Source organism: Janthinobacterium sp. BJB304 (genome assembly GCF_002735765.1).
GTDB lineage: Bacteria > Pseudomonadota > Gammaproteobacteria > Burkholderiales > Burkholderiaceae_D > Janthinobacterium.
The window spans coordinates 282066-328805 of the sequence record NZ_PDZN01000004.1; the positions used below are offsets into that span (position 1 = coordinate 282066).

41 protein-coding genes and 1 pseudogene are annotated in these 46740 nt (G+C 62.1%); 28 read left to right on the plus strand and 14 right to left on the minus strand.

Going from position 1 to position 46740, the window contains the following annotated elements:
* Positions 1–83: 83 nt before the first annotated feature.
* Together CSQ95_RS06970 and CSQ95_RS06975 are read right to left on the minus strand one after the other, a co-directional pair.
* Positions 84–434 carry a hypothetical protein gene (locus CSQ95_RS06970; protein ID WP_070221473.1) on the minus strand — a complete coding sequence of 117 codons (351 nt, stop codon included), beginning with the start codon at positions 432–434 and terminating at the stop codon, positions 84–86.
* Between the two features lie 70 nt (positions 435–504).
* A complete protein-coding gene (locus CSQ95_RS06975; RefSeq protein WP_099408954.1) occupies positions 505–2388 on the minus strand; it encodes a M61 family metallopeptidase in 1884 nt (627 codons plus the stop codon).
* A 211-nt stretch (positions 2389–2599) separates the two neighbouring features.
* Here CSQ95_RS06975 and CSQ95_RS06980 point away from each other — a divergent pair, with 211 nt between their 5' ends.
* The 5 genes from CSQ95_RS06980 (at position 2600) to coaD (ending at position 8144) form a co-directional block, all read left to right on the plus strand.
* On the plus strand, positions 2600–3070 hold the full coding sequence (locus CSQ95_RS06980; RefSeq protein ID WP_099408955.1) for an Hsp20 family protein: 471 nt from the start codon (positions 2600–2602) through the stop codon (positions 3068–3070).
* A gap of 247 nt (positions 3071–3317) precedes the next feature.
* Positions 3318–4835 carry a Do family serine endopeptidase gene (locus CSQ95_RS06985; RefSeq protein ID WP_099408956.1) on the plus strand — a complete coding sequence of 506 codons (1518 nt, stop codon included), beginning with the start codon at positions 3318–3320 and terminating at the stop codon, positions 4833–4835.
* A gap of 73 nt (positions 4836–4908) precedes the next feature.
* Entirely contained in the window at positions 4909–5568 is a 660-nt protein-coding gene (locus CSQ95_RS06990; RefSeq protein ID WP_034750756.1) for a response regulator transcription factor, read from the plus strand.
* 2 nt (positions 5569–5570) lie between these two features.
* Positions 5571–6902 carry an ATP-binding protein gene (locus tag CSQ95_RS06995; RefSeq protein WP_099408957.1) on the plus strand — a complete coding sequence of 444 codons (1332 nt, stop codon included), beginning with the start codon at positions 5571–5573 and terminating at the stop codon, positions 6900–6902.
* Between the two features lie 96 nt (positions 6903–6998).
* The gene (coaD, locus tag CSQ95_RS07000) at positions 6999–8144 is read left to right on the plus strand and encodes a pantetheine-phosphate adenylyltransferase (protein WP_099408958.1); all 1146 of its coding nucleotides are present in this window, start codon (positions 6999–7001) and stop codon (positions 8142–8144) included.
* 6 nt (positions 8145–8150) lie between these two features.
* Here the strand turns inward: coaD and CSQ95_RS07005 are convergent, their stop codons facing one another.
* Together CSQ95_RS07005 and CSQ95_RS07010 are read right to left on the minus strand one after the other, a co-directional pair.
* Complete coding sequence (locus tag CSQ95_RS07005; protein WP_099408959.1) at positions 8151–8747, minus strand: 2-hydroxychromene-2-carboxylate isomerase; 597 nt, start codon at positions 8745–8747, stop codon at positions 8151–8153.
* Between the two features lie 15 nt (positions 8748–8762).
* A complete protein-coding gene (locus CSQ95_RS07010; RefSeq protein WP_099408960.1) occupies positions 8763–10961 on the minus strand; it encodes an OsmC domain/YcaO domain-containing protein in 2199 nt (732 codons plus the stop codon).
* 114 nt (positions 10962–11075) lie between these two features.
* On the opposite strand from CSQ95_RS07010, the gene CSQ95_RS07015 reads away from it, so the two are divergent.
* Both CSQ95_RS07015 and CSQ95_RS07025 read left to right on the plus strand, forming a co-directional pair.
* Entirely contained in the window at positions 11076–11648 is a 573-nt protein-coding gene (locus tag CSQ95_RS07015) for a histidine phosphatase family protein (RefSeq protein WP_218963586.1), read from the plus strand.
* 297 nt (positions 11649–11945) lie between these two features.
* On the plus strand, positions 11946–12335 hold the full coding sequence (locus tag CSQ95_RS07025) for a GNAT family N-acetyltransferase (RefSeq protein WP_218963587.1): 390 nt from the start codon (positions 11946–11948) through the stop codon (positions 12333–12335).
* 24 nt (positions 12336–12359) lie between these two features.
* On the opposite strand, the gene CSQ95_RS07030 is transcribed toward CSQ95_RS07025, so the two are convergent.
* The 3 genes from CSQ95_RS07030 to CSQ95_RS07040 all read right to left on the minus strand — a co-directional run bounded on the left by CSQ95_RS07030 (position 12360) and on the right by CSQ95_RS07040 (position 16843).
* Positions 12360–13328 carry an IS1595 family transposase gene (locus CSQ95_RS07030; RefSeq protein ID WP_099408963.1) on the minus strand — a complete coding sequence of 323 codons (969 nt, stop codon included), beginning with the start codon at positions 13326–13328 and terminating at the stop codon, positions 12360–12362.
* 149 nt (positions 13329–13477) lie between these two features.
* The gene (locus CSQ95_RS07035; protein ID WP_099408964.1) at positions 13478–15880 is read right to left on the minus strand and encodes a TonB-dependent siderophore receptor; all 2403 of its coding nucleotides are present in this window, start codon (positions 15878–15880) and stop codon (positions 13478–13480) included.
* 177 nt (positions 15881–16057) lie between these two features.
* Positions 16058–16843: a PhzF family phenazine biosynthesis protein gene (locus CSQ95_RS07040; RefSeq protein WP_099408965.1), complete on the minus strand. Its 786-nt coding sequence runs from the start codon at positions 16841–16843 to the stop codon at positions 16058–16060.
* Between the two features lie 142 nt (positions 16844–16985).
* On the opposite strand from CSQ95_RS07040, the gene CSQ95_RS07045 reads away from it, so the two are divergent.
* The 4 genes from CSQ95_RS07045 (at position 16986) to CSQ95_RS07060 (ending at position 21532) form a co-directional block, all read left to right on the plus strand.
* A complete protein-coding gene (locus tag CSQ95_RS07045) occupies positions 16986–17351 on the plus strand; it encodes a DUF6516 family protein (RefSeq protein WP_099408966.1) in 366 nt (121 codons plus the stop codon).
* Complete coding sequence (locus tag CSQ95_RS07050; protein WP_070291776.1) at positions 17348–17698, plus strand: transcriptional regulator; 351 nt, start codon at positions 17348–17350, stop codon at positions 17696–17698. The genes CSQ95_RS07045 and CSQ95_RS07050 overlap by 4 nt, the downstream gene beginning before the upstream one ends.
* Positions 17699–17863: 165 nt before the next feature.
* A complete protein-coding gene (locus tag CSQ95_RS07055) occupies positions 17864–21019 on the plus strand; it encodes an error-prone DNA polymerase (protein WP_099408967.1) in 3156 nt (1051 codons plus the stop codon).
* A 39-nt stretch (positions 21020–21058) separates the two neighbouring features.
* On the plus strand, positions 21059–21532 hold the full coding sequence (locus tag CSQ95_RS07060) for a GNAT family N-acetyltransferase (protein ID WP_257217971.1): 474 nt from the start codon (positions 21059–21061) through the stop codon (positions 21530–21532).
* An 85-nt stretch (positions 21533–21617) separates the two neighbouring features.
* On the opposite strand, the gene CSQ95_RS07065 is transcribed toward CSQ95_RS07060, so the two are convergent.
* Positions 21618–23027: an FAD-binding oxidoreductase gene (locus CSQ95_RS07065; protein WP_257217972.1), complete on the minus strand. Its 1410-nt coding sequence runs from the start codon at positions 23025–23027 to the stop codon at positions 21618–21620.
* A gap of 188 nt (positions 23028–23215) precedes the next feature.
* Here CSQ95_RS07065 and CSQ95_RS07070 point away from each other — a divergent pair, with 188 nt between their 5' ends.
* The 5 genes from CSQ95_RS07070 (at position 23216) to CSQ95_RS07090 (ending at position 28526) form a co-directional block, all read left to right on the plus strand.
* On the plus strand, positions 23216–24124 hold the full coding sequence (locus tag CSQ95_RS07070) for a ChaN family lipoprotein (RefSeq protein WP_070310987.1): 909 nt from the start codon (positions 23216–23218) through the stop codon (positions 24122–24124).
* 141 nt (positions 24125–24265) lie between these two features.
* Positions 24266–25021, plus strand: coding sequence for a tonB-system energizer ExbB (exbB, locus tag CSQ95_RS07075; RefSeq protein ID WP_099408968.1), 756 nt, complete (start codon positions 24266–24268; stop codon positions 25019–25021).
* Between the two features lie 3 nt (positions 25022–25024).
* Positions 25025–25450 (plus strand): TonB system transport protein ExbD, encoded by a 426-nt coding sequence (exbD, locus tag CSQ95_RS07080; RefSeq protein ID WP_099408969.1) that lies wholly within the window; start codon positions 25025–25027, stop codon positions 25448–25450.
* Positions 25447–26220 carry an energy transducer TonB gene (locus tag CSQ95_RS07085; RefSeq protein WP_143449914.1) on the plus strand — a complete coding sequence of 258 codons (774 nt, stop codon included), beginning with the start codon at positions 25447–25449 and terminating at the stop codon, positions 26218–26220. Before exbD ends, CSQ95_RS07085 begins: the two co-directional genes overlap by 4 nt.
* Positions 26221–26270: 50 nt before the next feature.
* Complete coding sequence (locus tag CSQ95_RS07090; protein WP_099408971.1) at positions 26271–28526, plus strand: TonB-dependent receptor domain-containing protein; 2256 nt, start codon at positions 26271–26273, stop codon at positions 28524–28526.
* Between the two features lie 31 nt (positions 28527–28557).
* On the opposite strand, the gene CSQ95_RS07095 is transcribed toward CSQ95_RS07090, so the two are convergent.
* Entirely contained in the window at positions 28558–28965 is a 408-nt protein-coding gene (locus tag CSQ95_RS07095) for a PRC-barrel domain-containing protein (RefSeq protein WP_070291784.1), read from the minus strand.
* Between the two features lie 246 nt (positions 28966–29211).
* On the opposite strand from CSQ95_RS07095, the gene CSQ95_RS07100 reads away from it, so the two are divergent.
* The 3 genes from CSQ95_RS07100 (at position 29212) to ftsB (ending at position 32673) form a co-directional block, all read left to right on the plus strand.
* Complete coding sequence (locus tag CSQ95_RS07100; protein WP_099408972.1) at positions 29212–30864, plus strand: CTP synthase; 1653 nt, start codon at positions 29212–29214, stop codon at positions 30862–30864.
* A gap of 140 nt (positions 30865–31004) precedes the next feature.
* Positions 31005–32288, plus strand: a complete 1284-nt coding sequence (eno, locus tag CSQ95_RS07105; protein ID WP_070221437.1) for a phosphopyruvate hydratase — start codon at positions 31005–31007, stop codon at positions 32286–32288.
* 61 nt (positions 32289–32349) lie between these two features.
* Positions 32350–32673, plus strand: a complete 324-nt coding sequence (gene ftsB, locus CSQ95_RS07110; protein WP_035821182.1) for a cell division protein FtsB — start codon at positions 32350–32352, stop codon at positions 32671–32673.
* Between the two features lie 239 nt (positions 32674–32912).
* Here ftsB and CSQ95_RS07115 read toward each other — a convergent pair whose 3' ends face one another.
* The 5 genes from CSQ95_RS07115 to CSQ95_RS07135 all read right to left on the minus strand — a co-directional run bounded on the left by CSQ95_RS07115 (position 32913) and on the right by CSQ95_RS07135 (position 38552).
* Positions 32913–33194, minus strand: a complete 282-nt coding sequence (locus CSQ95_RS07115) for a hypothetical protein (protein WP_058049567.1) — start codon at positions 33192–33194, stop codon at positions 32913–32915.
* Positions 33195–33346: 152 nt separating this feature from the next.
* Entirely contained in the window at positions 33347–34477 is a 1131-nt protein-coding gene (locus tag CSQ95_RS07120) for a glycerophosphodiester phosphodiesterase (RefSeq protein WP_099408973.1), read from the minus strand.
* Complete coding sequence (locus CSQ95_RS07125; RefSeq protein ID WP_257217973.1) at positions 34477–36891, minus strand: TonB-dependent receptor; 2415 nt, start codon at positions 36889–36891, stop codon at positions 34477–34479. The genes CSQ95_RS07120 and CSQ95_RS07125 overlap by 1 nt, the downstream gene beginning before the upstream one ends.
* Positions 36892–37042: 151 nt before the next feature.
* Positions 37043–38023, minus strand: a complete 981-nt coding sequence (hslO, locus tag CSQ95_RS07130; RefSeq protein WP_099408975.1) for an Hsp33 family molecular chaperone HslO — start codon at positions 38021–38023, stop codon at positions 37043–37045.
* A 4-nt stretch (positions 38024–38027) separates the two neighbouring features.
* Positions 38028–38552: a gamma carbonic anhydrase family protein gene (locus tag CSQ95_RS07135; RefSeq protein WP_070291789.1), complete on the minus strand. Its 525-nt coding sequence runs from the start codon at positions 38550–38552 to the stop codon at positions 38028–38030.
* Positions 38553–38771: 219 nt separating this feature from the next.
* On the opposite strand from CSQ95_RS07135, the gene CSQ95_RS07140 reads away from it, so the two are divergent.
* From CSQ95_RS07140 to CSQ95_RS30005, 9 genes and pseudogenes are all read left to right on the plus strand, one after another.
* Positions 38772–39647, plus strand: a complete 876-nt coding sequence (locus tag CSQ95_RS07140; RefSeq protein ID WP_099409002.1) for an alpha/beta fold hydrolase — start codon at positions 38772–38774, stop codon at positions 39645–39647.
* A 90-nt stretch (positions 39648–39737) separates the two neighbouring features.
* Positions 39738–40571 (plus strand): 3',5'-nucleoside bisphosphate phosphatase, encoded by an 834-nt coding sequence (locus CSQ95_RS07145; protein ID WP_099408976.1) that lies wholly within the window; start codon positions 39738–39740, stop codon positions 40569–40571.
* A 220-nt stretch (positions 40572–40791) separates the two neighbouring features.
* On the plus strand, positions 40792–41676 hold the full coding sequence (htpX, locus tag CSQ95_RS07150) for a protease HtpX (RefSeq protein ID WP_099408977.1): 885 nt from the start codon (positions 40792–40794) through the stop codon (positions 41674–41676).
* Positions 41677–41714: 38 nt separating this feature from the next.
* On the plus strand, positions 41715–42338 hold the full coding sequence (locus tag CSQ95_RS07155) for an L-threonylcarbamoyladenylate synthase (protein ID WP_086136192.1): 624 nt from the start codon (positions 41715–41717) through the stop codon (positions 42336–42338).
* A 94-nt stretch (positions 42339–42432) separates the two neighbouring features.
* The gene (locus tag CSQ95_RS07160) at positions 42433–43113 is read left to right on the plus strand and encodes a site-2 protease family protein (protein ID WP_180278975.1); all 681 of its coding nucleotides are present in this window, start codon (positions 42433–42435) and stop codon (positions 43111–43113) included.
* 36 nt (positions 43114–43149) lie between these two features.
* On the plus strand, positions 43150–43722 hold the full coding sequence (locus tag CSQ95_RS07165) for a bifunctional 2-polyprenyl-6-hydroxyphenol methylase/3-demethylubiquinol 3-O-methyltransferase UbiG (protein ID WP_070221469.1): 573 nt from the start codon (positions 43150–43152) through the stop codon (positions 43720–43722).
* An 84-nt stretch (positions 43723–43806) separates the two neighbouring features.
* A complete protein-coding gene (dapA, locus tag CSQ95_RS07170; protein WP_086136194.1) occupies positions 43807–44685 on the plus strand; it encodes a 4-hydroxy-tetrahydrodipicolinate synthase in 879 nt (292 codons plus the stop codon).
* 81 nt (positions 44686–44766) lie between these two features.
* Positions 44767–45960: an outer membrane protein assembly factor BamC gene (gene bamC / locus CSQ95_RS07175; protein ID WP_099408978.1), complete on the plus strand. Its 1194-nt coding sequence runs from the start codon at positions 44767–44769 to the stop codon at positions 45958–45960.
* 137 nt (positions 45961–46097) lie between these two features.
* Positions 46098–46740, plus strand: a pseudogene (locus tag CSQ95_RS30005) (IS3 family transposase); the annotation flags it as partial.

Consider the following 46740-nt stretch of genomic DNA (forward strand, 5'->3'; position numbering starts at 1 on the left):
TGTGTTGATTTGTGTTTTGGCTAAAAAAATGCCGCCTCTGCAAATACAGACGCGGCGTTTTGGCTGGAAAGAAATGCGAAGGCTCAGTCTTCGTCAAATTCGGCCGAAAGATCTTTCCAGCCCTTGCTGACGGCAAAGGCGGAAAACTCCTCGGGCGCTTCCAGGACGATCAGTTTCTTGTCTTGCAAGCCCAGGTCGCCGTGGCCGAAGTCGGGGCCCACGTAGCCGAGGCTGCGCAGGCGGGTCAGGATGTGGCCGACCAGGGTCTTGTCCTTGTAGGCGCCCGCTTCGAGCGGGGCGGCGAAATCGACGTAGACGTCGATGATGCCGTAGCCTTCGTCGAAGATGCGGATGGCCTTGATGTCATGGGCACGGCCGGAGCCGTCGGTGGCCTTGAAGGGGCCGCTGAGCTGGATGTCGGTGTCATTGTTCATGCCGCCAGCATACACCAAAAGCCGGCCCCGCATAGGGGGTGCGGCGCAAAATCGCCGGGCAATCTCCGCCTCAGCGCGCCTGCAGGATGGCCGACAGGCGGTCGCGCGTGCCGGCGATGCGTTCCAGTTGCGGGTAGCGCAAGCCGCCGTGGTAGTCGAGCGCTACCGTCTGGAATTGCTTGCCCTTTTTGACCAGCAAGTTGATCGGTTGCGGGCTCGTCTTGGCCGCCTGGATGGCCGCCTTCAGTAGCTTGGGCGTGTAAGCCGTGCCATTCACGGCGAGCAAGGTCGTGTTGCCGGACAAACCTGCCTGGAAGGCGGGGCCGTCCCACAGCAGCTTGCGCAGCTTGCCATCCTTGTCGATCGTCAAACCCAGCGAATAGCTCAGGTCCGTGCTCTTGCTGCGCTCTTCATTCGCTTTCAGGAAGGGCGTCGGCGTGTCGCGGTAGACGAGTTTCCAGCCGGCGCGGGCCAGGCCATCGAGCGGTGCGCCGGGGCCGTGGCTCTCCAGGCGCGTGCGCAAAAAGGCGGCCCAGTCGTGCGGCTGCACGGCGTTCAGGGCCGCCACCACGTCCTCGAAGGTGTAGGGCAGGGGCGTGGTGCTGCCATCCTGCATGCCAAAGAAACTGCGGGCGAAGTCGTCCAGCGAGCGGCGCTCGTGGGACAGTGCGCGGATGGTGGTGTCGACGTCGAGCCAGATCAGCGCGCCTTCCATATAGTAATCCTCGTCGCGCTGCCAGCTGCTCCAGGCTATGGGGCGCCGGCCATTGATGATGGGATCGTTCGTCGTATCCTGCATGGTGCGCCAGCTGCGCCCGGGCATCACGTCGTAATGGGCTGCCGTCGCGGCGAACAGGTCGCGCATATTGGCCGGCGCCACCAGGCCGGAACGGGCCGCCAGCACATTGCCCCAGTACTGCGTCTGGCCTTCGTAGACCCACAGCAGGCTGTTTTGCAGCGGCGTGTTGAAGTCCGGCGTGTCCTGACCGGCGGGACGGCGGAACTTGCCGTTCCACGAGTGCACCAGCTCGTGCGGCAGCAGCACGCGGCCCGCCTCGTTCTTGTCCCACTCGCTGAAATAGCCGGGCTTGACGCCGTTTTCGCTCGACTGCAGGTGTTCGCGGCCGATGCCGCCGAACTCGTCGCTCAAGGCCAGCAGGAAATCATAATGGCGGTAGTGGCGCGCACCGAACAATTTGTAGGCTTGCTGCAGCATGGTCCGGTGTTGTTCGACTTGCTGCGGCGACGCTTCCAGGCTGTCGGCGCTGTCGGCCATCACGTTCAGCAGCACGGGCACCCTGGCGCCAGGGTCGAGGTCGATGCGCTCGAAATGGCGTCCGGCAAAGACGGGCGAATCGACCAGGGTGTCGAGGTCCAGCGGCTCGAAATCGACTTGCTGGCTGGCCGGCGTGGCCGCCCGCGCGCGCACTTCCAGGGCGCTGGCAAATTCCCAGCCGGCCGGCAGGGTCAAGCTCGGTTGCACGAGAATGTCGCGCGCGGCGCGCCCGGCCGGATACAGGGTCATCGCATGCCATTGCACGCCCAGCATGGCGCTTGTCATGGTGATGCGGCCCTGGCTCGTGTCGACGGGCGAGAGGAGCTGGTATTGCGCTTCCACGGCCGTGGCGCCGGCCGGCACGTCGAGGTGAAAAGCGAACATATTGACGGGGTCGCGCCGCCACTCCAGGGGCGCGCCGTTGGCGGACAGGCGCAGGCCGGCCAGCTGGTTCAGCGGGCCGCTGGGGCCGTGGTTGCCCGGCACCCATTGCGGATACAGCAAAGTCAGCTTGCCGGGCGCGGCGGGAATGCTTGCGCGGATGCTGAACAGTTGCTGCGCCACGTTGCTGGCATCCACCTGCAGCACGATGGGGGCAGTAGTGGGCGAGGCGGCCTGGGCGCCAGTGAAAACGAGAAGCGAGAAGGACAGGGACAGGACGGCACGGGAATAGGGCATGGAGCGGGGCATGGGACGGGGCGGCGGCGGGAATGGCAAACGGGCAGTCTAGCATTCTGTAAAAATTTCTTACAAATTTGAGGCCGTCTGGGGCGTTTTACGCCAATTTCAAGGCCTTGAAAGGGACTGGAGAGGCCGTATATCGGTAACAGGTGGATGCTCATGGTGAGGTCCGCCCCTCTTATCGCTTCATTTGAAAAGGATATTTATCATGCGTACTTTTGACCTTGCTCCCCTGTACCGTTCCGCCATCGGCTTTGACCGCCTGGCACAGCTGCTCAACGAACAACGCGCCGATGCGCAACCGAGCTATCCGCCCTACAACATCGAACTGGTGTCGGAAGATAAATACCGCATCGTGATGGCATTGGCGGGCTTCTCGCGCGAAGAGATCGACATCATCACCGAACGCGACTCGCTGCACGTCACGGGCCGCAAGCAGAAAGATGGCGTCGAGCGCACGTTCTTGCACCGCGGCATCGCTGCCCGCGATTTCGAACAGCGTTTCCAGCTGGCCAACCACGTGAAGGTCACGGGCGCCACGTTTGAAAACGGCATGCTGACCATCGACCTGGTGCGCGAAGTGCCGGAAGCGCTGAAACCGCGCAAGATCGAGATCGGCAGCGGCAGCGACACCATCGCCGCCAACGTGAATGCGCTGGAACAGCGCCAGGCAGCCTGATCTGATCGCGGCGCCCCTCGGGCGCCCGGGCTAGCCTCTCCCATGCAGTAAAATACTGGCCGGTTAATCCGGCCAGTGTCACGTCCGGAGCCCGTTCGGGCTTCCATTGATTGTCACGCGGCACGCAAGATTAAACCCTGCTTAAAGGCGCAAATGCCTGTTTCCAAATAGAAAAATGTTAAGCACCGCCTAAGACTCGTGGCCCACTATTGCATACATCAAAATCTCATTGAATGAGGAGCAATTCATGGAACAGCAAACGAATACCGCATCCCTGAAAATCAAACGCACCGTAGCCGCGCTGGCCGCGATCGGTGTGCTGGGCGCCGGCGGCGGCATGGTGGTGCATCAGAACAATGCCGGCGCGAATGCCGCCGCTGCCGGCGCACCCGCCGCCCCCGTGGCTGCCGCCGTGGCGCCCGCCGCCAGCGCGCCGCTGGTGGCCTTGCCCGACTTTAGCCAGATCGCCGCGCGCAACAGCCCGGCCGTCGTCAATATCAGCGTCACGGGCAGCACCAAGGTGGCTTACGACCCATCGGCCCAGGCCGGCAATGACGATTTCGGCAACGACCCCTTCTTCGAATTCTTCCGCCGCTTCCAGGGGCCGCAAGGCGGACAGCGGGGCGGACGCGACGTGCCCACGCACGGCCTCGGTTCCGGCTTCATCGTCAGCCCCGACGGCGTCATCATGACCAACGCCCACGTGGTGCGCGATGCGCGCGAAGTGACCGTCAAGTTGAACGACCGCCGCGAATTCCGCGCCAAGGTGCTGGGCACGGATCCGAAGACCGATATTGCCGTGCTGAAGATCGACGCCAATAACCTGCCCGTCGTGCCGCTCGGCCATTCGAGCGACCTGAAAGTGGGTGAATGGGTGCTGGCCATCGGTTCGCCCTACGGCTTCGACAGCACGGTGACGGCCGGCGTCGTCAGCGCCAAGGGCCGTTCCCTGCCCGACGACAGCAATGTGCCGTTCATTCAGACGGACGTGGCGGTCAACCCCGGCAACTCGGGCGGCCCGCTGTTCAACACGCGCGGCGAAGTGGTCGGCATCAATTCGCAGATCTACAGCCAGACGGGCGGCTTCCAGGGCTTGTCGTTCGCTATCCCGATCGACCTGGCCGGCCGCATCAAGGACCAGATCGTCGCCACGGGCAAGGCCAGTCACGCCAAGCTGGGCGTGACGGTGCAGGAAGTCAACCAGGGCTTTGCCGACTCGTTCAAGCTGGCCACGCCGGAAGGCGCGTTGGTGGCCAACGTCGAACGGGGCAGCCCGGCCGACAAGGCGGGCCTGAAATCGGGCGACGTCGTGCGCAAAGTGAATGGCCAGCGCATCATCGGCTCGGCCGACTTGCCGGCGCTGGTGGGAACTTCCTTGCCAGGCGACAAGATCACCATGGATGTCTGGCGTGACGGCAAGATCGTCAGCCTGACGGCAACCCTGGGCAATGCGGCCGACAAGGTGGCCGAAGTGGCGAAGAGTGACAGCGCCGCCGGCAAGGTAAAGCTGGGCCTGGCCCTGCGTCCGTTACAATCGGATGAAAAACGCGAGGCGGGCATCAGCGCCGGCCTGCTGGTGGAAGACGCGGGCGGTGCCGCCGCGAATGCCGGAGTGCAGCCGGGCGACGTGCTATTGTCGGTCAATGGCCGTCCCGTCAACACGGTCGAGCAGGTGCGCGACGTGGTGGAGAAATCCGCCAAGTCGGTGGCCTTGCTGATACAGCGCGGCCCCGATAAGATATTCATTCCCGTGCGGCTGGGGTAAATACCGGGGTCAGACCCGCCGGGTCTGACCCCAGCCTTCCGCTATGGGGCAAATAAATAAAAAAGGAGCGGCCATGCGGCTATTGCTGGTAGAAGACGACACGATGATCGGCGAGGTGGTGCTCGACTTGCTGCGCGCCGAGCATTACGCGGTGGACTGGGTCAAGGATGGCGACATGGCCGATACGGCCCTGCAGACGCAGACCTATGACCTGGTGCTGCTGGACCTGGGCTTGCCGCGCAAGGATGGCCTCGACGTGCTGCGCTCGATGCGCTTGCGCAAGCTCGACACGCCGGTGCTGGTCGCCACGGCGCGCGACGCCATCGAGCAGCGCATCGCCGGCCTCGACGCGGGCGCCGACGATTACGTCCTGAAGCCGTATGACCTCGACGAACTGCTGGCGCGCATCCGCGCCCTGCTGCGGCGCGCCTCGGGACGGCCGGAACCGGTCTTCGAGCACCAAGGCGTCTCCATCAATCCGCTGACGCGCGAAGTGATCGCCGAAGGCCATCCCGTGAACCTGTCGGCGCGCGAATGGGCCGTGCTGGAAGCGTTGATCGCGCGCCCCGGCATCGTGCTGTCGCGCGCGCAGCTGGAAGAAAAGCTGTACAGCTGGAAAGATGAAGTCAACAGCAATGCCGTGGAAGTGTATATCCACGGCTTGCGCAAGAAGCTGGGCAGCGACTTGATCCAGAACGTGCGCGGCCTCGGCTACATGGTGCCCAAGGCATGAGGATGAAGGTCACGGTGACGCACTCGCTGCGCGGCCGCCTGCTGTGGTTTTTGCTGGCGGCCATCATCATGGCGGCCCTGGCGCAGGCGTCGATCGCCTACCGCAGCGCCCTGTACGACGCCGACCAGATTTTTGATTACCACATGCAGCAGATGGCCCTGTCGCTGCGCTCCGGCGCGCCGCTGGCCAACCACGCGCAAGCCTTGCCGGCCGACCCTGTCAACAACGACATGGTGGTGCAGGTGTGGACGCCGGACGGCGTGCAGGTGTTCCGCTCGATCACGCGCGCGGAACTGCCGCAGCGCGCCGTGCTGGGCTTTTCGAACGTGAAAGCCAACGGCACGACTTACCGCATCTTTTCCGTGCAAACCAGTTCCCAGACCGTGCAGATCGCCCAGGACATGGCCGTGCGCAAGCGCATGGCCGGCAGCCTGGCGCTGCGCACGGTGGGGCCGATTGCCCTGATGGCGCCTATCCTGATGCTCGTCGTCTGGTGGGTCGTCAGCGGTTCGCTGGCGCCCGTCTCGCGCGTGCGCAAGCAGGTGGCGGCGCGCCAGGCGGACGATCTGTCGCCCGTTTCCGAAGCGGGCTTGCCCGACGAAGTACGGCCCCTGGTGCATGAACTCAATCTTTTGTTCGGCCGCGTCAAAACGGCGTTCGACGCGCAGCAGCATTTCGTCGCCGACGCCGCGCATGAATTGCGCACGCCGCTGGCGGCATTGAAACTGCAGGTATTGAGCCTGGAACGGGCCGAATCGGAAGAAAAGCGCAGCCTGGCCATTTCCCGCGTGAGCGCCGGCATCGAGCGGGCCACGCGCCTGGTCGAGCAATTGCTGGTGCTGGCGCGCCAGGAAGCGAGCGCCGCCAGCGGCGACCAGCTGCAGGCGGTGGACTTGAACGACGTCGTCAAGCGCGCGCTGGGCGACATGGCCGGCATCGCGCAGGCACGCAAGATCGACCTGGGCCTGCACCACATGGATGCGGCCAAGGTGGCCGGACAGGCCGATGCGCTCAACATCATGTTGCGCAATCTGGTCGACAACGCCATCAAGTACACGCCGCAGGGCGGCACCGTCGACATCGACCTGCGCGCCAGCCCCGTCGGCGTGACGTTATCGGTGGAAGACAGCGGCCCCGGCATCCCGTCCGAGGAGCGCGAGCGCGTCTTCAGCCGCTTCTACCGCGTGCCTGGCACGGACGCCAACGGCAGCGGCCTGGGGCTGGCCATCATCAAGGCCATCGCCGAGCGCCATGGCGCGCGCCTGGTGCTCGACAAATCCGAGCGCCTGGGCGGCCTGTGCGTGCGCGTAGAATTCCCGCAAGCCGTGAAATGAGCGTTTTGATCATGATCTTTGGCATGTTGCATTGACGCGCGCGCCGTGGCCCTATATTGTCTGCGAAACAAGCAGAACCAGACCACGGAGCGCAGCATGCAGAGAATCGGATTTTCAGGAACCCTCGACCCCATCACCAACGGCCACATGTGGGTGATCGGCGAAGCGCGTTCGCTCGCCGACGAGGTGATCGTGTTCCTGTCGCAAAACCCCGCCAAGAAGCCGCAGTTCCCGGCCGAAGACCGCAAGCGCATCATCGAGCAGAGCGCGCGCGAGTGCGGCTGGGACAATGTGCAGGTGGTTATCGTCAAGGGCGACTACACGGCGCGCGCGGCGAAAAAACACGGCTGCGACTACCTGATCCGCGGCATCCGCACGACGGCCGATTTCGACTATGAAAACCTGATCCAGCAAACGAATGTGGACGTGCTGCAGGGCGCCAAGACGATCTTCGTCATGCCGCCGCGCGACCTCGGCTCCGTCAGCTCCAGCTTCGTCAAGGCGCTGGAAGGCCCCGTGGGCTGGAACTGGACCATGAAGAAATTCGTCCCCGGCCCGGCCTACCAGGCGTGGATACTCGACTGCCTGCGCAAGGAGTGGGAAGCGCTGTGGAATTACACGACTGCCTCGCAAGCGGACATCGCGCTGGCGGATCACTGGTTCGCCCACCTGACGGGGCCGCAGGCGTATGGCGGCGCGGACCGCCACTATCACAATCTCGACCACCTGGTGCACGGCCTGTCCGAAATCCGCGTGTGGGCAGACAATACCTATGCGCCCAAGCGCGACAGCGCGCTGGTCAAGAAAGCGTTCTGGTTCCACGACGCCGTCTACAGCCACGATGACGATGCCCTGTATTCCAGCGAAGAGGCGAGCGCCCAGCTGTGGCTGGCCAGCGGCCTCGATGCGGGCGACAACCTTGATGTGGCGCAATTGATACGCGTCACCGATCATTTCCAGGGACCGGGCATCAGCCACGCGCTGAAGGATGCCATGCTCAGCGCCGACCTGGCCATCCTGGGGCAGGATGACGAGGTGTACCAGGCCTACACGCAAGCCATCGGCCGCGAATACGCGCACGTGGACCCCGCGCGCTTCAACGAGCAGCGGAGCCTGGCGCTGCAGCATTTGTGCGGCAAGGCGCAGGCGGGCCAGCTGTTCGGCGATGCATACTTTGCCGACCAGTACAACGAACGGGCCATTGAAAACATGCAGAAGGAAATCGCGGCGCTGGCCGGCTGATGCTCGTCAGGGGCGGGCGGCGGCATGCGCCAGCGCATCGTCGAGCCGGTCGTTGCCCCAGAAGAGTTCGCCGCCGCTGAGGAAGCTGGGGGCGCCGAACAGGTTCAGCGCTTGTGCCTGCTCGGTCTGGCGGCGCAGGCGCAGCTTGTTGTCCTGTGTCAAAGCCAGCGCCAGGATGGCGTGTGCATCGAGGCCCAGTTCCTGCAAAGCCTCGCTGACGGCCGCGATATTGTCGATATCGCGGTCCGCGGCAAAATTCATCGTCATCATGCTGCGCGCAAAGGGCGCAATCCAGCCCTGGTCCGCGCCGATCAGCGCCACGCGCATGGGCAGCAGGGCCGTGCGGGGGAATGCGCTCGGTTGCCGCCATGGAAAGCCGTACTTTGCGCACTGGCGCGCCATGTCGCGCCACGTGTAGTCGCCCTTGATTTTTTGCAGGACGAAGGGCGACGTCTCCCAGCCCAGCGCCTTGAAGACGACGCCCAGCAGGAAGGGTTTCCAGATCACATGGACCTGCTTTTCGCGCGCCAGCGCTTCGATGCGCATGGCGCTCAGGTAGCTGTAGTTGCTGCCGAAATCAAACCAGAATTCCAGTGCGGCCATGGTATCGCTCCTGGGTCAGGCGGCAGCCGCCCTGGCGCGCGCCGCGTGCAGTTTCTTGAAGCTGTCGATCAGGCGCTGATGCCTGTCGAGGCCTTCCAGCTGCATGCTGGTCGGGGTCAGGCCGAAGAAACGCACGCTGCCATCTACCGAGCCCAGCACCGCGTCCATGCGTTCCTTGCCAAACATGCGGCGGAAATTGACGACGTAGTCGTCCAGCTCCAGCTCGTCATCGAGTTCCACTTCCAGCACCACGTTCAAGGCTTGATAGAACAGCTTGCGCTCGAGCGTGTTGTCGTTGTACTGCAGGAAGGTTTCCACCAATTCCTTCGCTTCCTCGAATTGCTGCAAGGCGAGATGAATCAGCAGCTTCAATTCCAGGGTCGTCAGCTGGCCCCACACCGTGTTTTCGTCAAACTCGATGCCGATCAGGGTGGCGATGTCGCCGTACTCGTCGAGCTCGCTGTTTTCCAGCCGGTCGAGCAAGTCTTCCAGGCTGGCATCGTCCAGCTTATGCAGGTTCAGGATGTCGGCGCGGAACAGCAGCGCCTTGTTGGTGTTGTCCCAGATCAAATCTTCGACCGGATACACCTCGGAATAACCGGGCACGAGGATGCGGCAGGCGGTGGCGCCCAGCTGGTCATACACGGCCGTGTACACTTCCTTGCCCATGTCGGCGAGGATGCCGAACAGGGTCGCCGCTTCCTCGGCATTCGAGTTCTCGCCGTGGCCGGAAAAATCCCATTCGACAAAATCGTAATCGGCCTTGGCGCTGAAAAAGCGCCACGAGACGATGCCGCTCGAATCGATGAAGTGTTCGACGAAGTTGTTCGGCTCGGTGACGGCTTCGCTGGCAAACGTCGGCTGCGGCAAGTCGTTCAAGCCTTCGAAACTGCGGCCCTGCAGCAATTCCGTCAGGCTGCGCTCGAGCGCCACTTCCAGGCTAGGGTGCGCGCCGAACGAGGCAAACACGCCGCCCGTGCGCGGGTTCATCAGGGTGACGCACATCACCGGGTACACGCCGCCCAGCGACGCATCTTTCACCAGCACGGGGAAACCCTGTTCTTCCAGCCCCTGTATGCCCGCCAGGATGCCCGGGTATTTCGCCAGCACTTCCTGCGGCACGTCGGGCAGGGCGATCTCGCCTTCGATGATTTCGCGCTTGACGGCCCGTTCGAAAATTTCAGACAGACATTGCACCTGGGCTTCGACCAAAGTATTGCCGGCGCTCATGCCATTGCTGACATACAGGTTTTCGATCAGGTTCGACGGGAAATACACGGTCTCGCCGTCGGACTGGCGCACGTATGGCAGCGAGCAGATGCCGCGCTCGGCATTGCCGGAATTGGTGTCGACCAGGTGCGAGCCGCGCAGCTCGCCATCGGCATCGTAGATGTCGAGGCAGTATGCATCGAGAATCTCCTTCGGCAGCGCATCCTTGCGGCCCGGCTTGAACCAGCGCTCGTTCTGGTAATGGACAAAATCCGCGTTGGCGATGTCCTCGCCCCAGAACGAACCGGCGTAGAAATGGTTGTTGCTGAGGCGCTCGATATACTCGCCCAGGGCCGACGCCAGCGCGCTTTCCTTGGTCGCGCCCTTGCCGTTGGTGAAACACATGGGCGAATGTGCATCGCGGATATGCAGCGACCAGACATTCGGAATGATGTTGCGCCACGAGGCGATTTCAATCTTGATGCCCAGGCCCGCCAGCAGGCCCGACATATTGGCGATGGTCTGTTCCAGCGGCAAATCCTTGCCGACGATATAGGTATTCGCGCCCGGCGCCGGATTCAGGGCCAGCAAGGCCTGGGCATCGGCGTCCAGGTTTTCGACTTCTTCAATGACGAACTCGGGGCCCGTCTGCACCACTTTTTTCACCGTGCAACGGTCGATCGAGCGCAGGATGCCCTGGCGGTCCTTGGCCGAGATATCGGCCGGCAGCTCGACCTGGATCTTGAAAATCTGCTGATAACGGTTTTCCGGATCGACGATATTGTTTTGCGACAGACGGATATTTTCCGTGGAAATATTGCGCGTATCGCAATACAACTTCACGAAGTACGCGGCGCACAGTGCCGACGATGCCAAAAAGTAATCGAACGGGCCAGGCGCCGAGCCATCGCCCTTGTAGCGGATGGGCTGGTCGGCGATGACCGTAAAATCGTCGAACTTGGCTTCGAGACGCAGCTTGTCGAGAAAGTTGACTTTAATTTCCATGAGGTAATCCAATACTGTGCTTATGAGTTAGGCGCTATTATCCGTGCTTTCCGCCGCAGGGCAAAGATTGTTCACCGTGGCCGTGCTGGCCGTGGCAATGAGGCGGACAGATAAATGTGCGAGGCGACCGGATTGAATATGCGAATAACACTGATGCGTCACGGCGAGCCCCGGCTCGCCAAGGGGCGCTGGATAGCGCCGATACATATGGGACAGTGGATTGAACGCTACAATCAATCGCTGATCAAAGAGAACGATATTCCTGCACAGTGTGCAGTGGCGGCGCTCTCCGCGTCGACCATCGTGGCAAGCACGGCATCGAGGGCAGGTTCGTCGGCCAGGGCACTGGGTGATTTACCTTTCATGCAAGAGGCGATTTTCTGTGAAGCCGCGCTGCCCTTTGCGCTCTGGAAAGCACCTCGTTTGCCGCCTGAAACCTGGGCAGTGATTTTTCGCCTGCTCTGGCTGTTCGGTTATGCGCGCGGGTCGGACTCGCTCACGATCACCGGGCTGCGCGCCAGGGCTGCCGCCGAGCGCCTTGTTGCGCTTGCGGCCCAGGGGCCTGTGCTGCTGGTCGGGCATGGCATCATGAATCGCCTGATCGGCAAGGAGTTGCAAGCATTGGGTTGGCTTGCCCGCAACAGGCAAGGCAGCCGGTACTGGAGCATGGGAGTCTATGAACTGTGAAAACTTGCGACGAATGTGGCAGCCGATACCGTGATGATGCCGGCAGCATGGCCAGCTTGTGTCCGGAATGCGCCTCGGTCATTTATGGCTTGCCAGGGTGTGAGCACGTGTTTGAGGCAGGCCGGTGCCGGAAATGCCTGTGGGACGGGCGGAAAAGTGCATTCGTGCGCAAGCTGGAGAAACCGGGGCGTTGATCGATACAATAGATGGGGATGTTGTCGAAACGCTTAGTCCTTCCCATGGCGAAGGTCAGCGTCCACAATAAGAATACAAGAGGTCATGCCTATGCAAATTTCCATGAATGATGTGATCACTGAGCAAGAAGTGATTGCCATCTACAAGGCCAATAACTGGTCGTCCGCAGAAAAACCGCAAGAACTGATGGCCGCGCTGCGCAATTCCCACAGCCTGGTGACGGCCCGCACAGATGGCAAACTGATTGGCATCGGCAATGCCATTTCCGATGGATATCTGGTTGTCTACTTCCCGCATATGCTCGTCGATCCGATGGCGCAAGGCCAGGGTGTCGGCAGGAGGATGATGGCGGCGATGCTGGAAAAATACTCGGGGTTTCACCAACAAATGCTGACAGCGGACGGCAAGGCCATCGCGTTCTACGAATCCGTGGGCTTCGTGCGCGCCGGGAAAACAGAACCCATGTGGATCTATGCAGGCGATGAGCATTGAATGGTGATGCCGACATAAAAAAAGCTATGTCACCGTCAAATGTGGGAACTCTCCCAGTGTTGCCTTCAATAATGTTTCTGAGGAGCGGATGCGCCCGGCGTCCAGTATCCAGCGCCAGCCCAGGTAATTCGGCAGGTAGCGCGTCGCCACGCCGTGAAAGGGGCGTAACCATGCCCGCAGGCGGCTGTGATACGCGTTGACGTTCTGCACGTGGGCGGCGCCCTGCACGCGGATGCCGGCACGCACATTGACGGCCTGGTGGCTGATGCCCGCTTCACGCGCGAAGGCGCGATAGGCAGCGTGGCCGTCGGTGACCAGCAAGATGTCCTTATCGATCACCGGCGGCAGGCAAGCATGCAGCTGCGCCTTGCTCAGCGCCCCTTTTCCCGCGACGAAATCGCGGGTTTGTCCCGTGCGGTCGCGCGCCACCAGGATGCAGACTTGTTCACTGGAAATGCCGCGCTTGTGGGCATGACCGCCACGGCGGCGCGCCGGACGCGTCAGATGCCGCGCGCCCTTTTCTGACTCCAGCACATACAGCTCGTCCGCTTCGGCGATGCCATGCAGGCAATGGGGCCGGTCCGTCTTGGCCAGGCTTAAAAACCGGTGGCGCCAGCGAAAAGCGGTGTTGCGGTGCACTCCCAGCTGGCTTGCCGCCTTGCGCACGGAAGCCGATGCGAGCAGGCAGTCGGCGTAGTCGAGCCACAAGGTCTTGTGGCGCAAGCGGGCCAGCGGCGTGCCGGTGAGCGCATTGAAGGTGCGCCCGCACGGCACGCAACGGTAGCGCTGCAGTCCATGCGCATGACCGTGCCGGTGCGCATGGCTGCTGTTGCAGGCGGGACAGTGTAACCGCTGCCGGGCCACGCTTTCGACCAGTGCCACGGCGGCGTTCTGCGATCCTGCCCCGCGCAGCAGAGCAGTGCTCGCCAAACGCTGGCGACGGTTCAGTGCGGCGAACTGGGCGATGAAGGTTTTCCATTCGGCTGGCTGCATGGATGGCTCCCGTTTGTCTGATATGTACAGTCAGACAGCCGGGGCTGGGGACGATTCCTTGAGTTCCCCTATTTGTCGGGGACAGAGCCTAAAAAAACAGCGGCTGCCCATGCCGGCGCAGCCGCTGTTTCTTCAGGTGGACACGGCGATCAGAACTTCACCCACAGCCGGCCGAAATACGAGGCGCCGTTCAGGCCGAATTGCACGCTGTCGTATTTGAAGCCGTTGTCCGTCTCGTCCGCGTTTTGCGTCGTGGGCTTGACGTTGAAGATGTTGTTGCCGCCAAAGGTCAGCTTGGTATTTTTATTGATGCTGTAGGTGAAGCTCAGGTCGGCCGAGGTCTTGGCCGCGTAGCGGGCGTTCGGTACGCCCTCGGCCGTGCCGCTGAAGGTGCCCAGGGTTTGCGGGCCAAAATAAATGATGCGCAGGTCCGACTCCAGCTTGCCCGTGATGTAGTCGAAGCCCAGGGTGGCTTTCGAACGGGGGCCGCCCTGTTCGATGAACAGGCGTTCGCGTTCGGACAGCAAGACATCCTCGAAGCCCGTCAGCGAGGCGGGCGTCTTGACTTTCGTCACTTCCGTTTTGCTCAAATTCAAGGCCAGGAAGGTGTTCAGGCGGTTGCCGGCGAATTCTCCCTTGTGCGAGGCCGTCAGGTCCAGGCCACGCGTGCGCGTGTCGATGGAGTTGACGAAGAATTGCGCTTCGCCCACGCCCAGCAGGGCCAGGCGCGCGGCCAGGTCCGGGTAGTTGTCGGCATTGAAGCGGCCCGACAGCACGATGCGGTCCTTGATCTTGATATTGTACAAGTCGGCCGTCACGGAAATGGCTTGCGTCGGCGTCCAGGTGGTGCCGAACGTAAAACTGGTGGATTTTTCCTCTTTCAGCTTGGGAATACCGGCCGCATTGGCGACGGTGCCACCGTTCGGCGCCAGCACCACGTCGGTAGGCACGCCGCCGATGAAGTCGGTGAAGGTGGACGAGAAATACACTTGTTGCAACGATGGCGCGCGGAAGCCCGTGCTGGCCGAGCCACGCAGCAGCACGTTGGGCGCCACTTTATAGCTGGCGGCCAGCTTGCCCGTCACGGTGGAGCCGAAATCGCTGAATTTTTCGTAGCGCAGGGCGGCCTGGGTTTTCAGGCGTTCCGTCCAGTCCAGTTCCACGTCGCCATACGCGGCGATGCTGTGGCGCTTGGCCTTGGTGGCGTCGCCGGGCTGGAAGCCGGGAAAGCCCTGGCTGCCCGCATTGCCGCCCACGCCCACGCCGTCGGCATCGATGTAGGAGTTCGGCTCGCCGGCCATGATCTTGTATTCTTCGCTGCGGTATTCGGCGCCGAAGGCCACGTTCATGCCGCTCAGTACCGTGTCGTAGTAGCGGCTGAAATCGGCGTTGCTGGTCAGCTGCTGGAACGAGAAGCCACCCGCGTCAAAGTTGCTGGCGCTGACGCCCTTGCCGCCATTCATCAGGTCGAGGTTGGCGATCGAGGCGTTCAGGGTATGGCTGATGTCGTAGCGCATCTTGTTGTAGCCATAGGTTTGCGAAAGGTCCGCATGCCATTCGCCGATCTGGCTGCGGTGGCCGATGGTGGCGTACTGGTCGTCGATCTTGCCGTTAATGAACGGTACGAAACCGTCCGGGTACATGGCGGCCGAATTGCGCGATGGAATGTCGTCGCTGCCGATGCCGCCCCGGCCGAACGCGGCGCTGGACGCGTCGCGCGTCTGCGCGCCGGCCGTGAAGTACAGCTTGCCCGTGCCGCTGGTGGCGTAGTCGCCATTGACGTACAGGGTCTTGTTCTTGGACTTGGTGTCGCCGATGATGCGCATGCTGTCCGCGTCGGCCCGGTTCGAGCGGCCCCGGTCCAGGTATTCGCCCGTGATGGCAAGCGTGCCCTTGTCGCCCAGCGCGATGCCGCAGTAGGCGGAGGTCATGTAATTCTTGCCGTCGCCTTCCGAGTACTGGCTGTAGCCGGCCACCGCTTCGCAGCCCAGGCTTTTCTTCAGTTCGATGTCGATCACGCCGGCAATGGCGTCCGAGCCGTACTGGGCGGCCGCGCCGTCGCGCAGCACTTGCACGTTCTTGATCGCCAGCAAAGGAATCGCATTCATGTCCGTGCCCGTGTTGCCGCGGTTGCGCGCACCGAACAGGTTGACCAGGGCCGTCGTGTGGCGCCGCTTGCCATTCACCAGCACCAGGGTCTGGTCGGAGCCGAGGCCGCGCAGGGCGGCCGAATCGATCAGGTCGGCCCCGTCGGCGCCCGTCTGGCGAGTGGAGTTGAACGAGGGCGAAATGTATTGCAGCGATTGCGCCAGATCAAACTGGCCGCCTTGCTCGGCCACCCGGGAAATGGGGATGATATCGACGGGCACCATGGTATCGGTGGCGGAGCTGGCGACCCGGCGCGAGCCGACCACACTGACCGTTTGCACGGGACCGTCCGTGGCGGCCGCTTCCGTGCTCTGGGCCATGGCGGCGGGACTGACGGCGGCCAGGGCGGCGCTGCCGTACAGGCTGATGAGGATGGCTTTACGCAAGGTGGTGAGGGTCGGCACGCAGTATCTCCAAGTGGCTGATGAGCAAGATTCGTGACTTGATTCTAGTGCCATCATTTCAGCATTCACCAGCGATACTTTGTTTTGTTATTACAAATTTGCTGTAACTGTTGTTTCCTGGTTGATTCTCTTTTGGCCGCTGCCGGGCTTGCCTTGTACTGGTGCGTGATGCCCCGTTCAGGTGCTGCGTTGCACCATGCCGCCCACCCAGATTGCCTGCGTGCTGTATTGCACCTCGATCAGACACGGCTGCTGCGTCACGTAGCCCTGATGCAGGCGCAGCGACTGTTGTCGGTGCGCTGACAGCGCGCCCGCCGCCACGCCCGTGGCGCTGTCTTCCAGCGCCGGATCGCGGTGGTTGAAGTTGCGCCCTTCATATTCATGCTCGCCCGTGCGGCAATACGCATAGCAGCCGCTGACCTGATGCAGGGCGCTCCAGTCGGCGATCAGTTCCAGGTTCGGCCGCAGTGCGCGGAGGGTGGTGCGGTCGGCCACTTCCAGCAGCAGCTTCGGGCTGCCGACGGACGCGATCACGGGCGGCGACAGCAAGTGCATGTGCTGGCCCATCAGTTCCGACGGCACATATTTTTCCAGCATGACGACCGGTGCCGGCTGCGGCGCCAGGCCGATGAAGAATCCTTCCGCGCGGCGCGCCAGTTGCAAGGCTTGCCCGCGCATGGCCGTGCTCACCGTCAAGGTTGCCGGGGCGCCGGGCGCCGTCAGCAGCACATGCGCGGCGGCCAGGGTAGCGTGCAGGCACAGGGGGCTGCGCGTGTGCGGATAAAAATAGTCGAGCACGATGGCACCGTCCGCCTGCCGGTCGAGGAAGACGCAGGCGCTGACCTGGCGTTCGCGCGCGAAGGTCTGGCGCGCCGTTTCGCTGCTGCCGTCGTTTTCCACGACCAGCGCCGCATTGCCGCCACCGGGTGCGGCGCCGAAACATTTTAATAAGTGAATGATCATGGCGGTCGATGGGCAAGATAAAACATCAGCATAAACGAAAATAAGTGCAAAGCTCCGCGATGTCTTGGCTGGATGGAGTCAAAGGCTGCGCCTATTGACGCTTTCGTGGAAGTGACATATCAGCAGATGATATACTTCCCGCATGAGGACCGATCCTGCCATTGACACATTGCTGGACCTGGATGGTTCCATCCTCGACCAGGATGGCGGTTATTGGATCAAGATAGAAGCCAGGCGGACGGAAGTGTCGGATGAGATTCCTCACGGCATACGCTACTCGCTGACGCTGCACGAACCGTATGGCAAACGCATCCTCGGTTACGACAATGCGCACATGGTAAAGCCGCCAAAGAAATTCAAATATGCGGGACGTATCGTGGCATTCGACCATAAACACCGGCATCCGTCAGATCAGGGAGTGCCATACGAATTCAAGGATGCGCAGCATCTCATCAATGATTTCTTTGCTGACGTGGACCGCATTTTGCTGGAGATAAAAAAGCAATGAAACCGATTTTTATTGGCATCATGCCGCAAGAGAAAATCCGCGAACGCGTGCTCGCCATCGCTCGCGGCATATATAAACCGAAGGCGGATGAGCCCAAGGTCTGGTTCACTTCGATCAAATCGCTGGCGGAAGTCCTGAGCGACGAAAACCGGGCGTTGTTGCACGTGATTCTGGAAACGCAACCGGAATCCATCTCGGCCTTGGCTGAAACAACGGGTCGTAAACCGAGCAACCTGTCGCGCACATTGAAAACAATGTCCAATTACGGCATCGTGGAATTGAAACGGGAGCGCAATCAAGTTCGCCCCGTAGCCACAGCGACGGAGTTTCGCATAGTTGCTAACTGATTTGCCGGACTATCAATGTGGCCTGTCATGCGACAGGCCAAAGCCTAGCGCGGGCCGGCAGACGCTCCGTGCGCCCATCAAAATGAACACTATCCGGCTGAAACCGGCTACTTGACTCAGGATGAGTATATTATACTGTGTTTATATACAGTATTGAGGTAGATCATGTGGGGCGCCGTCTTACCCGAGTATGCTGAGTTGTACTGCCTGAGCAATTTCAGCTTCCTGCATGGCGCCTCGCATGCGGAAGAGCTGGTGGCGCGCGCAGTGCAGCTTGGTTACAAGGCGCTGGCCATCACGGACGAGTGTTCGCTGGCCGGCGTCGTGCGCGCCCATGCGGTGGCCAAACGGGCCGGTTTTCCCCTGATTATCGGCGCGCATTTTCATTTGACGCAGGCCGACGGCAGTCCGGGGCCGTCCCTGCTGGCCCTGGTGCGCGATATCGATGGTTACGGCAATCTGTCGGAACTGATCACCATGGCGCGCACGCGGGCGGCCAAGGGGCGCTATCTGCTGACGTCCGATGATTTCACCGCGCCTGCGGCGGAGTTTGCCCATTTGCGGGGCTTGCCCGGCTGTCTGATGATCTTGCTGCCCGGCTATGCGGTCGAGGCGGAAACCGTGCGCGCGCAGGGAGAGTGGATGGTATCCACCTTTGGCCGCGAGCGCAGCTGGATCGGCCTGAACCTGCTGCAGCGGGCGCAGGATGACGCCCATCGCAGCGCCGTGCAGGAGGCGGCGCAGGCGCTGGGCTTGCCCGTGGCGGCCGTCGGCCATGTGTGCATGCACGTGCGGTCGCGCAAGCCCCTGCTCGACACGCTGTGCGCAATTCGCTTGGGCAAACCCGTGGGCGAGTGCGGCTATGCGCTGGCGCAAAATGCGGAACAGCATCTGCGCGCGCGCTTGCGCCTGGCCAATGTGTATCCGCCGCAAGCGTTGGCGGAAACCGTGCGCATCGCCAAACTGTGCACATTTTCCCTCGACAGCTTGCGCTATGACTATCCCGACGAGTTGGTGCCGCACGGCCACACGCCGGCGACGTATCTGCGCGAGGAAACGTATGCGGGCGCGCGCCTGCGCTTTCCGCTCGGTATCCCGGCGAACGTGCAGGAACAGATCGAGCAGGAGCTGGAGCTGATCCGGGATCTTTCCTACGAAGCGTATTTTTTGACCGTCTACGACATCGTGCGCTTTGCGCGCTCGCAAAACATCCTGTGCCAGGGCCGGGGTTCGGCCGCTAATTCGGCCGTCTGCTATTGCCTGCACATCACGGAAGTGGACCCGGCGCGCGGCAATTGCCTGGTCGGGCGCTTCATGTCGCGCGAGCGCAACGAGCCGCCCGACATCGACGTCGATTTCGAGCACCAGCGGCGCGAAGAGGTGATTCAATATATCTACGGAAAATATGGGCGCGAACGGGCCGCGCTGGCCGCCGTGGTGATCAGCTACCGGCCGAAGAGTGCCTTGCGCGACAGCGGGCGGGCGCTGGGAATCGATCTGGTCATCGTGGAAAAAGTGGCCAAGGCGCATCGCTGGTTCGACGGCAAGCGCGATCTGCTGGAGCGCCTGGCCGAATGCGGGCTGGACCCGGAAGCGGAATTGTCGCAGCAGTGGGCGGGCCTGGCGCAGCAGCTGCTGGGCTTTCCCCGCCATCTGTCGCAGCATCCGGGCGGCTTTGTCATCGCTCAGGAAAAGCTGTCGCGCCTGGTGCCGATTGAAAACGCGACCATGGCCGAACGCAGCGTCATCGAGTGGGACAAGAACGACCTGGAAGAACTGGGCTTGATGAAGGTCGACGTGCTGGCGCTGGGCATGCTGTCGGCCCTGCGCCGCGCCCTGGAACTGGTCAGTGGGCGGCGCGGCGAGGAATTTCGCCTGCAGGATATTCCCGCCGAAGACCCCGCCACCTACGACATGATGTGCCAGGCGGACACCATCGGCGTATTCCAGATCGAGTCGCGCGCGCAGATGAGCATGCTGCCCCGGCTGCGGCCCCGAGAATTCTACGACCTCGTCATCGAGGTGGCGCTGGTGCGCCCCGGGCCCATCCAGGGCGGCATGGTGCATCCGTATCTGCAGCGGCGCCAGCAGAAAGAGCCGGTCGAGTATCCGAAGGGCCTGGACAAGGCGCTGGGGCGCACCCTGGGCATCCCGATTTTCCAGGAGCAAGTGATGCAGGTGGCCATCATCGCGGCCGATTTCACGCCCGGCGAGGCCGATGAGCTGCGGCGCGCCATGGCGGCCTGGAAACGCAAGGGCGGCATGAACAATTACAAGGAACGCATCGTCGAAACGATGGTCAAAAATGCGTATAAACGGGAGTTCGCGGAGGCCATCTTCAGTCAGATCGAGGGCTTTGGCGAATACGGCTTTCCCGAGTCGCACGCGGCCAGTTTCGCGCTGCTGACCTACGCCAGTTCCTGGCTGAAATGCCACGAACCGGCTGCCTTTCTGTGCGCCTTGCTCAACAGCCAGCCCATGGGTTTTTACAGTCCCTCGCAACTGGTGCAGGATGCGCGCCGCCATGGCGTGCAGGTGCTGCCCGTCGACGTGGCCGTCAGCGGCTGGGAGGCGGCGCTGGAAGCGCCGGCAGGGCAGGGCGGGCAGCGTGATGCACCGGCCGTGCGCCTGGGCTTGAACAGCCTGTTCGGCATGCGCGCGGAGGCCGCCCGGCGCATCGAGGATGCGCGTGCCATCGCCGCCTTCGTCGATGTGGCCGACCTGGCCCGGCGTGGCGGCCTGGACCGCCATGACTTGCAGGTGCTCGCTGCCGGCAACGCGCTGCATGCGCTGGCCGGGCACCGGCGCGAAGCCCTGTGGCAGGCGGCCGGCGCCGTGCCCGACAGGGACTTGCTGCGCGATACCACGCAAGAGGAAGATTTGCCCGTGCTGGCCGCGCCGACGGAAGGCGAGAGCATCGTCAGCGACTACCGTGCACAAGGCCTTACTCTGGGCCGCCATCCGCTGGCGCTGCTGCGCAAACAATTGCTGGAACAGCGCTTCATGCCGGCGTCCACACTGATGACGTACACGAGCGGGCAAGTGGCGCGCGCCTGCGGCATCGTCACCGTGCGCCAGCGTCCGGGCACGGCCAAGGGGGTGATCTTCATGACCCTGGAAGACGAGACGGGCACCGTCAACGTCATCGTCTGGCCCGACCTGGTGGAAAGCCAGCGGCGCGAAGTGCTGAGCGCGCCGCTGCTGGGCGTGTATGGCGTGTGGCAAAGGGAGGGCATCGTGCGCAACCTGGTGGCCAAGCACCTGGTCGATATGTCGCATTTGCTGGGGCGCTTGCGGACCAGCAGCCGCGATTTTTGTTGAGAGTTGCCGGCGGGGAGGAGGGCATGGCATTATTTGAATATGACAACATTACCCGAACCGACACTGCGTCCCGCCCTGGTCGCCGACGCGCCCGCTATCGTCGCCCTAATCGACGACTTGATGCCCTTTTTGACCCTGCACCCGGACGGCGCGGGGGCGGAAAAGTTCATCGAGAACTGCCGCCAGCCCGCCATCGAAGGCTATCTGTCGCTGCCCAATTACGCCTACCAGCTCGCGCATATCGACGGCGTACTGGCCGGCGTGGTGGCCATGCGCGACAACACGCATCTGTTCCACATGTTCGTGCCGCGCGCCCTGCACCGGCGCGGCATGGCGCGCTGTTTGTGGCAGGCAGCCCGCGACGCGTCGCTGGCCAGGGGCGGCGTGACGGCGTTTACCGTCAATTCCTCGGCCTACGCCTTGCCCCTGTATCAAAGCCTGGGCTTTGTCGCCACAGGGCCGAAGGTGGAAACGGGCGGCATCGCTTTCGTGCCGATGCGCATGGATTTATAAAAATAACCCAACGGCAAGGACTGGGGTCGTACCCGGCGGGGGCATTTTTCCCAGTGGGAAAAATGCCGATCCCGAAGGGAGCGACCTACCATCTGACAATCTTCCCCGGATTCATGATGTTCTTCGGGTCGAGCGCGTGCTTGAGGGCGCGCATGGTGTCGATGGCGCCCTCGCCATGTTCTTCCACCAGGAAAGCCATCTTGTGCATGCCCACGCCATGCTCGCCCGTGCACGTGCCGTCCATGCCGATGGCGCGCGTGACCATGTCGCTGTTGACCTTTTCGGCGCGCGCGATGTCGGCCGGGTCGTCGGGGTCGACCAGCATCTGCACGTGGAAATTGCCGTCGCCCACGTGGCCGATGATGGCGTAGACGAGGCCCTGCGCCTCGCAATCGGCCTTGGTGGCGAGGATGCATTCGGCCAGGCGCGAAATCGGCACGCAGCAGTCGGTGGAAATGGCGCGGCTGCCCGGCCGCATCTGCAGCAGGGCGAAATACGCGTTGTGGCGCGCGGCCCACAGGCGCGAGCGCTCTTCGGGGCGGCTGGCCCACTCGAAATCGCTGGCGCCGTGCTCCGCCGTGATGGCTTGCACCAGCTGCGCCTGCTCGGCCACACTGGCTGGCGTGCCGTGGAATTCAAACAGCAGCAAGGGTTTTTCCGGCAAGGCCATCTTGTCGTAGGCATTGATGGCCTTGACGCCATTTTCATCGAGAAACTCGACCCTGGCCACGGGAATACCCATCTGGATGGTCTGGATCACGGCGCTGACGGCCTCGCCCGTGCCGGGGAACGAACACACGGCCGCCGAGATCGCTTCCGGCAGCGGATACAGTTTCACGGTCACTTCCGTGATGATGCCCAGAGTCCCTTCGCTGCCGACAAATAAACGCGTCAGGTCGTAGCCGGCCGACGATTTTTTCGCCCTGGTCCCCGTCTTGATGATGCGGCCATCGGCCGTCACTACCGTCAGGGCCAGCACGTTTTCGCGCATGGTGCCGTAACGCACGGCGTTCGTGCCCGAGGCGCGCGTGGCCGCCATGCCGCCCAGCGAGGCATTCGCACCCGGGTCGATGGGGAAGAACAGGCCCGTGTCGCGGATGTCCTCGTTCAACTGCTTGCGTGTCACGCCCGCCTGCACGGTGGCCGTCAAGTCTTCATTGTGCACGGCGACCATGTGATTCATTTGCGACAGATCAATCGTCACGCCGCCATGCAGTGCCAGCACATGGCCTTCGAGCGAAGTGCCGCTGCCGTAGGCGATGACGGGCACGTCGTGCGCGCTGCACAGCTTGACGGCGGCCGCCACTTCCTCGGTGGAATGGGCGAAGATGACGGCATCGGGCAGCATGGGGGGATAGCTCGACTCGTCGCGGCCATGGTGTTCACGCATGGCTTGCGTCATGGAAAAGCGGTCGGCAAAGATCAGGGAAAGTACGGCAGCAAGAGATTCGGGCAGCGGTTTTTTCAGTACCGCCAACTGGTCAGTTTGATTCACGCAAGTCCTCCGTTTTTTTTATTCTACTCCGCGTCCGGGGATTTCACTGAAGCGCCAGTTAATTTTTTGCCGCTTGTAAAAAAATCCGCATGGCGCGCCGTGCATTGGTTGTAAATGAGAATCATTTCCATTAAAATGCCCGCCAGTAGTTATTTTGCAATGCATGCTTCCACCCGAAAGGCCATGCCATGAAATTCCCCCTGTCCCTCGCCGCCGTCCTGCCCGTCTGCGTGCTGGCGCTGAGCGCATGCAGCAGCGTCGCTCCGCTGAGTACCACGACTGCGGCATCCGCTACTGTGCAAGACGTGCGCCAGCTGGGCGAGATCGTCGACCTGCGCAGCGGCCAGCGCTTGACTGCCGAGCAATTGCTGGCCCAGCTGGCCGCCGCCCCGAGGGTCATCGTGGGCGAGCAGCATGACCAGCTCAGCCACCACCGGATCGAGCAGTGGCTGTTGCTGCAATTGCAGGGGCAGCGCCCGCAAGGCAGCGTGTTGCTGGAAATGCTGAACCCGGACCAGCAAGCCAAGGTGGACAAGGTCAAGCCGTGGCTGCAGACGGACCCCGTCGTGCGCCCCGAACACGTGGCCGAGCTGCTGGCCTGGCAGCCGAGCTGGAAGTGGGCGCAATATGGCGACCTGGTCATGACCGTGATGCGCGCGCCGTATCCCGTCTGGTCGGCCAACCTGGACCGCAGCGAAATCAAGCAACTGTTTGTCGACCAGCCGGCCGTGCAGGGCAAGCATTCGAATCTGGCCAACGATGGCAAGGTGCATGACAAACTTAAAGATATCATCCGCGTCATGCACGACAACCAGATCGATGCGCCGCGCCTGGCCGCCATGCTGTCGGTGCAGCAGCAGCGCGACCGCCGCATGGCCGAGCGCCTGCTGGCCGCGCCCCCGCCCGCCGTGCTGATCGCCGGCGCCTACCATGCGCACAAGGACCTGGGCGTGCCGCTGCATGTGCAGGACTTGACGGGCGGCCCCGCGCCGCTGGTACTGGTACTGGCGCAGCAGGGCGCCACGGTGCTGGCGCCGCAGGCGGATTTTGTGTGGTACACGCCGGTGGCGGCACCCGCCGTCGCCAGCGCCAAGTAATTCGTTGTAACTCCGCCGGGCGTTCAGCCCGGCACTCCTCCCCAGCAAGCTTCTTCGCAGCAGCCAGGTAGTTTTTCCGATTTTTTTGCATGCGCGTGCGCGCCGTTGGCGCAGCCATGCCTGTTACCTGTTGAAGCTCCCATGCGTATCCTCTGTATCAAAGCCGCCGCCGGCGGCGTGTTTCTTTCCCTGTTCCATGCCACGGCGCAAGCGTCCGCCTTACCGCACGATATGTCGCCGCTGGGCATGTTCTTCGCCGCCGACCAGATCGTCAAAAGCGTGCTCATCGGCTTGCTGCTCGGCGCGCTGGCCACCTGGGTGGTCTTGCTGGTGAAGGGTGCCAGCTTGCTGCAAGCGCGGCGCGCGGCGGCGCAAGCCGTCGCCATGCTGAAGACGGCAACGTCCTTGCCGGACGCGGCCGTCAAAGTAGAGGGCGCAGGCAGCAATTCGCTGGCGCAGCAGCTGCTGGCCGAGGTGCAGCAGGAACTGAGTCTGTCGCATGCCAGCGCGCCGGCGGCGGCCCTGAAGGAGCGGGCCGGGTTTCGCCAGGAGCAATTGATCGCGCACAAGGTACGCAGCATGACGCAAGGCATCGGTTTACTGGCCAGCATCGGCGCCGTGGCGCCGTTCGTCGGCCTGTTCGGCACCGTGTGGGGCATCATGAACAGCTTTATCGGCATCGCCGTCAGCCAGAGCACGAATCTGGCGACCGTCGCGCCCGGTATCGCGGAAGCCTTGCTGGCGACAGCGCTGGGCCTGGTGGCGGCGATACCCGCCGTCGTCATCTACAACGTCTTGAGCCGTGGCATCAATCAGTACAAGGCGCAGCTGCGGGCCGCTTCCGCGCAAGTGCTGCTGATGCTGAGCCGCGACCTCGACGTGCGCCAGCAGGCCTGAGCCATGGCCAGCCTTTTCCCATCGCAGGACGACGACACGGCCGACATGCCGGAATTGAGTGAGATCAATGTCACGCCCTTCATCGACGTGATGCTGGTGCTCTTGATCATCTTCATGGTGGTCTCGCCGCTGGCCACCGTCGACCTGAAGATCGACTTGCCGGCCGCCACGGCCAAGCCCGAGCCGCGCCCCGAAAAACCGGTGTTCGTTTCCCTGAAAGCCGACCACAGCCTGTACCTGGGCGAGTCGCCCGTGGCGCGCGGGCAGCTGGGCAGCCTGCTCGATGCACAGACGGGCGGCGACCGCCAGCGCACGCTGTTTTTCCAGGCCGACAAGCAAGCCGCGTATGAAGACGTGCTGGGCGTGATGGATGCCCTGCGCCAGGCCGGCTATCTGAAAGTGGGCCTGGTGGGCCGGGAGGAAGGGTGAATCCCCGTCCGGTATTGAGCTGGGGCATCGCCACGTCGCTGGTGGCGGCTACCGCACTGTCGCTGCTGCTGTGTGCGGCCTGGCAGCCCGTCGCCGTCGCGCCCGCGCAGCCGCCCGCCAGCGTGATGGTCGTATTTGCCGCGCAAGCGATGTCGCCGGAGACGCAACAGGCAGCAGCGGCAGGGGCGCGCCAGTCGGCCTCGTCCAGCGCAGCCCAACCGAAAAAGAGTACGACCAGGCAGCAAGCGCTGCCCGTGCTGGCGCGCGCCGCCGCGCCGAAAATCGTCGCGGCCGAAAAAGAAGCGAAGGCAGAAGCCAGTCCGTCGCCAGATCCCGGCAAGGATGCCGCCAGGGAAGCGTCCATGCAAGCGCAGGCCAGCAGCAGCGCCACGCCGGCGCCAAGTTCGGTGCGCGGTCCGCAGGCGGCGCCGTTCGACAGCGACACGCCGCCCGCCAGCGCAGCGCCCGCCAGCTGGCAAAGCCGGGTGCTCAGCCATCTGGCCCATTTCAAACGCTATCCGGGCGACGCGCGCCAGCGCAAGCGGGCCGGCGCCGCCTGGGTACGCTTCCAGGTGGACCGCGACGGCAAGCTGCTGGCCAGCGAACTGGTCACTTCATCGGGCACGGTGCTGCTCGACCGCGAAGCGCTGCAAGTGCTGCAGCGCGCGCAGCCGCTGCCGGCGCCGCCCGACAAGGTCTTACACCAGGGCACGGTGACCGTCACCTTGCCCGTCTCGTTCAAGCTGGAGCCAGGGCAGGACAAGGCATGAGGATGCCGATTGTATTCATTAAAAATCCAACCATAACAAATCGAGGGTGTATGCATATCAAGACAATGACACGAGCCGTGGGCGTCTGCATGGCGTTGCTGGCGCAGCAGGCATGGGCGCAAGAGAGTAGCGACGGCAAGGTCGTGTTTTCGCCGCTGAATGTATCGGGTGAAACGGTTCCGGCGGAACAGCAGGCGCTGGAAAAGCCGGGCGCCGTCAGCGCGCGCGGCGCGGACACGCGCTTGCAACCCGTGGACCAGATCGTGCGCAGCATGCCGGGCACGTTTACCCAGATCGATCCGGCGCAGGGCGCCGTCAGCGTCAACATCCGTGGCCTGTCGGGCCTGGGGCGCGTCAACATGATGGTCGATGGCGTGAGCCAGAATTACTATGGCAGCGCACCGTCGTCCGTGTCGCACGGCGGCGTGCCCAGCAGCCAGTTCGGCGCCCTGATCGACCCGAACTTCATTATCGGCGTGGATGTGTCACGCGGCAATGTCGTCGGCGGCGACGGCGTCAATGCACTGGCCGGCAGCGCCAACTTCCGCACCATCGGCGTCGATGACGTGGTCTTCGCCGGCGAAAAGGTGGGCGCGCGCACGAAGATGTCGACAGGGAATAACGGCGTGGGGCGCAGCGCCATGCTGGCCGTGGCCATGAAAAACCCTGCCTTCGATGGCGGCAGCGTAGGCTTTATGGCGGCCACCAGCGCGAGTGTTATCGGCAACAACTACAAGAATGCGAAAGGCGTCAACAGCGAGGAATTCGGTTTCGGCTACAACCGCTATTACAAGCAAAAGCCCAAGTCGCAGCTGCTCAAGCTGGATCTCACATTGAGCGACTTCCACGCCCTGGAGCTGTCGGCGCGCGACTACCGCAGCACGTTTACGCGCCGCGATATCCGCAGCAATGACTACTACGTCAAATATCACTACACGCCGTTTTCGGAATTGATCGACCTCAATGTGGTGGCCAGCAGCAGCCGTGGTAACCAGAAATATATGCCTGAAGCGTTGACCAATTTCATCAACACGAATGCGGCCAACCGCGCCGATGCCATCGACATCAACAACACGAGCAGCTTCAAGCTGGCCGGCGGCGATGCGCTGGTGACGGTGGGCGGCAAGCTGATGCGCAACAAGTACAGCAAGCACGTGGAAAGCCTCGTCGACGATCCGGACAACCCGGATGCGAACCAGCAATCGATTGAAAATAATACCTTCGGCCCCGAGGGCGTGCAAAAGATCAGCAGTCTGTACGCGGGCCTGCAATACAACCGCGGCATGGTTCAGGTCAATGCGGGCCTGAACACCACGCACTTTGATTTGACCGGCCACAAGCCCGCCTGCGATCCGCGCGTGCAGTGTTTCCCGCAGGGGGCGAGCAATATTGCGCTGAAAGAACACGGCATCAACCCTTCGCTGCTCGTTTCCGCGCAAGTGACGCCGTGGTTCCAGCCGTTTGCCAGCGCCGAGCGCACCATGCGCGGGCCGAATCCGCAGGAAGTGTTTTTCTCGAATGACGGCGGGGCTTCGATGAACCCGTTTCTGAAGGGCGAGAAAGCGACGACCTATCAGCTGGGCTTCAATTCCAGCCTGCATGGCTTGCTGAGCAAGAATGATGTGCTGAATTTCAAGGCGCTGTATTTCAAGAGCAAGATCGATGGCTATATCACCAGCCAGTCCTTCCTCGTGTGCGACCGCGGGCGCAAGTGCAATATCGCGGAAGTGCTTGCCAATGATTGGCAGAATGTCGATGACTACATGACCAATATGTATATCTACATCAACTCGGCCACGCCCGTGTATTCGCGCGGATGGGAACTGGAAGCGCAATATCATCTGGGACCGGCGTATGCGCGCCTGTCGTACACGCGCGAAACGACGCGCCAGCCCACCTCGATCGCCAGCGCCTGGTTCGGCGCAGCCGACATCAGCGAGCTGCCCAGCGTGTATTACAACCTCGACGTGGGCACGCGCCTGCTGGATAACAAACTGGAAGTGGGCGCGATCCTCAAGCACACGGGTTCGAACCGCCGCCTGTCGCCGGACAACGAAACCGATGAAGCAACGGGTGAAGTGCTGAAGGCCGACAATCCGAAGATACCGGCCGTGATCGACTTGTATGCGAGTTACCAGGTGTCGAAAAACCTGTTCCTGCGCCTGTCCGTGCAGAACGCCATGAACAAGGATTTTTCGGAAGCGCTGAACCGCCTGAACTCGATGCCGTCGCAGTCGCAGGACAACACGCCGCTGAGCACGGCGCGGGGCAGGACGTATGTGGCGGGGCTGGAGTACCGGTTTTAAGGTGTACCCCAGCCCTCCGCTTAGGGGTTAATTAATACTCGCGTGGAGTGGTGCCATAGTAACTATGGATCGACGTCGCCCAGGCGCTGTCCGCCATGTTCGGCCAGTTATCGGTATCGAAGCCGGGCGCGTTTTCGATGCGTTCCTTGTCGACGTTCAGGGTGAAGCGCTTGTTGACGGTGTCGAGCAGCAGCGCTTCCCAGGGCACGGCGAACAGTTTTTCGCCGATGGTGAAGACACCGCCGTGCGACATGACGGCATAAGCGATCTTGCCGCTGCGCATGTCGATCATGATTTCCTTGATTTCGCCCAGGTGTTCATCCTTGGCGTTGTGCACATGGTCGCCGATCAGGGTGTCGGCACCCATCAGTTCAGGGCCGGGGCCTTTGTGGCCGCGGTTGACATACATGCCGTAGGCGTCGCGTTCTTCGTAGCTCATGGTGACCTCCTGTTGAAAAATCCCAGTCTGCCGCCAGGGCGCGGCAGGGTCTGTTCGCTCGCCCACACAAAGTATGGAATTGGAAATATTTCAATTCTTGCTATCGGGTAATTTTGTTGTGCGTAGACAGCAGGAGGGGGAGGGATAGTCGGTATTTGGCGCAAATTTCCGCGCGCGGGGGGCGACGCAGGCGGGCTTTAGTGTATAATTTCAATTTCCCGCACGTGCCGTTCGGCACCATCTGCAATGACCAAATTTGTCTTCGTCACTGGTGGCGTTGTGTCCTCCCTTGGAAAAGGGATTGCCGCCGCCTCCCTCGCCGCGATCCTCGAATCGCGCGGCCTTAAAGTCACCATGCTCAAGCTCGACCCGTACATCAACGTCGATCCTGGCACGATGAGCCCTATGCAACACGGTGAAGTATTCGTCACCGACGACGGGGCCGAAACCGACCTCGACCTCGGTCACTACGAGCGCTTCATCTCCACCCGCATGAAAAAGGTGAATAACTTCACCACTGGCCAGATCTATGAATCGGTGATCCGCAAGGAACGCCGGGGCGAGTATCTGGGCAAGACCGTGCAGGTGATTCCGCATATCACCAATGAAATCCAGGACTACATCCGCCGTGGCGCCGAAGGCTACGACGTGGCCCTGTGCGAAATCGGCGGCACCGTCGGCGATATCGAATCGTTGCCATTCCTGGAAGCGGCGCGTCAGCTGAGCCTGCGCGCCGGCCGCAAGAACACGGCCTTCGTCCACCTGACCCTGGTGCCTTACATCGCCTCGGCCGGTGAACTGAAGACCAAGCCGACCCAGCACTCGGTGCAAAAGCTGCGCGAAATCGGCATCTTGCCCAACGCCTTGCTGTGCCGCGCCGACCGCGCCATCCCGGAAGACGAGCGGGCGAAAATCTCGCTGTTCTCGAACATCGAGGAAGACGCCGTCATTTCCGTGTGGGACGTCGACACCATCTACAAAGTGCCGCAAATGCTGCACGACCAGGGCCTCGACAAGATCATCTGCGATGCGCTGGATCTCGATCCCGCACCGGCCGACCTGTCGATCTGGAGCAAGCTGATCTACACGATGGAGCACCCGAAGGCGGAAGTGACCGTCGGCATGGTCGGCAAGTATGTCGAGCTGACCGAGTCGTACAAGTCGCTGATCGAAGCGCTGCGCCACGCCGGCATCCACACGGAAAGCCGCGTCAACATCGAGTACATCGATTCGGAAGAAATCGAAACGACGGGTTGCGACAACCTGGGCAAGTACGATGCCATCCTGGTACCGGGCGGCTTCGGCAAGCGCGGCGTGGAAGGCAAGATCAAGGCGGCCCAGTTCGCCCGCGAAAACAAGATCCCTTACCTGGGCATCTGCCTGGGCATGCAAGTGGCCCTGATCGAATACGCGCGCAACAAGGCAGGCATGCCGAACGCGAATTCGACCGAGTTCGACCTTGATACGGATCAACCTGTTGTTGCACTGATCAATGAGTGGCAAAACCACGATGGTAAAGTCGAGTTGCGCGATGAAAACTCGGACCTGGGCGGTACCATGCGCCTGGGCGCGCAGACCTGCGCCGTCAATCCGGGCACCCTCGCCGCCGAGATCTACGGCAGCGTGGTGACCGAGCGTCACCGCCATCGCTACGAAGCCAATAATCACTACCTGGCCCGTGTCGAAGCGGCTGGCCTGATCGTGTCGGCCCGCACGCCAAGCGAAGATTTGTGCGAAATCATGGAATTGCCACGCACGGGTGAAAATGCCCACCCATGGTATATGGGCGTGCAATACCATCCCGAGTTCAAGTCGACGCCACGCACCGGCCATCCGTTGTTTACCTCGTTCATCAAGGCAGCGCTGGCGCACAAAGAAGCCAACGCCGCTGCGCAATAACGCGGTCGATTACGACAGTATTACCCGTAAGACAGCTCCCGGCCAGATGGTTCCCGCCGGGAGTTTCTTTGCCCCCTTTGTGCAATTGCGCATCAGAACGCAGTGTGCAGCCCCTGTTACGCTTAACTTTGGAGAATGACATGAGTGCTATTGTTGATATTATCGGTCGCGAAATCCTGGACTCGCGCGGTAACCCGACCGTCGAATGCGATGTGTTGCTGGAATCGGGCGTGATGGGCCGTGCGGCCGTGCCGTCGGGTGCCTCGACCGGTTCGCGCGAAGCCGTGGAATTGCGCGATGGCGACGCCAAGCGCTACTTCGGCAAGGGTGTGCTGCAAGCATGCGAAAACATCAATACCGAAATCTCCGAAGCCATCATGGGCCTGGACGCCAATGAGCAGGCTTTCCTGGACCGTACCCTGATCGACCTGGACGGTACGGAAAACAAATCGCGCCTGGGCGCCAACGCCATCCTGGCCGTCTCGATGGCCGTCGCCAAGGCTGCCGCCGAAGAAGCGGGCTTGCCGCTGTACCGCTATTTCGGCGGTTCGGGCGCCATGCAGATGCCAGTGCCGATGATGAACGTCATCAACGGCGGCGCGCACGCCGACAACAACCTGGACATCCAGGAATTCATGATCATTCCCGTGGGCGCCCCATCGTTCAAGGAAGCCGTTCGCTACGGCGCGGAAGTGTTCCACACGCTGAAAAAGATCCTGCACAAGAAGGGCCTGAATACCAACGTGGGCGACGAAGGCGGTTTCGCGCCATCCTTGGCCAACCATGAAGAAGCCATCAAGCTGATCATCCAGGCCATCGAAGAAGCGGGCTACGAGCCAGGCACGCAGATCGCCATCGGCCTCGATTGCGCCGCGTCCGAGTTCTACAAGAACGGCAAGTACGAAATGGAAGGCGAAGGCCTGAGCCTGACGGCCACCGAGTTCACCAACCTGCTGGCGACCTGGTGCGACAAGTACCCGATCATCTCGATCGAAGACGCGATGCACGAAGGCGACTGGGACGGCTGGGCGATCCTCACCCAGGAACTGGGCAAGAAAGTGCAGCTGGTCGGCGACGACCTGTATGTCACCAACACCAAGATCCTGAAAGAAGGCATCTCGAAAGGCATCGCCAACTCGATCCTGATCAAGATCAACCAGATCGGCACGCTGACGGAAACCTTCGCCGCCATCGAAATGGCCAAGCGCGCCGGCTACACGGCCGTCATTTCGCACCGCTCGGGCGAAACGGAAGATTCGACCATCGCCGATATCGCCGTTGCCACGAACGCCCTGCAGATCAAGACCGGCTCGATGTCGCGTTCGGACCGCATGGCCAAGTACAACCAGCTGCTGCGTATCGAGGAAGACCTGGGCGACATCGCCAGCTACCCTGGCCGCGATGCGTTCTATAATCTGAAGTAAGCTGATGTAAAACCCACTGGCCGGCCGGAGATATCCGGCCGGTTTGTTAACCGACTACCCCATGCGCCTGATTACGCTTGCCCTGGCAGCCCTGCTGCTGCTGATCCAATTTCCCCTCTGGCTGGGTAAAGGCGGCTGGCTGCGCGTTGCCGACATGGAAGCCCAGGTGGCGGTGGCGAATAAAAAGAATATGGAATTGAAGGCGCGCAACGCCAAGCTCGAATCCGAAGTGCGCGACCTGAAAGATGGTACGGGCGCCGTCGAGGAGCGTGCCCGCTATGAGCTGGGTATGGTCAAACAGAATGAGATTTTCGTGCAGATCGTGCGCAAGGGACAAACCCCGCCACTGCTGGAAACACCGGTGGACGCTGCCGCGCCGCACTAAGTCATACACATTTCCCGCTTGCCAGCCTGGACCGATTGCCAGGCTGACATATCACAGCTGTATTAGTACCTGGTACTTCTTACTTTCTACTGCTATACACGACTGCCTTGTTGCTTGCTGATCAGAAACGGGCCTTGCCGGTCGAGATCAGGTAGAAATGGATGCCGGTAACGACGACGGCTACGGCGATCAGTGCGGTTTCGAGAAACATCATATAAAAATCCTTTCAGAGTATTGAGTTAGCCGCGCGACGCGAGGAAACGCAGTTCGGCTGCCAGATTCGGCATCAGCTTTTCGTAGCGGTTCGCTTCCGAGTTCAGCAGGGCGAAATCGCGCTTGCTTGGGCGTACATAGCGCTCGTCGTCGGCGCTGGTCGTCGCGGTGGCGATGACTTCCTTCTGCGCCAGTTCGCTGTACGGCTTGGAAGCGAGCAGGGCGCCCAGGAAGGCGCGCGTGGCGCGGCCCAGGTTGCTGAAGTAGTTGTCGTTGTCGTTGCTGTAGGTGTTGGTAAAAGTGGACATATGCCCTCCATGAATGGTCTGTTGTTGCATTGCACAATAATGGAGTTGGCGATATATGTCTAATTTCAAATTCCAATTTCAGAAATTCAAGAAACGAATAATAAGGGCGTAGCCGCCGGCCACGCCCTGAAAAAGAATTTGTTACCAAATGTTTATCCGGCGGCGATGCGTCCCAAACCGGGATCGTCGCTGAAAAAGCCGTCCAGTCCCGTCTCGATGTAACGCCGCATTTCCGCCACGGAACCGGCTTCGTTGCGCGCATTCTCGCCATTGCCATCGCGGAAGTCGGCCGCCAGGAAACGGTTTTCCGGGCGGAAGGTCCACGTGTGCAGCAGCAAGCCCGCCTGGTGCGCATCGTCGACGATGGACGAGGGTTTTGCCAGGCGCTGGTCGGCGCCCAGTGCGATGACGCCACGCGTGGGCGGCGCCACCACGTCCGCGTAGGCGGCGATGTCGCGCAAGCCTGCCGACGTGGTCATTTGTCCAAACGTCAGCTTTCCACCCGCCTTGACGACATCCATCGGGCGCACGTCGCCGCCCACCACCAGCTGCATCAGGCGCACGTTGGCGCGCCGTCCCAGCTTCTCGCGCAAGTACTTCAAATTTGCCACTTCGAAGGACTGGATCTCGATCGGCGCGCGGCGCGTGTATTCGTGCGCCAGCATGGTCGACAGGAAACGGTCTTCCAGCGCCAGGCCCGCATCGCGGAAATACGTGGAGCTTTTCAGCTCCGGCACGAGGCCGATGACGCGGCCGCTGGCGGCAGATTGCGCTGCAACAAAATCGATGATTTCTTCCCATGTGGGGATCTGGAATTGTCCATCGTACAAGGTGTTGCCTGTGCGTACTTTGGGCAAGCGTTCGATGGCGCGCAGGGTTTTCAGTTCCGCCAGGGTGAAGTCGTCGACGAACCAGCCTTCGTGCCATTCGCCATCGACCATCTTCTTGCCGCGCCGGCTGGCAAACTCGGGCCGGCGCGCCACGTCGGTGGTGTCGATCAAATTGCTTTCGTGGCGCGCCACGAGGATGCCGTCGCGCGTGGCCACCAGGTCCGGCTCGACGTAGTCGGCGCCATCGAGGATGGCCTTGGCGTACGACGCCAAGGTATGCTCGGGGCGCAGGGCGCTGGCGCCCCGGTGGGCGAACACGAGCGGACGGCTCGGGGGCGTGGCCAGCAGGCCGGCGGCAAAGCCCGGTGCTGCCGCCAGGGCCAGGCCGCCCACGGCCGCCTGGACGAAGTTGCGGCGCGAAAAGTGCCGTTGCGGGAGGATGGGTGAGCGCATCAGAAGTCCGCCGTCAAGGTCAGGAAGCCCTGGCGTGGGGCAATCGGGAAGGTGTTGTACGTCTTGTCGGCCGCGCCCACGACCACGTTCAGCGATCCTTCGCGGTTGGCCAGGTTGCTGACGTTCACGCGCCAGCGCGGGTTTTTCAGCCAGCCGGCCATGGCCGGCAGCTTGCCCGACACGCCCAGGCCCATCAGGAAATAGCTGGGGACGGACAAATCGTTGGTGTACGTCGCGTAGCGCTTGCCCACATAGTCTCCCGTCAGTTGCACTTCGATATCGCCAAACGTGGCCGAAGCCACGAACTTGTTCAGCCATTCCGGCGAGCCGGGCACGTTCTTGCCAGCGGTCAAGACCAGCGCGGCGCCATTGTTGTAATTGTCCGCGTACTGCGAGCGGTTGTACGACAGGGCATTGTAGAACGAAAAATTGTTACCAAAGTGCACGGTGCCCGCGATATCGATGCCGTCCGTGCGCACGCTGCCCACGTTGGCCAGCACGGGGTTGCCGCCGATGATGGACGAAATCACGGGCGTGGGGCTGATCTGCAGCAAACGGTTGCTGAAGTCGACGTGATATACATTGACCTGGCCATCGATGGCCGTGATGGCACCCAGGTTCAGCGGATGGCTGCCGCGCACGCCCACTTCATAGGTGAGCGCCGTTTCCGGCTTGGCGTCGCGCTTGAACAAATCAAACGCGGCCTGGCTCGACAAGCTCCATGGCGAGGCGCCGCCGCCGCCGTAGGTGACGAACTGGCGCATGTTTTTCTGGATATTGAAGTACAGCTGGTCTTGCGGCGTGAAGTCCCAGCGCGCGCCCACTTGCGGCAGGAACCATTTTTTCGTGTTGATGGTGCCGACCGGCAAGGCCGTCGAGCCGCCCGCGATGGCGCCCAGCGCTGGCTGCACGGGGAATTGACCGTCGGCAAACTGCAGGCTGGACTTGAAGCCGGCCTGCAGGGCGATATCGGGGCGGATGCGCCATTCATCCTGCAAATGCAGCTGCACCACCTTGTTGTCGATCTCGCTGCCGTACTGCGTGATCAAGGGATTGCTGGGGCGGTCATACGGCGAGGTGGGGTTGTTGACGTCCAGCGCATACCAGCGGCGGTAGGCGGACGAGCGGTTCTGTTCCAGCCACAGGCCCGCTTCCAGCTGGTGCTCGCCGAGCTCCTTGCGCAGGGTGGAAATGAAGCCGCCGCGCTTGATGTCGTATTCCGTGGTGCGCACGGCGTAGCCCGAGTTGCCGAACACCTGTTTCAGGTTCTGTTTCGGGTAGTACACGCTGAACAGGCCCGGCAAGCCGGCCACGCCGATGGGGCCGGCCACCACGCCGGCGCCGTCATCCTTGTGGTAATACACCTGGTTGGACCATGTCATGCCTTCGGACAAGTTTGCGTCGAACTTGGCGTAGGCCAGGTAATCGGTGCGCTGCGCATCGCTGTAGTAATTGCGGTAATTGTTGCCGTCGGCGGCAGGCGTCGCGCCCGTGGGCGACAGGTAATTCAGGGCCGCCTTGAAGTCGGGGTACAGGAAGGGGCGCGTGTACGGTGCGCTCGTTTCGCCTGCCACGTGCACGGTGCTGTCTTCGTTCGGCTCGATCTTGTCCGAGTAATTGAAGAACAGGGTCAGCTTGCCCGCCTCGCTGCGGTTGACGTATTTGGCATTGAACTGGTCGCCGCCCTGGCGCGCATCGAAATCCCAGGCGCGCGCTTCGTGGTGCAGGATGGAAAAATAGGCGCTGCTGCCGTCGCCGAAAACGCCCGTGTCGTAGCGGGCAAATGTGCGCGAGGTGCGGTGGCTGCCCACCGTTTGCTGCACGCTGGCGCCTTGCGTGGCCAGCGGATCGCTGGAATACGTCTCGATGGTGCCGCCCAGGTTGCTGGTCGAGGCCGTCGCCAGGTCGCCCGCACCCGAGGACAGCACGACGCTGCGCACGTTTTCGCTGATGACGGCGCGCTGCGGCGACAGGCCGTTGTAGTTGCCGTACTGCTGGTCGCCCAGCGGCACGCCATCCATGGTGTAGCCGAGTTGCTGACCGGAAAAGCCATGCACGAACAGCGACAGGTTTTGCTCGTTGTTGCCCCAAGGATCGGCCGTCTGGAAGCTGACGCCTGGCAAGGTTTGCAGGGCTTTCAGGGGATTCGTGCCGGGCAGGACTTTCTGGATTTCATTCTTGCTCAGGGAAACCGAGGAGCGCGTCTTGCGCGAGGAAATCTCCACGGTGGCCATCGGTGCGTTGTCGTCGGCAGCCGGGGCGGCAGCGGCTGCCATGTCGGTAGTGGCGGATGCCACGGCGGCGGCCACGGCCGTTTGCGCCAGCGCCGGCAGGGAGAAGCCCGCGGCGCAGGCGCCCAGCAAAACGTGGAAGGAATGGCGGCGCAGGGCCAGCGTCAAGTGGGTGGTCATCATCAGCCTGTGGAGAGTGGGAAGTAATACAAGCTGCGCAGCGTAACGGCGGCGCGTGACGGGCTGATGACGAACTGATGACGGAACGATGACAGTGGAAACAATTGCGCCGCCTCAAGGGCGGCGCGGCAGATTCATTGCGAAACTGTAATGCTTAGTTGATGCTGGCGGCTGGCGGAATCAAGACCTCGGCCGGCGCATCGGTGATGAACAGCTGCGCGCAATCGACCTTGTCGAATTCGTAATGCTGGCCGCAGAAATCGCAGTTCACGCCCACTTGCCCCACTTCTTCCAGGGTGCTGTTGACTTCTTCCTCGCCCAGCATCTTGAGCATATTGCCCACTTTTTCGCGCGTGCAGCTGCAATGGAAGCTCGGGTGCAGCGGGTCGAAGACGCGGATCGTCTCTTCCCAGAACAAGCGTTGCATCAGGGTATCGATGTCCGTCGACAGGATTTCCGTCTCTTTCAGGGTCGACGCCAGCATCACGGCGCGGTTCCACGTGTCGAGCGCATCTTCTTCCGACACGGGCGTCGCCTCGGCCTTGCCGCCATGGTGCGGCAGCTTTTGCAGCAGCAGGCCGCGCGAGACGGTGTCGTCCGTGGCCAGCCACAGACGGGTGTCGAGCTGTTCCGAACGCAACATGTAGTTTTCGATCACGGTGGCCATGTCGTCGCCGTCCAGCGGCACGATGCCCTGGTACGGTTGCTGGCCAGGCACCTTGTCGGCCGGGTCCAGGGTGATGATGAAGCGGCCCTTGCCCGTGGCGTTGAGCAATTGCGGCACCGTGGCCACGTCGGGAATGGCGGCGTCCGGGTCCAGCTTGGCCGTGGCGCGCAGGCGAAGGTCGGAATCGCATTCGACCACCATCAGGCGCACGGGACCGTCACCGTGGATTTGCATGATGATGGAGCCGTTGAATTTCAGGTTGGCCGACAGCAGGGCGGCGGCGGCCACCATTTCGCCCAGCACTTTCTTCACGGCCGTGGGGTAGGCGTGGCGCGACACCACTTCCTGCCAGGTGGTCGATACGTCGATGAACTGGCCGCGCACGGCGGCATTGTCGAAAATAAATTTTTGCAGGGTATCCTGGCCGCTAACGGCTGCGCTGACGGCGCCCGTGGTTTCAGTCGTCATTCTCTTATCCAATCTTCTTGAGTTGCGTATTAAATAGCTGGCCGCGCTGCACATAGTTCACGGCGTTGCCTTGTAGCCTGGTGATATCGTCTGCCGTCAGGGCCCGCACGGCTTTCGCCGGTGAGCCGATGATCAGCATATTGTCGGGAAATTCCTTGCCTTCCGTGACCAGCGCGCCCGCGCCGACCAGGCAGTTTTTGCCGATCTTCGCGCCGTTCAGGATCACGGCCTGGATGCCGATCAGGGCGCCATCGCCGATCGTGCATCCATGCAACATTGCCTGGTGGCCAATGGTCACGTTCCGGCCGATGTCCAGCGGGTAGCCCGGGTCCGTATGCAGCACGGCGCCTTCCTGCACATTGCTGTTGGCGCCCACGGTGATGCGTTCGTTGTCGCCGCGAATCGTGGCGCCGAACCATACGGACGTATTCGCTTCCAGGGTCACCTTGCCGATCACGTTGGCCGTGTCGGCAACAAAAGCGGAAGCATCAATCTGCGGCGCATCGGCGCCCAATTGGTAGAGTGTCATCGTCAGCCTGTGGCGGTGGTGGAAGCGCCGGGCAGGGCCGGACGCGAAAGTTTTACTGTGTTGCGTACGCTATTTTACGCTGTTGCAGGACAAGTCCTGCCGCCGACCGCCAATCCGGTATAATTATCGAACGGTCGTACTTTTATATGCGCACTATCTACAGACACAGCATGTGGCGCCATCTGCGCCACTTTCAAGGCAGGCAATCAGATGAAACCCATGAAACTTTCCCGTTCCGAATTCATCAACATCCGCGGCGCCCGCACGCATGTGCGCCACTGGGGCCGCGAAGGCGCGCCCATCCTGTTCATGGTGCACGGCTGGATGGACGTGGCCGCCTCGTTCCAGTTCGTCGTCGACGAGTTGCAAGGCGACTGGCACGTGATCGCCCCCGACTGGCGCGGCTTTGGCCTGAGCGACTACACGCAGTCCGATACCTACTGGTTCCCCGACTACCTGGCCGACCTGGACGCCATGCTGCTGCACTATTCGCCGGAAGCACCCGTCAATCTGCTCGGTCACAGCATGGGCGCCAACGTGGCCGGCCTGTACGCGGGCGTGCGGCCCGAACGCATCAGCCGCTTCATCAACCTGGAAGGCTTCGGCATGATGGCAACGCAGCCGGAGCAGGCGCCGGGCCGCTACGCCAAGTGGCTAGCCGAATTGCGCGAGCCGCCCGCCATGCGCAGCTATCCTTCGCAGCGCGCCGTGGCCGAGCGCCTGCAAAAGACCAATCCGCGCCTGCCGGACGACCGCGCGGCCTTCCTGGCTGAACACTGGTCGGCGCAGAACGAAGCGGGCGAATGGGACATTCTGGGCGACCCGCAGCACAAGCGCGTCAACCCCATCCTGTACCAGGTGGAAGAAGTGATGGCCTGCTGGCGCCGCATCACGGCCCCCGTGCTGTGGGTGGAGGCTGATGACACGAATATGTGGCAATGGATGGGGCCCAAGGAACAGGCGCGCATCGAGATCGACCGGCGTTTGGCCTGCATCAAGGATGTGCGCTGCGAGATGATGGCGGACGCGGGCCACATGCTGCATCATGATCAACCGGCGGCATTGGCGCGGCTGGTGGAAGCATTTTTGGCCTGATGTGTGTCTGGAACGCCGCAGCGCGATTTGACAAGCAGCGTACAATGAAAACTTCTTCCATGCTGAGCCCGTGCAGGGTATTGTTTTCACATGCTTAAAGTCGACCTGCATTGTCATTCGAATATCTCCGACGGCGTGCTGTCACCGGCCGCCGTGGCTGCGCACGCGCGCAAGGCGGGCGTCGATGTGTGGGCGCTGACGGACCACGATGAAGTATCGGGCGTCGCCGCCGCGCGCACGGCCGCGCTGGACCTGGGCATGCGTTTCGTGGCCGGCGTGGAAATCTCGATCACGTGGGCCGGCGAAACCGTGCACATCGTGGGCTTGCAAGTCGATGAAAACAACCCGGGCCTCGTGCAGGGCTTGCACCAGACGCGTTCGGGACGCGATGCGCGCGGCCGGGAAATCGCCCGCCAGCTGGACCTGGCTGGCATCCCCGACGCCTATGAAGGGGCCTTGAAATTCGTCGGCAACCCGGACCTGATGTCGCGCACGCACTTTGCCCGCTACATCGTGGAAACGGGCAAATGCGCGAATATCCCTGACGTGTTCAAGAAATACCTGTCGGAAGGCAAGCCGGGTTATGTCGAGCACCGCTGGGCCACCCTGGCCGAAGCCGTGGGCTGGATACGCGGGGCGGGCGGCGTGGCCGTCATCGCCCATCCGGGCCGCTACCGCTTCAGCGACATGGCGCAAGGCGTGCTGTTCGATGAATTCAAGCAACTCGGCGGCGTGGCCATCGAAGTCGTCACGGGCAGCCACAGTCCGGACCAGTATCCGGAATATGCGCAGCTGGCCAATGCCTACGGCTTCCTCGCCTCGCGCGGCACGGATTTCCATGCGCCGGGCGAATCGCGCGTGGATTTTGCCATGTTGCCGCCGTTGCCTGCCAACGTGACCCCGATCTGGCACGACTGGTTCTAGCTTGCAGCCAGGCAAATCTGCTGCGCGGCGCGCTTTGCGGCCGGCGATGCTCGCTGTACTCAAGTACAGCTGCGCTTCTCGGCCACAAATCACTGCCGCTCGCGACGATTTTCCTGGCTGCCGATGCGCTGGCGTATCGCCATAGCTGCTTGAAAATGCGCCTGTTCGTACTTATCTTTTCGTTATTCTTGTCATACATAGTCATCTGGAGCCATCGCCCATGAAACGTATCGTCCTTTTTATCGCAACCAACCTGGCCGTGATGCTGGTGCTGTCGCTCGTCCTCAGCTTGTTGGGCGTGGGCAATCCGGCGCGCGGCAGTACCCTGAACCTGGGCAGCCTGCTGGTGTTTTCGCTGGTGGTGGGTTTCACCGGGTCCATCTTTTCCCTGTTGATCAGCAAGCCGATGGCCAAGTGGAGCACGGGCGCGCGCGCGATCGACAACCCAACGTCCTCGACGGAATTGTGGCTGGTCAATACCGTGCGCGCGCTGTCCGAGCGGGCCGGCATCGCCATGCCGGAAGTGGCCGTGTACGAAGGCGACGCGAATGCGTTTGCCACGGGCGCTTTCAAGAATTCGGCGCTGGTGGCCGTGTCCACAGGCTTGCTGCAAAGCATGAACCGCGATGAAGTCGAGGCCGTGCTGGGCCACGAGATCGCCCACGTTGCCAATGGCGACATGGTGACCTTGACCCTGATCCAGGGCGTGGTGAACACTTTCGTCGTCTTCATGGCCCGCGTGGTGGGTTTCTTTGTCGATAATGTGCTGTTGAAAAATAACAACCGCGAAGGCGGCGGGCGCGGCATCGGTTACTTTGTGACCGTGATGGTGTGCGAAGTGATCTTCGGCCTGCTCGCTTCCATCATCGTGGCCTGGTTCTCGCGCCAGCGCGAATTTCGCGCCGATGCCGGTTCCGCCAAGCTGCTGGGCAGCCCCACGCCAATGATGCATGCGCTGGCCCGCCTGGGCGGCGTGCCGCCGGGCGAACTGCCGCAATCGATGCAGGCGCTGGGCATCAGCGGCGGCAATGGCGGCTGGGGCGCGCTGTTCGCCACCCATCCGCCCATCGAAGAACGTATCGCCGCGCTGCGCGGCGTACAATAATGCTAACTTAACAAGCTGGTTCGCCAGAACGCTTACACATGAGTCAATTTTTTCATATTCACCCTGAGAATCCGCAATTGCGTTTGATCAAGCAGGCGGCCCAGATCATCCAGTCCGGCGGCGTCGTGGCCTTGCCCACGGATTCCTGCTACGCGCTGGTGTGCCAGCTCGACGACAAGGGCGCCGTCGAGCGCCTGCGCCGCATCCGTGGCGTGGATGAAAAGCACCATCTGACCTTGCTGTGCCGCGACTTGAGCGAGCTGGGCGTGTATGCCAGAGTCGACAACCGCCAGTTCCGCCTGCTCAAGGCGGCCACGCCGGGCGCCTACACCTTCATCCTGGAAGCGACCAAGGAAGTGCCGCGCCGCCTCAGCCATCCTTCGCGCAAGACCATCGGCCTGCGCGTGCCGCAGCACCGCATCGTGCAATGCCTGCTGGAAGAGCTGGGCCAGCCGCTGCTGGGCGCCACATTGACCCTGCCCGGCGACGAAGAGAGCCTGACGGATGCCGACACCATCCGCGAACGGCTGGAAAAACTGGTCGACCTGATCATCGACGGCGGCGTCTGCGCGCACGGCCCCAGCACCGTGATCGACCTGACGGGGCCGGAGCCGGAAGTGGTGCGCGTGGGACGCGGCGACCCGGCCGTGCTGGGTTTGTAGCGAGGCATCGCGCACCCGTTCCGGCGCCGCTCTTCACCTATTCTTAATGACAACATAAGCAAGGACGGTGGACGCCTCTGTTAAAATCGGCGCCATGAATGATATCAATGTGACGGTGCAGACGATCGCGGTGTACCTGGTGCCCGTGCTGTTTGCCATCTCCCTGCATGAAGCGGCGCACGGCTACACGGCCAAGTATTTTGGCGATCCGACGGCTTCGAACGAGGGCCGGCTGAGCCTTAATCCGATCCGGCATATCGATCTTTTCGGCACGATCCTGCTGCCCTTGACCCTGTATTGGGCGATAGGCGTGCCGTTCGGCTATGCCAAGCCGGTGCCCGTCGATTTCAGCCGCCTGCGCAATCCGAAGAAACAGATGGCCTGGGTGGCGCTGGCAGGGCCGATGGCCAACCTGGCCATGGCGTTTGGCTGGATGATTGCGCATGTCCTGCTGGGCACGGTATCGCCCGGTTTTGCCATGCGCGGCTACCTTGACGAGGTGAGCCTGGCTGGCGTGGCGGTCAACGTGGTCATGTTCTGTTTTAACCTGATACCCGTGCCGCCCCTCGATGGCGGGCGCATCGTCGCCGGCATGCTGCCCAACAGCCTGTCGAGGAAGTACGCCAGCATTGACCGCTATACGCCGTTCGTCTTCGCTCTGCTGATTTTTCTGAGCTATAAAGGCTACCTGGGCCTGGCGTTGAGCGGCGTGCTCCAGAAGGCGGTGGAGCTCCTGTACGCGATGACCTTGCCGCTGCGTATGCTGCTGGGCTGATGTGTGCTAAAGAGCAATTAACTGATGGAAGTACCGATGCAAGTAACTGAACCAACAATAGAAACCGAAGCGATTTCCGGCTGGCTGCGCCGCTGGGCGCCCCTGATCCCGGGCGGCGAAGTGCTGGACCTGGCCTGCGGCGCAGGCCGCCATGCGCGCCATCTGGTGAGCTTGGGCCACCCGGTGCTCGCGCTCGACCATGATCCGGAAATGCTGGAAAAGGCGGCCGGCACGGGTATCACCACCTCGCTGGTGGACCTGGAGGCGCCGGGCGCCGTGTGGCCCTTCGCTCCTGGCCGCTTTGCCGGCATCGTCGTCACCAATTATCTGCACCGGCCGTTGCTGGAAGCCATGATTGCCAGCCTGGCGCCCGATGGCGTGCTGCTGTATGAAACGTTTGCCGAGGGTAATGAGCAGTTCGGCAAGCCGTCGAATCCGAAATTCCTGCTCAAGGAAGGCGAAATGCTGACCTGGGCGGTGCAGCAGGGTTTGCGTGTGGTAGCGTATGAAGATGGGCGCGTCGAACAGCCAAAAGCTGCTCTGGTGCAACGAATTTGTGCCGTCCGGCCGGATTTTCCACGGTTGGCAGCCTTGCTGCCGACGTTTTGAGCGGCCATACTATGTCAGAATGCACCACAGGCGCGGGCTATCCGCTACAATCGTTGTTTTATTTATCGGCGCTATAAACTTACTATGATCAAGGGCAGCATTGTAGCAATCGTCACCCCGATGCACGCAGACGGCAGTCTGGACTTTCCAGGTCTGCGCAAGCTGATCGACTGGCATATCGCCGAGGGTACGGACGGCATCGTCATCGTTGGCACAACGGGCGAATCGGCAACAGTCAGCGTGGAGGAACACTGCGAACTGATCCAGTTGACCGTCGAACATGCCAAGGGACGCATTCCTATCATCGCCGGTGCCGGAGGCAACTCCACGGCCGAGGCCATCAAACTGACGCGTTACGCTAAAGAAGCGGGCGCCGATGCTGTCTTGCAAGTGGTGCCGTACTACAACCGTCCTACCCAGGAAGGCATGTACCAGCACTTCAAGGCTATCGCCGAAGCCGTCGATATCCCCGTCATCCTGTACAACGTGCCTGGTCGCACGGTTGCCGACATGAGCAACGAGACCATCGTGCGCCTGTCCGCCATCCCGAATATCGTCGGCGTGAAAGATGCAACCGGCAATATCGGCCGCGGCATCGACCTGCTGCGCCTCGTGCCGGCCGACTTCGCCGTGTACTCGGGCGACGATCCGACGGCCATGGCGCTGATGTTCTGCGGCGGCCACGGCAACATTTCCGTGACGGCCAACGTCGCGCCGCGCGCCATGCACGAACTGTGCGTCGCGGCCATGGCGGGCGAGCGTGCCACGGCGATTGCCATCAATAACAAAGTTTTCCCTCTGCACCAGAAATTGTTTGTCGAGCCCAACCCGGTGCCCGTCAAATGGGCGATGGCCGAAATGGGCCTGATGCCTGCCGGCATACGCTTGCCACTGGTGCCACTGGCTGAAAATTGCCATGCCACCGTGCGCGATGCCTTGCGCGACGCCGGCGTCCTGTCTTAAGGCCGAACTTCAAGCCCGGACTTGACCAGTCCGGACCTTCCCTGATTCCAGCTGCTACTTAGCTTCTTATCCAGTTACGACATGACTAATTGCAAGAAAAACCAATCGGCGCCTGCCACCATCGCCGTCCGCGGCATCGTCATCGGCGCCGTCGCAGCCAGCCTCGCGGGCTGCGGCATGATCAGTTCGGTAGTCGGCGGCGACAAGGTCGACTACAAGTCGGTCAAGAAAGCCGGCACCCTGGACGTGCCGCCTGACCTGACGCAATTGCAGCAGGACAACCGCTACTCCTTGCCGGATGCGAAAAACGGCGTGGCCACGGCGTCCGGCTACAACGCGCAGCGCAATGCCACGGCCGGTACCCCGGTCGTCGTGGGCGCCGACGGCGTGGTCGGCGTGGTGCCGGTCACGGCAGGCGGCGTGAAGGTCGAGCGCGCGGGCAACCAGCGCTGGCTGGTCGTCAAGCAGTCGCCTGAAGTGCTGTGGCCGCAGCTCAAGCAATTCTGGGAAGATTCGGGCTTTACCATTGCCGTCGACCAGCCGACGGCTGGCATCATGGAAACCGAGTGGAACGAAAACCGCGCCAAGGTGCCGCAGGACTTTATCCGCAGCACCATCGGCAAGGCCTTCGATTCGCTGTACTCGACCGGTGAAAAAGACAAGTTCCGTACCCGCGTGGAGCGCCTGGCCGACGGCTCGACCGAGATCTACATCAGCCACCGCGGCGTGGAAGAGGTTGTCACCGGCCGCGACAAGGAAACCACCACCTGGACCGCTCGCCCGAACGATCCGGGCCTGGAAGCGCAATTCCTGGCCAAGCTGATGACGCGCCTGGGCGCGGCCAGCGACGATGCGCAAGCGAAGACGGCCGTCGATGCCGCCATCGTGCAGCCGCAGCACGCCAAGCTGGTGGGCGACGCCGCCACCCAGACGCGCGGCATCGAAGTCGATGAAGGTTTTGACCGCGCCTGGCGCCGTGTCGGCCTGGCGCTGGACCGCGTCGGCTTCACCGTGGAAGACCGCGACCGCACGCAAGGCACGTATTTCGTGCGTTACGTCGATCCGGACGCGGTCAAGAAAGATGGCTTCTTCTCGAAGCTGTTCAGCTGGGGCTCGTCGTCCGACAAGGACAAGGAAGCGCAGCGCTACCGCGTCCTGGTCAAGGCCGGCACTGGCTCGACCAGCTTGGTCAGCGTCCTCAGCAACGAAGGAAAACCCGATACCTCGCCAGTGGCCGAGAAGATCCTGGGTCTGCTGAATGATCAGTTGAAATAAGCGCTACATTCGCGGCAGGCATCAGGACCTGCCGCGCATAAAAAAGGCTGGCCCGGGAAACCGGGGCAGCCTTTTTTATTGCCTTGACCCGTCCTGGAATAAGTTGACACTTTTTCGTTACAGAGAAGGAGTGTCCGATGGAACAAGGGTTTCGACGCAGTCAGCGAGATTACAGCCTGGCTTTTAAATTGAGCGTTGTCGAGCAGGTTGAAAAAGGCGAGATGACGTACAAGCAGGCGCAAACGCGCTACGGAATACAGGGTCGGTCGACAGTTTTGGTATGGTGTCGCAAACACGGCCTGCAGGATTGGACGCATCCCAGGGGCCGAAGCCAACGGAGAGCGACCATGACAGACACACCAGCCAGGCCACTGACGCCAGAGCAGCGCATCAAGGAGCTGGAGCGTCAGCTCAAGGAAGAAAAACAGAAATCCGCGCTGTTCGAGGCGGTTCTCGACGTCCTGCGTGACGAATACGGGGTGCCGGTAAAAAAGCCTTTGGGCAGGTCATCGCGCGCAAGCAAGTCGAAGGATTAAGCGTCGAACGGGCCTGCCGCTGTGTCGGCATCAGCCGCCAAGCGTATTACCAGCGCCGTCAGCGCGAGCGACATTGCCTGGACAGGGCGCAAACTGTCGTCAAGCTGGTGCAGCCGATACGCCTGCGCCAGCCACGCATCGGCACGCGCAAGCTGCACAGCCTGCTCGGTGCAGCCTTTTCCGGTGCAAAAATCAAATTGGGACGCGATGGACTCTTTGATATCTTGCGCCAGGAGCGGCTGCT

Bases quoted from the DNA above. Each gene is read 5' to 3' on its own strand.
- CSQ95_RS06970 (WP_070221473.1), bottom strand. From the start codon at position 434: ATGAACAATGACACCGACATCCAGCTCAGCGGCCCCTTCAAGGCCACC.
- CSQ95_RS06975 (WP_099408954.1), bottom strand. From the start codon at position 2,388: ATGCCCTATTCCCGTGCCGTCCTGTCCCTGTCCTTCTCGCTTCTCGTT.
- CSQ95_RS06980 (WP_099408955.1), top strand. From the start codon at position 2,600: ATGCGTACTTTTGACCTTGCTCCCCTGTACCGTTCCGCCATCGGCTTT.
- CSQ95_RS06985 (WP_099408956.1), top strand. From the start codon at position 3,318: ATGGAACAGCAAACGAATACCGCATCCCTGAAAATCAAACGCACCGTA.
- CSQ95_RS06990 (WP_034750756.1), top strand. From the start codon at position 4,909: ATGCGGCTATTGCTGGTAGAAGACGACACGATGATCGGCGAGGTGGTG.
- CSQ95_RS06995 (WP_099408957.1), top strand. From the start codon at position 5,571: ATGAAGGTCACGGTGACGCACTCGCTGCGCGGCCGCCTGCTGTGGTTT.
- coaD (WP_099408958.1), top strand. From the start codon at position 6,999: ATGCAGAGAATCGGATTTTCAGGAACCCTCGACCCCATCACCAACGGC.
- CSQ95_RS07005 (WP_099408959.1), bottom strand. From the start codon at position 8,747: ATGGCCGCACTGGAATTCTGGTTTGATTTCGGCAGCAACTACAGCTAC.
- CSQ95_RS07010 (WP_099408960.1), bottom strand. From the start codon at position 10,961: ATGGAAATTAAAGTCAACTTTCTCGACAAGCTGCGTCTCGAAGCCAAG.
- CSQ95_RS07015 (WP_218963586.1), top strand. From the start codon at position 11,076: ATGTGCGAGGCGACCGGATTGAATATGCGAATAACACTGATGCGTCAC.
- CSQ95_RS07025 (WP_218963587.1), top strand. From the start codon at position 11,946: ATGAATGATGTGATCACTGAGCAAGAAGTGATTGCCATCTACAAGGCC.
- CSQ95_RS07030 (WP_099408963.1), bottom strand. From the start codon at position 13,328: ATGCAGCCAGCCGAATGGAAAACCTTCATCGCCCAGTTCGCCGCACTG.
- CSQ95_RS07040 (WP_099408965.1), bottom strand. From the start codon at position 16,843: ATGATCATTCACTTATTAAAATGTTTCGGCGCCGCACCCGGTGGCGGC.
- CSQ95_RS07045 (WP_099408966.1), top strand. From the start codon at position 16,986: ATGAGGACCGATCCTGCCATTGACACATTGCTGGACCTGGATGGTTCC.
- CSQ95_RS07050 (WP_070291776.1), top strand. From the start codon at position 17,348: ATGAAACCGATTTTTATTGGCATCATGCCGCAAGAGAAAATCCGCGAA.
- CSQ95_RS07055 (WP_099408967.1), top strand. From the start codon at position 17,864: ATGTGGGGCGCCGTCTTACCCGAGTATGCTGAGTTGTACTGCCTGAGC.
- CSQ95_RS07060 (WP_257217971.1), top strand. From the start codon at position 21,059: ATGACAACATTACCCGAACCGACACTGCGTCCCGCCCTGGTCGCCGAC.
- CSQ95_RS07070 (WP_070310987.1), top strand. From the start codon at position 23,216: ATGAAATTCCCCCTGTCCCTCGCCGCCGTCCTGCCCGTCTGCGTGCTG.
- exbB (WP_099408968.1), top strand. From the start codon at position 24,266: ATGCGTATCCTCTGTATCAAAGCCGCCGCCGGCGGCGTGTTTCTTTCC.
- exbD (WP_099408969.1), top strand. From the start codon at position 25,025: ATGGCCAGCCTTTTCCCATCGCAGGACGACGACACGGCCGACATGCCG.
- CSQ95_RS07090 (WP_099408971.1), top strand. From the start codon at position 26,271: ATGCATATCAAGACAATGACACGAGCCGTGGGCGTCTGCATGGCGTTG.
- CSQ95_RS07095 (WP_070291784.1), bottom strand. From the start codon at position 28,965: ATGAGCTACGAAGAACGCGACGCCTACGGCATGTATGTCAACCGCGGC.
- CSQ95_RS07100 (WP_099408972.1), top strand. From the start codon at position 29,212: ATGACCAAATTTGTCTTCGTCACTGGTGGCGTTGTGTCCTCCCTTGGA.
- eno (WP_070221437.1), top strand. From the start codon at position 31,005: ATGAGTGCTATTGTTGATATTATCGGTCGCGAAATCCTGGACTCGCGC.
- ftsB (WP_035821182.1), top strand. From the start codon at position 32,350: ATGCGCCTGATTACGCTTGCCCTGGCAGCCCTGCTGCTGCTGATCCAA.
- CSQ95_RS07115 (WP_058049567.1), bottom strand. From the start codon at position 33,194: ATGTCCACTTTTACCAACACCTACAGCAACGACAACGACAACTACTTC.
- CSQ95_RS07120 (WP_099408973.1), bottom strand. From the start codon at position 34,477: ATGCGCTCACCCATCCTCCCGCAACGGCACTTTTCGCGCCGCAACTTC.
- CSQ95_RS07125 (WP_257217973.1), bottom strand. From the start codon at position 36,891: ATGATGACCACCCACTTGACGCTGGCCCTGCGCCGCCATTCCTTCCAC.
- hslO (WP_099408975.1), bottom strand. From the start codon at position 38,023: ATGACGACTGAAACCACGGGCGCCGTCAGCGCAGCCGTTAGCGGCCAG.
- CSQ95_RS07135 (WP_070291789.1), bottom strand. From the start codon at position 38,552: ATGACACTCTACCAATTGGGCGCCGATGCGCCGCAGATTGATGCTTCC.
- CSQ95_RS07140 (WP_099409002.1), top strand. From the start codon at position 38,772: ATGAAACTTTCCCGTTCCGAATTCATCAACATCCGCGGCGCCCGCACG.
- CSQ95_RS07145 (WP_099408976.1), top strand. From the start codon at position 39,738: ATGCTTAAAGTCGACCTGCATTGTCATTCGAATATCTCCGACGGCGTG.
- htpX (WP_099408977.1), top strand. From the start codon at position 40,792: ATGAAACGTATCGTCCTTTTTATCGCAACCAACCTGGCCGTGATGCTG.
- CSQ95_RS07155 (WP_086136192.1), top strand. From the start codon at position 41,715: ATGAGTCAATTTTTTCATATTCACCCTGAGAATCCGCAATTGCGTTTG.
- CSQ95_RS07160 (WP_180278975.1), top strand. From the start codon at position 42,433: ATGAATGATATCAATGTGACGGTGCAGACGATCGCGGTGTACCTGGTG.
- CSQ95_RS07165 (WP_070221469.1), top strand. From the start codon at position 43,150: ATGCAAGTAACTGAACCAACAATAGAAACCGAAGCGATTTCCGGCTGG.
- dapA (WP_086136194.1), top strand. From the start codon at position 43,807: ATGATCAAGGGCAGCATTGTAGCAATCGTCACCCCGATGCACGCAGAC.
- bamC (WP_099408978.1), top strand. From the start codon at position 44,767: ATGACTAATTGCAAGAAAAACCAATCGGCGCCTGCCACCATCGCCGTC.